This window comes from Actinosynnema sp. NPDC050436 (assembly GCF_040655415.1).
GTDB lineage: Bacteria > Actinomycetota > Actinomycetes > Mycobacteriales > Pseudonocardiaceae > Actinosynnema.
The window spans coordinates 222,719-278,661 of sequence record NZ_JBFAJV010000011.1; the positions used below are offsets into that span (position 1 = coordinate 222,719).

The 55,943-nt window shown below is 73.4% G+C and carries 53 protein-coding genes, 1 pseudogene and 1 riboswitch (1 of these 55 cut by a window edge); of the genes and pseudogenes, 21 read left to right on the top strand and 33 right to left on the bottom strand.

Features of this window, described 5'->3' with window-relative positions:
• Positions 1 to 3 precede the first annotated feature (3 nt).
• Entirely contained in the window at positions 4 to 1,161 is a 1,158-nt protein-coding gene (locus AB0I60_RS25975; protein ID WP_360733731.1) for a cystathionine gamma-synthase, read from the top strand.
• A 54-nt stretch (positions 1,162 to 1,215) separates the two neighbouring features.
• Here the strand turns inward: AB0I60_RS25975 and AB0I60_RS25980 are convergent, their stop codons facing one another.
• The 3 genes from AB0I60_RS25980 to hppD all read right to left on the bottom strand — a co-directional run bounded on the left by AB0I60_RS25980 (position 1,216) and on the right by hppD (position 3,106).
• Complete coding sequence (locus tag AB0I60_RS25980; protein ID WP_360733732.1) at positions 1,216 to 1,485, bottom strand: DUF2277 domain-containing protein; 270 nt, start codon at positions 1,483 to 1,485, stop codon at positions 1,216 to 1,218.
• A 61-nt stretch (positions 1,486 to 1,546) separates the two neighbouring features.
• Positions 1,547 to 1,780, bottom strand: a complete 234-nt coding sequence (locus AB0I60_RS25985; RefSeq protein ID WP_360733734.1) for a hypothetical protein — start codon at positions 1,778 to 1,780, stop codon at positions 1,547 to 1,549.
• Positions 1,781 to 1,924: 144 nt separating this feature from the next.
• Positions 1,925 to 3,106: a 4-hydroxyphenylpyruvate dioxygenase gene (gene hppD, locus AB0I60_RS25990; protein ID WP_360733735.1), complete on the bottom strand. Its 1,182-nt coding sequence runs from the start codon at positions 3,104 to 3,106 to the stop codon at positions 1,925 to 1,927.
• A gap of 74 nt (positions 3,107 to 3,180) precedes the next feature.
• On the opposite strand from hppD, the gene AB0I60_RS25995 reads away from it, so the two are divergent.
• Positions 3,181 to 3,675, top strand: a complete 495-nt coding sequence (locus AB0I60_RS25995) for an Lrp/AsnC family transcriptional regulator (protein ID WP_360733737.1) — start codon at positions 3,181 to 3,183, stop codon at positions 3,673 to 3,675.
• A 78-nt stretch (positions 3,676 to 3,753) separates the two neighbouring features.
• Here AB0I60_RS25995 and greA read toward each other — a convergent pair whose 3' ends face one another.
• Positions 3,754 to 4,251 carry a transcription elongation factor GreA gene (gene greA, locus AB0I60_RS26000; protein WP_085983579.1) on the bottom strand — a complete coding sequence of 166 codons (498 nt, stop codon included), beginning with the start codon at positions 4,249 to 4,251 and terminating at the stop codon, positions 3,754 to 3,756.
• Between the two features lie 183 nt (positions 4,252 to 4,434).
• Positions 4,435 to 4,845 (bottom strand): DUF4307 domain-containing protein, encoded by a 411-nt coding sequence (locus tag AB0I60_RS26005; RefSeq protein WP_360733739.1) that lies wholly within the window; start codon positions 4,843 to 4,845, stop codon positions 4,435 to 4,437.
• Positions 4,846 to 4,955: 110 nt separating this feature from the next.
• Here AB0I60_RS26005 and mca point away from each other — a divergent pair, with 110 nt between their 5' ends.
• Positions 4,956 to 5,837, top strand: coding sequence for a mycothiol conjugate amidase Mca (gene mca / locus AB0I60_RS26010; RefSeq protein ID WP_360733740.1), 882 nt, complete (start codon positions 4,956 to 4,958; stop codon positions 5,835 to 5,837).
• A 29-nt stretch (positions 5,838 to 5,866) separates the two neighbouring features.
• Complete coding sequence (locus AB0I60_RS26015; protein WP_360733872.1) at positions 5,867 to 6,133, top strand: hypothetical protein; 267 nt, start codon at positions 5,867 to 5,869, stop codon at positions 6,131 to 6,133.
• Positions 6,134 to 6,148: 15 nt separating this feature from the next.
• Here the strand turns inward: AB0I60_RS26015 and AB0I60_RS26020 are convergent.
• Positions 6,149 to 6,883, bottom strand: a pseudogene (locus AB0I60_RS26020) (metallophosphoesterase); the annotation flags it as partial.
• Between the two features lie 110 nt (positions 6,884 to 6,993).
• Between AB0I60_RS26020 and AB0I60_RS26025 the strand changes: the two are divergent.
• Positions 6,994 to 8,961, top strand: coding sequence for a thioredoxin domain-containing protein (locus AB0I60_RS26025; protein ID WP_360733742.1), 1,968 nt, complete (start codon positions 6,994 to 6,996; stop codon positions 8,959 to 8,961).
• Between the two features lie 95 nt (positions 8,962 to 9,056).
• The gene (locus AB0I60_RS26030; protein WP_360733744.1) at positions 9,057 to 10,061 is read left to right on the top strand and encodes a M1 family aminopeptidase; all 1,005 of its coding nucleotides are present in this window, start codon (positions 9,057 to 9,059) and stop codon (positions 10,059 to 10,061) included.
• Positions 10,062 to 10,263: 202 nt separating this feature from the next.
• Here AB0I60_RS26030 and AB0I60_RS26035 read toward each other — a convergent pair whose 3' ends face one another.
• Positions 10,264 to 10,890 (bottom strand): hemolysin III family protein, encoded by a 627-nt coding sequence (locus tag AB0I60_RS26035; RefSeq protein ID WP_360733874.1) that lies wholly within the window; start codon positions 10,888 to 10,890, stop codon positions 10,264 to 10,266.
• Positions 10,891 to 11,023: 133 nt separating this feature from the next.
• On the opposite strand from AB0I60_RS26035, the gene AB0I60_RS26040 reads away from it, so the two are divergent.
• Positions 11,024 to 11,803, top strand: a complete 780-nt coding sequence (locus tag AB0I60_RS26040; protein ID WP_360733746.1) for an isoprenyl transferase — start codon at positions 11,024 to 11,026, stop codon at positions 11,801 to 11,803.
• Between the two features lie 161 nt (positions 11,804 to 11,964).
• On the opposite strand, the gene AB0I60_RS26045 is transcribed toward AB0I60_RS26040, so the two are convergent.
• Positions 11,965 to 12,288 (bottom strand): hypothetical protein, encoded by a 324-nt coding sequence (locus tag AB0I60_RS26045; RefSeq protein WP_360733747.1) that lies wholly within the window; start codon positions 12,286 to 12,288, stop codon positions 11,965 to 11,967.
• A 213-nt stretch (positions 12,289 to 12,501) separates the two neighbouring features.
• Complete coding sequence (locus tag AB0I60_RS26050; protein WP_360733749.1) at positions 12,502 to 12,801, bottom strand: hypothetical protein; 300 nt, start codon at positions 12,799 to 12,801, stop codon at positions 12,502 to 12,504.
• Positions 12,802 to 13,040: 239 nt separating this feature from the next.
• On the opposite strand from AB0I60_RS26050, the gene AB0I60_RS26055 reads away from it, so the two are divergent.
• Positions 13,041 to 14,279: a DUF885 domain-containing protein gene (locus tag AB0I60_RS26055; protein ID WP_360733750.1), complete on the top strand. Its 1,239-nt coding sequence runs from the start codon at positions 13,041 to 13,043 to the stop codon at positions 14,277 to 14,279.
• Between the two features lie 453 nt (positions 14,280 to 14,732).
• Positions 14,733 to 16,022 (top strand): PhoH family protein, encoded by a 1,290-nt coding sequence (locus AB0I60_RS26060; RefSeq protein ID WP_360733877.1) that lies wholly within the window; start codon positions 14,733 to 14,735, stop codon positions 16,020 to 16,022.
• Between the two features lie 83 nt (positions 16,023 to 16,105).
• Here AB0I60_RS26060 and AB0I60_RS26065 read toward each other — a convergent pair whose 3' ends face one another.
• The 5 genes from AB0I60_RS26065 to AB0I60_RS26085 all read right to left on the bottom strand — a co-directional run bounded on the left by AB0I60_RS26065 (position 16,106) and on the right by AB0I60_RS26085 (position 22,972).
• A complete protein-coding gene (locus AB0I60_RS26065; protein ID WP_360733752.1) occupies positions 16,106 to 16,873 on the bottom strand; it encodes an ABC transporter permease in 768 nt (255 codons plus the stop codon).
• On the bottom strand, positions 16,870 to 17,841 hold the full coding sequence (locus AB0I60_RS26070) for an ABC transporter ATP-binding protein (RefSeq protein WP_360733753.1): 972 nt from the start codon (positions 17,839 to 17,841) through the stop codon (positions 16,870 to 16,872). The genes AB0I60_RS26065 and AB0I60_RS26070 overlap by 4 nt, the downstream gene beginning before the upstream one ends.
• Positions 17,842 to 17,898: 57 nt before the next feature.
• Positions 17,899 to 19,338, bottom strand: a complete 1,440-nt coding sequence (locus AB0I60_RS26075; protein ID WP_360733754.1) for a GuaB1 family IMP dehydrogenase-related protein — start codon at positions 19,336 to 19,338, stop codon at positions 17,899 to 17,901.
• Between the two features lie 632 nt (positions 19,339 to 19,970).
• A complete protein-coding gene (locus tag AB0I60_RS26080) occupies positions 19,971 to 21,509 on the bottom strand; it encodes an ATP-dependent DNA ligase (RefSeq protein ID WP_360733756.1) in 1,539 nt (512 codons plus the stop codon).
• Positions 21,510 to 21,601: 92 nt separating this feature from the next.
• Positions 21,602 to 22,972 (bottom strand): PLP-dependent aminotransferase family protein, encoded by a 1,371-nt coding sequence (locus tag AB0I60_RS26085; RefSeq protein ID WP_360733758.1) that lies wholly within the window; start codon positions 22,970 to 22,972, stop codon positions 21,602 to 21,604.
• Positions 22,973 to 23,019: 47 nt separating this feature from the next.
• Between AB0I60_RS26085 and AB0I60_RS26090 the strand changes: the two genes are divergently transcribed.
• Entirely contained in the window at positions 23,020 to 23,919 is a 900-nt protein-coding gene (locus AB0I60_RS26090; protein ID WP_360733759.1) for a DMT family transporter, read from the top strand.
• Here the strand turns inward: AB0I60_RS26090 and AB0I60_RS26095 are convergent.
• A complete protein-coding gene (locus AB0I60_RS26095) occupies positions 23,858 to 25,252 on the bottom strand; it encodes a class II fumarate hydratase (protein ID WP_360733761.1) in 1,395 nt (464 codons plus the stop codon). The genes AB0I60_RS26090 and AB0I60_RS26095 overlap by 62 nt on opposite strands.
• 81 nt (positions 25,253 to 25,333) lie before the next feature.
• On the opposite strand from AB0I60_RS26095, the gene AB0I60_RS26100 reads away from it, so the two are divergent.
• Entirely contained in the window at positions 25,334 to 26,305 is a 972-nt protein-coding gene (locus AB0I60_RS26100) for an NAD(P)/FAD-dependent oxidoreductase (protein ID WP_360733763.1), read from the top strand.
• Here the strand turns inward: AB0I60_RS26100 and AB0I60_RS26105 are convergent, their stop codons facing one another.
• The 8 genes from AB0I60_RS26105 to AB0I60_RS26140 all read right to left on the bottom strand — a co-directional run bounded on the left by AB0I60_RS26105 (position 26,306) and on the right by AB0I60_RS26140 (position 31,993).
• A complete protein-coding gene (locus AB0I60_RS26105) occupies positions 26,306 to 26,731 on the bottom strand; it encodes a L,D-transpeptidase (protein ID WP_360733764.1) in 426 nt (141 codons plus the stop codon). It abuts the gene before it with no gap.
• A 53-nt stretch (positions 26,732 to 26,784) separates the two neighbouring features.
• Entirely contained in the window at positions 26,785 to 27,345 is a 561-nt protein-coding gene (locus tag AB0I60_RS26110) for a L,D-transpeptidase family protein (protein WP_360733766.1), read from the bottom strand.
• Positions 27,346 to 27,544: 199 nt separating this feature from the next.
• A complete protein-coding gene (locus AB0I60_RS26115; protein WP_360733880.1) occupies positions 27,545 to 28,312 on the bottom strand; it encodes a serine protease in 768 nt (255 codons plus the stop codon).
• A 119-nt stretch (positions 28,313 to 28,431) separates the two neighbouring features.
• The gene (glpX, locus tag AB0I60_RS26120) at positions 28,432 to 29,487 is read right to left on the bottom strand and encodes a class II fructose-bisphosphatase (RefSeq protein WP_360733768.1); all 1,056 of its coding nucleotides are present in this window, start codon (positions 29,485 to 29,487) and stop codon (positions 28,432 to 28,434) included.
• Between the two features lie 48 nt (positions 29,488 to 29,535).
• Positions 29,536 to 29,745 carry an exodeoxyribonuclease VII small subunit gene (locus AB0I60_RS26125; RefSeq protein WP_015098253.1) on the bottom strand — a complete coding sequence of 70 codons (210 nt, stop codon included), beginning with the start codon at positions 29,743 to 29,745 and terminating at the stop codon, positions 29,536 to 29,538.
• On the bottom strand, positions 29,742 to 30,149 hold the full coding sequence (locus AB0I60_RS26130) for a sugar ABC transporter substrate-binding protein (RefSeq protein ID WP_360733771.1): 408 nt from the start codon (positions 30,147 to 30,149) through the stop codon (positions 29,742 to 29,744). Before AB0I60_RS26130 ends, AB0I60_RS26125 begins: the two co-directional genes overlap by 4 nt.
• Positions 30,130 to 31,383 (bottom strand): exodeoxyribonuclease VII large subunit, encoded by a 1,254-nt coding sequence (gene xseA, locus AB0I60_RS26135; RefSeq protein ID WP_360733773.1) that lies wholly within the window; start codon positions 31,381 to 31,383, stop codon positions 30,130 to 30,132. Before xseA ends, AB0I60_RS26130 begins: the two co-directional genes overlap by 20 nt.
• Before the next feature lie 70 nt (positions 31,384 to 31,453).
• A complete protein-coding gene (locus AB0I60_RS26140) occupies positions 31,454 to 31,993 on the bottom strand; it encodes a lipid droplet-associated protein (protein WP_360733776.1) in 540 nt (179 codons plus the stop codon).
• Between the two features lie 64 nt (positions 31,994 to 32,057).
• Between AB0I60_RS26140 and AB0I60_RS26145 the strand changes: the two genes are divergently transcribed.
• Complete coding sequence (locus AB0I60_RS26145; protein WP_360733778.1) at positions 32,058 to 33,002, top strand: 4-hydroxy-3-methylbut-2-enyl diphosphate reductase; 945 nt, start codon at positions 32,058 to 32,060, stop codon at positions 33,000 to 33,002.
• A 210-nt stretch (positions 33,003 to 33,212) separates the two neighbouring features.
• On the opposite strand, the gene AB0I60_RS26150 is transcribed toward AB0I60_RS26145, so the two are convergent.
• Both AB0I60_RS26150 and AB0I60_RS26155 read right to left on the bottom strand, forming a co-directional pair.
• A complete protein-coding gene (locus AB0I60_RS26150) occupies positions 33,213 to 33,938 on the bottom strand; it encodes a DUF6542 domain-containing protein (RefSeq protein WP_360733781.1) in 726 nt (241 codons plus the stop codon).
• 41 nt (positions 33,939 to 33,979) lie between these two features.
• Complete coding sequence (locus tag AB0I60_RS26155) at positions 33,980 to 34,915, bottom strand: DNA recombination protein RmuC (RefSeq protein WP_360733783.1); 936 nt, start codon at positions 34,913 to 34,915, stop codon at positions 33,980 to 33,982.
• Between the two features lie 98 nt (positions 34,916 to 35,013).
• On the opposite strand from AB0I60_RS26155, the gene AB0I60_RS26160 reads away from it, so the two are divergent.
• On the top strand, positions 35,014 to 36,153 hold the full coding sequence (locus AB0I60_RS26160; RefSeq protein ID WP_360733785.1) for an exonuclease SbcCD subunit D: 1,140 nt from the start codon (positions 35,014 to 35,016) through the stop codon (positions 36,151 to 36,153).
• Positions 36,150 to 39,044: an SMC family ATPase gene (locus tag AB0I60_RS26165; protein ID WP_360733787.1), complete on the top strand. Its 2,895-nt coding sequence runs from the start codon at positions 36,150 to 36,152 to the stop codon at positions 39,042 to 39,044. Before AB0I60_RS26160 ends, AB0I60_RS26165 begins: the two co-directional genes overlap by 4 nt.
• 45 nt (positions 39,045 to 39,089) lie before the next feature.
• On the opposite strand, the gene AB0I60_RS26170 is transcribed toward AB0I60_RS26165, so the two are convergent.
• The 3 genes from AB0I60_RS26170 to AB0I60_RS26180 form a co-directional block, all read right to left on the bottom strand.
• Positions 39,090 to 40,988, bottom strand: a complete 1,899-nt coding sequence (locus AB0I60_RS26170; protein ID WP_360733789.1) for an ABC transporter ATP-binding protein — start codon at positions 40,986 to 40,988, stop codon at positions 39,090 to 39,092.
• 116 nt (positions 40,989 to 41,104) lie between these two features.
• Positions 41,105 to 41,611 (bottom strand): methylated-DNA--[protein]-cysteine S-methyltransferase, encoded by a 507-nt coding sequence (locus tag AB0I60_RS26175; protein WP_360733792.1) that lies wholly within the window; start codon positions 41,609 to 41,611, stop codon positions 41,105 to 41,107.
• Positions 41,608 to 42,891, bottom strand: a complete 1,284-nt coding sequence (locus AB0I60_RS26180) for an AlkA N-terminal domain-containing protein (RefSeq protein ID WP_360733882.1) — start codon at positions 42,889 to 42,891, stop codon at positions 41,608 to 41,610. The genes AB0I60_RS26175 and AB0I60_RS26180 overlap by 4 nt, the downstream gene beginning before the upstream one ends.
• Positions 42,892 to 42,970: 79 nt before the next feature.
• Here AB0I60_RS26180 and ychF point away from each other — a divergent pair, with 79 nt between their 5' ends.
• Both ychF and AB0I60_RS26190 read left to right on the top strand, forming a co-directional pair.
• Positions 42,971 to 44,050: a redox-regulated ATPase YchF gene (ychF, locus tag AB0I60_RS26185; RefSeq protein ID WP_360733794.1), complete on the top strand. Its 1,080-nt coding sequence runs from the start codon at positions 42,971 to 42,973 to the stop codon at positions 44,048 to 44,050.
• 315 nt (positions 44,051 to 44,365) lie between these two features.
• The gene (locus tag AB0I60_RS26190) at positions 44,366 to 45,586 is read left to right on the top strand and encodes a mannosyltransferase (RefSeq protein WP_360733796.1); all 1,221 of its coding nucleotides are present in this window, start codon (positions 44,366 to 44,368) and stop codon (positions 45,584 to 45,586) included.
• On the opposite strand, the gene AB0I60_RS26195 is transcribed toward AB0I60_RS26190, so the two are convergent.
• Positions 45,542 to 45,835, bottom strand: coding sequence for a 4a-hydroxytetrahydrobiopterin dehydratase (locus AB0I60_RS26195; RefSeq protein ID WP_360733799.1), 294 nt, complete (start codon positions 45,833 to 45,835; stop codon positions 45,542 to 45,544). The two genes, AB0I60_RS26190 and AB0I60_RS26195, sit on opposite strands and share 45 nt — an antisense overlap.
• Before the next feature lie 30 nt (positions 45,836 to 45,865).
• Positions 45,866 to 45,982, top strand: a riboswitch (TPP riboswitch).
• On the opposite strand from AB0I60_RS26195, the gene AB0I60_RS26200 reads away from it, so the two are divergent.
• From AB0I60_RS26200 to AB0I60_RS26210, 3 genes are all read left to right on the top strand, one after another.
• Complete coding sequence (locus tag AB0I60_RS26200; protein ID WP_360733801.1) at positions 45,970 to 47,004, top strand: thiamine ABC transporter substrate-binding protein; 1,035 nt, start codon at positions 45,970 to 45,972, stop codon at positions 47,002 to 47,004. (Overlaps the previous riboswitch by 13 nt.)
• A gap of 83 nt (positions 47,005 to 47,087) precedes the next feature.
• Complete coding sequence (locus AB0I60_RS26205) at positions 47,088 to 48,635, top strand: iron ABC transporter permease (RefSeq protein ID WP_360733885.1); 1,548 nt, start codon at positions 47,088 to 47,090, stop codon at positions 48,633 to 48,635.
• The gene (locus AB0I60_RS26210) at positions 48,636 to 49,643 is read left to right on the top strand and encodes an ABC transporter ATP-binding protein (protein WP_360733803.1); all 1,008 of its coding nucleotides are present in this window, start codon (positions 48,636 to 48,638) and stop codon (positions 49,641 to 49,643) included.
• A 182-nt stretch (positions 49,644 to 49,825) separates the two neighbouring features.
• On the opposite strand, the gene AB0I60_RS26215 is transcribed toward AB0I60_RS26210, so the two are convergent.
• From AB0I60_RS26215 to AB0I60_RS26230, 4 genes are all read right to left on the bottom strand, one after another.
• Positions 49,826 to 50,359 carry a GNAT family N-acetyltransferase gene (locus AB0I60_RS26215; protein WP_360733805.1) on the bottom strand — a complete coding sequence of 178 codons (534 nt, stop codon included), beginning with the start codon at positions 50,357 to 50,359 and terminating at the stop codon, positions 49,826 to 49,828.
• Between the two features lie 93 nt (positions 50,360 to 50,452).
• Positions 50,453 to 51,286 (bottom strand): ABC transporter permease, encoded by an 834-nt coding sequence (locus AB0I60_RS26220; protein ID WP_360733808.1) that lies wholly within the window; start codon positions 51,284 to 51,286, stop codon positions 50,453 to 50,455.
• A complete protein-coding gene (locus AB0I60_RS26225; RefSeq protein ID WP_360733811.1) occupies positions 51,283 to 52,296 on the bottom strand; it encodes an ABC transporter ATP-binding protein in 1,014 nt (337 codons plus the stop codon). The genes AB0I60_RS26220 and AB0I60_RS26225 overlap by 4 nt, the downstream gene beginning before the upstream one ends.
• 422 nt (positions 52,297 to 52,718) lie before the next feature.
• Positions 52,719 to 53,849, bottom strand: a complete 1,131-nt coding sequence (locus AB0I60_RS26230; protein WP_360733813.1) for a hypothetical protein — start codon at positions 53,847 to 53,849, stop codon at positions 52,719 to 52,721.
• Positions 53,850 to 54,035: 186 nt separating this feature from the next.
• Here AB0I60_RS26230 and AB0I60_RS26235 point away from each other — a divergent pair, with 186 nt between their 5' ends.
• A complete protein-coding gene (locus AB0I60_RS26235) occupies positions 54,036 to 54,758 on the top strand; it encodes a response regulator transcription factor (protein WP_360733816.1) in 723 nt (240 codons plus the stop codon).
• Positions 54,755 to 55,943, top strand: partial view of an ATP-binding protein gene (locus tag AB0I60_RS26240; protein ID WP_360733819.1) — the 5' portion only. The gene runs 80 nt beyond the window's last position; only the first 1,189 of its 1,269 coding nucleotides appear in the window; its start codon is at positions 54,755 to 54,757; its stop codon lies off the right edge, out of view. The genes AB0I60_RS26235 and AB0I60_RS26240 overlap by 4 nt, the downstream gene beginning before the upstream one ends.

Consider the following 55,943-nt stretch of genomic DNA (forward strand, 5'->3'; position numbering starts at 1 on the left):
TCCATGACGGACACCGGCCACTACGGTTTCGCTACCAGGGCCATCCACGCCGGACAGGACCCGGACCCCACGACGGGGTCGGTCATCGTCCCGATCCACGCCACCTCGACCTACGCCCAGGACGGCGTCGGCGGGTTGCGCGGCGGCTTCGAGTACTCGCGCACCGGCAACCCGACCCGCGCCGCGCTGGAGGAGTGCCTGGCCGCGCTCGAAGGCGGGCGGCACGCGCGCGCGTTCGCGTCGGGCATGGGCGCGACGGACGCCGCCCTGCGCGCCCTGTGCCGTCCCGGTGACCACGTGGTCATCCCCAACGACGCCTACGGCGGCACGTTCCGCCTGATCGACAAGGTGTTCAGCCACTGGGGCGTGGAGCACACGCCGGTCGCGCTGTCCGACGTGGACGCGGTGCGCGCGGCGATCCGGCCGAACACCAAGCTCGTCTGGATCGAGACGCCGACCAACCCGCTGCTCAACATCGCCGACATCGCGCTGCTGGCCCAGGTCGCGCACTCGGCGGGCGCGCGGCTGGTGGTGGACAACACGTTCGCCTCGCCGTACCTGCAGAGCCCGCTCGCGCTGGGCGCGGACGTGGTGCTGCACTCCACCACCAAGTACGTGGGCGGCCACTCCGACGTGGTCGGCGGCGCGCTGGTCACCTCGGACGACGAGCTGGACACCGCGTTCGGCTTCCTGCAGAACGGCGCGGGCGCGGTGCCCGGCCCGTTCGACGCGTGGCTGACGCTGCGCGGCATCAAGACCCTGGAACTGCGCATGGAGAAGCACTCGGACAACGCCGAGCTGGTCGCCGAGGCGCTCCAGCGGCACCCGGGGGTGACCTCCGTGCTCTACCCGGGCCTGCCCGAGCACCCGGGCCACGAGATCGCGGCCAAGCAGATGCGCCGGTTCGGCGGCATGGTCTCGTTCACCGTGGAGGGCGGCGAGGAGGCGGCCCTGCGGGTCTGCTCGCGCACCCGGCTGTTCACCCTGGCCGAGTCGCTGGGCGGCGTCGAGTCGCTCATCGAGCACCCCGGCAGGATGACCCACGCCAGCACGGCCGGCTCGCTGCTGGAGGTGCCGGACGACCTGATCCGCATCTCGGTCGGCATCGAGTCCGGCGACGACCTGGTGGCCGACCTCGTCCAAGCGCTGAACCAGGGCTGAGCACCCCGCGCGCTCCCCGCCGGACCGGCGGGGAGCGGCGGCCCGCCGGCGGTGTCAGCGGCCGAAGCGGGCGGCCGAGCGCTCCTTCGCCTTGGCGGCCTCGACCTCGCGGTCGCGCGGCGGGGCCTTGGTCACCAGCGAGTCCAGCAGGGTCCTGGTCGCCTCCGCCACGGCCTCCACGGCGGCGTCGAACGCCTCCTGGTTGGCTGCGGACGGGTGCGTCGACCCGCTCACCTTGCGCACGTACTGGATGGCCGCCGCGCGGATCTCGTCCTCGGCGGCGGGCGGTTCGAAGTTGTGGAGCACCCGGATGTTTCGGCACATGGCTCCACTATCGCCCATGAGGGGCGCGAGCGGGCGGTGCGCCGGGGTGCGGTCGGCCGGGTCAGGGCTGCACGGCGTAGCGCACGGTGTCCTGCTTCGGGACGGCCGGGAGGTCGTTGCCGTCCACGCAGCCGCCGACGAACTCGATCACGCCGTCGTCGCGCTGCACGAAGCGGCCCGCGTCCGCGCAGTCCGCGTGCGCCACGGTGAAGAAGGCGGCACCGGTCAGCGCCACGGCCGTGGCCAGCGCTCCGACCAGCGGGAACACCGCGGTGACCCGTCGCGCGAGTGCCATGCCACCTCCCCGGGTTGGTGCTGGGTGAGTTCTCCCCGCACCGAGCGTACCGGTACCACCGGGTGCGGTGACGCAGATCGCGCGGGTCGAACGGGCCAGGGCCGGCCCGGGGGTGCCCGGACCGGCCCTGGGTGGAACCGGGCGTCAGAGGTTGCCCCGACGCTCCTGCTCGCGCTCGATCGCCTCGAACAGGGCCTTGAAGTTGCCCTTGCCGAAGCCGAGCGAACCGTGCCGCTCGATGAGCTCGTAGAAGACGGTCGGCCGGTCGCCGATCGGCTTGGTGAAGATCTGGAGCAGGTAGCCGTCCTCGTCGCGGTCGACCAGGATCTTGTGCTCCTTGAGCACCTCGATCGGCACGCGCACCTCGCCGATGCGGGCCCGGAGCTCGGGGTCGTCGTAGTAGGAGTCCGGGGTCTCCAGGAACTCGACGCCGGCCGCGCGCATGGCGGTCAGCGTGGCGACGATGTCGTTGGTGGCGAGCGCGATGTGCTGCACGCCCGCGCCCTCGTAGAACTCCAGGTACTCGTCGATCTGCGACTTGCGCTTGGCCACGGCGGGCTCGTTGAGCGGGAACTTCACCCGGTGGTTGCCGTTGGACACCACCTTGCTCATCAGCGCGGAGTAGTCGGTGGCGATGTCGTCGCCGATGAACTCCGCCATGTTCACGAAGCCCATGACGCGGTTGTACCACTCGACCCAGTAGTCCATCTTGCCGAGCTCGACGTTGCCCACGCAGTGGTCGACCGCCTGGAACAACCGCTTCGGCGCCCCCTCGGGGCGGACGACGGTGCTCTCCCGCGCCTCGTAGCCGGGCAGGTACGGGCCCGTGTAGCGGGACCGGTCGATCAGGGTGTGGCGGGTCTCGCCGTAGGTGGCGATCGCGGCGCGGCGGACGACGCCGTGCTCGTCCTCGACGTCGTGCGGCTCTTCGAGCACGGTCGCGCCCTGGGCGCGGGCGTGCTCGACGCACTTGTCGACGTCGGCGACCTCCAGCGCGAGGTCCACCACGCCGTCACCGTGCTTGCGGTGGTGCTCGATCAGCGGGCTGTCCGGCTGGACGCCGCCGTTGATCACGAACCGCGCCGACCCGGACTTGAGCACGAAGGACTTGTGGTCCCGCTGCCCGGTCTCCGGCCCGGCGTACGCGACGAGCTGCATCCCGAAGGCGACCTGGTAGAACCACGCGGTCTGGGTCGCGTTGCCGACCACGAAGACCACGGCGTCCATGGAGCGGACGGGGAACGGGTCCCGCGTCCCGTCGTAGTCGACCAGACCCACGAGTTGGCGGAGCTGGTCGTAGCTCACGTCGTCAAGCTGCTGCGTCATGCCTCACAGCATGTGGCGGGTGGGCAGGATGAGCAACAGTCTCGTTTTCCGCTCGGCAAGTTGTACAGTGATCCATGGTTACCGACGGACAAGCTGAACACTCTGACCAGGTCGTCGACGGGTTGGACGCCCGACTGCTCCTGCTGCTCACCGACGAGCCCCGGCTCGGCGTGCTGGAGTGCTCGCGCCGGCTGGGCGTGGCGCGCGGCACCGTGCAGGCCCGGCTGGACCGCCTGGTGGCGCGGGGCGTGCTCACCGGCTTCCCGCCCGCGCTGGACCTCGCGGCGATGGGCTACGGGCTGACCGCGTTCGCGGTGCTGGAGATCGCGCAGGGCCGCCGCCGGGAGGTGTCGGACGGGCTCGCGGCGATCAACGAGGTGTGCGAGGTGCACGCGACCACCGGCCAGGGCGACCTGTTCGTGCGGGTCGTGGCGCGGTCGAACGACGACCTCCAGCAGGTGATCGACTCGATCGTGGACGTGCCGGGCGTGCAGCGGCTCTCGACGTCGATCGCGCTGTCCACCCCGGTCCCGCCCCGGGTGCGCCCGCTGCTGGAGCGCATCCGCTGACGGGGCGTCGGGGTGACGTGACGCAGAAGAAGGGCGGCCACCTCGCGTCGGTGGCCGCCCCTCTCCCGAGTCGGTGGGCTAGCCCGCGTAGGGCACCGCCTTGATGAGCGTCACCTTCTGGACGCTGCCGTTGGGCAGTTCGTACTCACGGGTCTCGCCGTCCTTGGCGCCGTTGAGGGCCTTGCCCAGCGGCGACGAGGGGGAGTAGACCTCCAGCGCGCCGTGCGCGCCCTCCTCGCGCGTGGCGAGCAGGAACTCCTCGGTCTCGTCGTCCCCTTCGTAACGCACGGTGAGCACCATGCCGGGGGCGGCCACACCGGCGACGGTGGGCGCCTCGCCGACCTTGGCGACCCGCAGCAGCTCCTGGAGCTGGCGGATGCGGGCCTCCTGCTTGCCCTGCTCCTCGCGGGCCGCGTGGTACCCGCCGTTCTCCCGGAGGTCGCCCTCCTCGCGGCGCGCGTTGATCTCCGCAGCGATGACCGGGCGATTCTCGATCATCTCGTCCAGCTCTCCCTTGAGCCGGTCGTAGGCCTCCTGGGTCAGCCAGGTCACCTCAGTGTCGCTCACGGTCACCAACTCCTCGTCTTGCTCCAGGCCCACGCGGTGGGCTGGTAGTTCCCGGGCGCACGCGCCCGGAACGGAAAAACACGGCCCGCGCCGGGGCCGTGCTGAAAGGCCAGAGTAACACGTCCACAACGTTCAACTACGGCGTTTTGTTCCCGAATGGGATGGCAAACCCGCAGATCACCCGCTTGGCCGCTACCTCGTGGACAGGTAAGCCGGGACCTGGTAGGAGCAGCCGAACACCTCTCCGGTGGTCGGTTCTTTGGACGTCCGGACAACCGTCGTGGCGAAGACCGTCGACGGCCCCGGCGGCACCAGCACCTCGCGCCGGCCGGCCTCGTCGCCGTCGTCCGAGCGCGCGCGCACGATGCACACGACGGCCTGCTCCGGCGTTTCGCGCAGCACCTCGAAGGTGACCTCCACGGACCGGTCGTCGAGCACCTCGAACGCGGTCTGCTTGGCCTCGACCGGCTGGGTGCCCAGGTTCCGGAACCCGACCCACGCCACGACCGCCCCGACGAGCACCCCGATGACGGGCAGTGACCACCTGGCCCACCGGGGCAGGGCGCGTCGGGGCTTGCCGTACCGACCCTCGGGCAGTGCCACTTGCCAACGCCTTCCTGCCCGTGGGGAACAATGGTCGTCCAGATGTGCGTTGAGTGTCGCAGGGGCCGAGGGGGCTCTGTCCGGCAGGGCCAAGGAGGACCACCACCGTCATGGTTGAGAAGCTGCGCCTGATGGCGGTTCACGCGCACCCCGACGACGAGTCGAGCAAGGGTGCGGCGACGATGGCGCGCTACGTGGCCGAGGGCCACGAGGTCATGGTCGTGACCTGCACCGGGGGTGAGGCGGGCAGCGTGCTCAACCCCGCCATGGACCGCCCCGAGGTGCTGGAGAACATGGCCGGGATCCGGCGCGGGGAGATGGCCAGGGCCGCCGAGATCCTGGGCGTCTCGCACCGCTGGCTGGGCTTCGTCGACTCCGGCCTGCCCGAGGGCGACCCGCTGCCGCCGCTGCCCGAGGGCTGCTTCGCGCTCGTCCCGCTGGAGGAGTCCGTGCCGCCGCTGGTCGAGGTGATCCGCGAGTTCCGGCCGCACGTCATCGTCACCTACGACGAGAACGGCGGCTACCCGCACCCCGACCACATCCGGTGCCACGAGGTGTCCGTCGCGGCGTTCGAGGCGGCCGGCGACCCGGAGCGCTACCCGGGGACGGGCGAGCCGTGGCAGCCGCTCAAGCTGTACTACTCGCACGGGTTCTCCCGGGCGAAGCTGGTCGCGTTCCACGAGGCGCTGACGGCGGCCGGCGAGGAGTCGCCGTACGCGGAGTGGCTGGCGGGCTGGGACGCCGACAAGCCGGACGTGATCGACCGCGTCACCACCCGGGTGGAGTGCGCCGACTACTTCCCGCTGCGTGACGAAGCCCTCAAGGCGCACGCCACGCAGATCGACCCGACCAGCCGCTGGTTCGCCGTGCCGCTGGAGATGCAGCGCACCGTGTGGCCGACCGAGGAGTACGAGCTGGCCCGGTCGCTGGTCGACAGCACGGTGCCCGAGGACGACCTGTTCGCGGGCGTGAGGGAGAAGGTGACGGCGTGAACCCGGTCCCCTGGGACCAGACGACGGCGATGGTGCTGGTGCAGCCCTCCACCACCCCGGAGAAGGACCCCGGCGGTCAGCAGGAGGACTTCGGCAAGTCCTCCCCGCTCGGCCTGCTCATGCTGGTGCTGTTCTTCATCGCGGTGTTCTTCCTGGTCAAGTCTATGAACAAGCACCTGAAGAAGCTGCCTGCCTCCTTCGACCCGCCGGAGGGGGCAGCCGCACCGGCCGGCAAGGCCGGCGGCAAGCCGGACGACGGCCCGGCTGACGAGCCCGGCGGCAAGCCGGCGGAGTAGGGCGGCCGGCTAGCGCTCGTACCAGGTGCGGCGGGCCGGCACCGAGACCAGCTCCCGCTCCGGGTAGCGCAGGGCGGTGAGCCGGCCGCCGAACGCGCACCCGGTGTCCAGGCAGAGGGTCCCGTTGACCCAGCGGGGCTCCTCCACCGGCGTGTGTCCATACAGGACGGTCGCCGCGCCGGAGTACTCCTCGGCCCACGGGTGGCGCACCGGGAAGCCGCGTTCGTCCAGCTCGCCGGTGCTCACGCCCCACAGCGCCAGGGCCCGCATCCGGGACGACTGCACGCCGTGGTACCGCTCGGGCAGGCCCGCGTGCGCGATCACCAGCCGTCCGCCGTCCAGCACGTAGTGCGGCACCAGTGCGTCGCAGAACTCCAGCACCTCCCGGCGGAACGCCGGCGTCTCGCCCGCCAGCTGCGCCAGGGACTTCTCCAGGCCGTGGGCCACCTTGACGTCCCGGCCCTGGAGCGCCCGCACCAGCTTGTCCTCGTGGTTGCCCCGCACCGCGAGCGCCGTGCCGGCTTTCACCATGCCCATGGCCAGCCGCAGCACGCCGGGCGTGTCCGGGCCCCGGTCGACCAGGTCGCCGAGGAACAGCGCGGTCCGGCCGTCCGGGTGGTGCGCGCCGTCCGCCTCCACCCGGTAGCCCAGCTCGCGCAGCAGGTGGACCAGCTCGGTGCGGCAGCCGTGCACGTCCCCGATCGCGTCGAAGGGGCCGGTGAGGTGGCGCAGGTCGTGGGGCGGCGGGTCGGCGGGCAGGGCGTCGGCCTGCCGGGACCCGTCCGGTGGCGGGACGGCGGTGTGCATGGCACCAGTCTGCTCGACCGGTCGGCGTCCCGGCCGGGAATTACTGTGGTGGCATGACGAACCGGCTCGCGTCCGCGACCAGCCCGTACCTGCTCCAGCACGCCGACAACCCGGTGCACTGGCACCCGTGGGGGCCGGAGGCGTTCGCCGAGGCGCGCGAGCGCGGCGTGCCGGTCCTGCTGTCGGTCGGGTACGCGGCCTGCCACTGGTGCCACGTCATGGCGCACGAGTCGTTCGAGGACGAGGTCACCGCGCAGTACCTGAACGAGCACTTCGTGAACGTCAAGGTGGACCGCGAGGAGCGGCCGGACGTGGACGCGGTGTACATGGCCGTCACCCAGGCGCTCAGCGGGCACGGCGGCTGGCCGATGACGTGCTTCCTCACCCCGGACGGCGAGCCGTTCTACGCGGGCACCTACTACCCGCCCGCGCCCCGGCCCGGCCTGCCGTCGTTCCGGCAGGTGCTGGAGGCGATCACCCACGCTTGGCGCGAGCAGGGCGACGAGGTGCGCGAGTCGGCCGCGAGCATCGTGTCCCAGCTCGCGTTCAAGCCGCTGCCCGAGTCCACTGTGGACGAAGACGTGCTGGACGGCGCGGTCGTGTCGCTGCTCGGCCACTTCGACCGCGCGCACGGCGGGTTCGGCGGTGCGCCGAAGTTCCCGCCGTCGATGGTGCTGGAGTTCCTGCTGCGCGACCACGAGCGGACCGGCTCGGTCGAGGCGCTGTCCATGGTCCGCGCGACCTGCGACGCGATGGCGAACGGCGGCCTGTACGACCAGCTCGCCGGCGGGTTCGCGCGCTACTCCGTGGACGCCGGCTGGGTGGTGCCGCACTTCGAGAAGATGTTGTACGACAACGCACTGCTGCTGCGCGTGTACACGCACCTGAGCCGCCTGGACCCGGCCGAGCGGTACCGGGCCGTGGTGCGCGAGACCGCCGAGTTCGTGGTGCGCGCGCTCGGCACCGAGGAGGGCGGGTTCGCGGCGTCGCTGGACGCCGACACCGACGGCGTCGAGGGCTCGACCTACGTGTGGACGCCCCGGCAGCTCGCGGACGTGCTCGGTCCGGTGGAGGGCGCGCGGGCCGCCGTGCTGTACGGCGTCACGGAGGACGGGACCTTCGAGGACGGCGCGTCGACGTTGCGGATGCTCGGCGAGCCCGACCCGGCCATCGCCTCGGCGCTGCTGGCGGCGCGGGACCTCCGGCCACAGCCCGGCCGCGACGACAAGGTCGTGACCGCGTGGAACGGGCTTGCCGTCGCCGCCCTGGCCGAAGCCGGCGCGGTGCACGGCGAGCCGCGCTGGGTCGCCGCCGCCGAGCGCGCCGCCGAGCTGCTGCTCGCCGTGCACCTGGTCGACGGGCGGCTGCTGCGCACCTCGCGCGACGGCGTGGCCGGCACGGCGGCCGGCGTGCTGGAGGACTACGGCTGCCTCGCCGAGGGGCTGCTCGCCCTGCACCAGGCCACCGGGCAGCAGCGGTGGCTGACCGTCGCGTGCGGCCTGCTGGACACCGCGCTGGAGCGGTTCGCGGGCGAGCAGCCCGGCGTGTACTACGACACCGCCGACGACGCCGAGGCGCTCGTCCAGCGGCCCTCCGACCCGTCGGACAACGCCACCCCGTCCGGCGCGTCGTCGCTGGCGTCCGCGCTGCTCACCGCGTCCGTCCTCGGTGCACCCCGGCAGGGCGAGTACCGGGCCGCCGCCGAAGCGGCGGTGGCCCGCGCGGGGTTGCTGGCCGCCCGCGAGCCCCGGTTCGCCGGGAACTGGCTCAGCGTCGCCGAGGCGCTGGCGCTGGGCCCCGTGCAGGTGGCCGTGGTCGGCGGCTCGCCCGAGCTGGCGTCGACGGCGTGGCGCGGCGTGCACGGCGGCGGTGTGGTCGTGACGGGCGACCCCGACGCCGCGCCACTGCTCGCCGACCGCCCGCTGGTCGACGGGTCGCCGGCGGCGTACGTGTGCCGGGGCTACGTGTGCGACCGACCCGTCACCACCGCTGACGACCTCGCGGCAGCGCTCCACCGGTAGCGGGGCGGTTCCGCGCGGCCCTCGGGCACGTGGTCGCCGACCTGGTCCGATGCCGTTCCCCCGGTCCCGCTGGTAGCTTCGGGAACCGGGGGATCATGACCATCTCGTACGACATCACGTGGGACCTCGACCCGACCGCCCGGGGTTTTCGCGGTCGGACCGCCGTGCGCTTCTGCGGCACGCCGTCCCACGCGCAACTGGCCGCGTCGCACCTGCGCCACGCACGCCTCAACGGACGTGACGTCCCGTGGGACGGCGCACGGGTCGCGCTCGACGCAGCCGGTGAGTTGGAGGTGGACGCCGACTTCGCCTGGGCCGACGACCGGGGCTTCCGCCGGGTGCGGGCGGACGGCGCGACGTACCTGTACACCCTCCAGTACCCCGACCGCGCGCCGTGGAGCTTCTGCGCCTTGGACCAGCGGGCCCGCAGCGAGTTCGCGCTGACCGTCAACGCGCCCGGCCTGGTCCTGGCCAGCAGCACCGAAACCCCGATCGCCCCGTACGCCCTGGCCGCCGCCGCAGGCCCGTGGGAGCAGGTCGCCGAACAGGTCTACGCGACCGGGTCGAGGGCAGCCCAACGACCGGACGGCGAGGCGGTGTCCCGCCGGGTGCGCGAGGCCATCGCGTTCTTCGAAGACCTCCTGGAAGTGCCGTTCCCGTACGGCAAGTGCGAGGCGCTGTTCGTCCCCGACCTCCCGCACCTGGCGTTCTCGTCACCGGGCCTGATCCTGTTCGACGACGCGGTGCTGGACGCCCTGGCCACCCGCGAGCCGCTGTACGCGACCACCGTGCTCAGCCACGAGGTGGCGCACGCGTGGTCGGGCAACCTGGTGGACGCCGAACCGTGGCTGGTGGAAGCCCTGGCGACCTACCTGAGCCGCTTGGCGACCGAACACCTCCTCCCCGGCACGGACCCGTGGCAACTCCCCCCGAACGCCCCGTGGCCGGACCGCCCGTACGCACCACACCTGGCACGGGTCCGCGCAATGGAAGACGCACTGGGCCGCCCGGCGCTGTTACGCGCGTTGAGGACGTACTTCCGGCGATACGCGCACACCGACGCGGGCTGGGCCGAGTTCAAGGCGTGCCTGCGCGAGTAGAGGTCACTCGCGGTGGTCAACGGCCTCGTCGATGCGTCCGGCAGTGGATCGATTGGTGGACGGGAAGGCGGCGGCGGGCGGAGCGTGCAGCGGCCTTGACCCCCGAACGCCATGCCGTGCCCCGGGCGGATGCCCGGATGCTGACGGCCTGGAGACGGCCTGATCATGGAAATAGGGGTGCCGAGAGAGGTAAAACCGCAGGTCAGGAGTAGATGGCGAACCAGATGGCGATGTAGTGGCAGAGCGCCGCCACGACGGTCGCCGCGTGGAAGAACTCGTGGTAGCCGAAGACCTGGGGCCAGGGGTTCGGCCAGCGGGACGCGTAGAAGATCGCGCCGACCGTGTAGAGCAGGCCGCCGATGATCACCAGGACCAGGGCTCCGACGCCCGCGTACTCCAGCATGTCCGGCAGGACGAAGACCGCCACCCAGCCCAGGGCGATGTAGATCGGCACGCCCAGCCACCTCGGCGCGTGCGGCCAGGCCAGTTTCAGGGTGACGCCGCCCAGCGCGCCTCCCCACACCACCGCCAGCACCACGTTGCCGGTGTTCTCGGGCATCGCCAGCAGGGCGAACGGGGTGTAGGTGCCCGCGATGAACACGAAGATCATCGAGTGGTCCAGGCGCTTCATCCACGTCCGGGCGCGGACGCTGGTCCAGTTCACCCGGTGGTAGAGGGCGCTGACGCCGAACAGGCCGACGACCGTCGCGCCGTAGACGGACGTCGCCAGCGCCGCCTTGGCGGACACCGTGGCGGCGGCCAGGGCGATCAGGGTGGCACCCGTCGCCACGGAGACGACGAAGGACCAGAAGTGCAGCCAACCACGCATACGCGGGCGGAGTGCGGCTGCCGGCGGCTCGGGGAAGGTCGACGTGGTCACCCGGTCGAGGTTACGGGAGCGTAGGGAAGCCGGTCAGCACACGACGGCGTGACCGCGCCCACCCGGCGTACGCTCTTCCAGCGTGGGTCTCCGCGAACGGGTCAAGAGCGTCCTCCTCAAGGGTTACGAGTTCCGCCTCAACCGATGGCTCGACGGCAAGCAACGGCCACGCCACGTCGGCGTGGTGCTCGACGGCAACCGGCGGTGGGCGAAGGAGGCCGGTTTCACCGACGTCGCGCACGGCCACCGGGTCGGTGCCCGCAAGATCCTCGAACTGCTCACCTGGTGCCGCGAGGCCGAGGTCGAGGTGGTGACGCTGTGGATGCTGTCCACGGACAACCTCAACCGGCCCACCGAGGAGCTGGGGCCGCTGCTCGACATCATCGCCGACATCGTGGACGAGATCGCCGAGCCCGGTAACCCGTGGCGGGTGCGGCACGTCGGCGCGATGGACCTGCTGCCCACCGAGACCGCCGCCCGGCTGTCGGCCGCGTCGCTGCGCACCCGGGGGCGGACCGGGCTGGAGGTGAACGTCGCGGTCGGCTACGGCGGCCGGCAGGAGATCGCGGACGCGGTCCGCAAGTTGCTGCAGAAGCACGCCGAGTCCGGCGGGACGATCGAGGAGCTCGCCGAGGTGCTGGACGTGGACCACATCGCCGAGCACCTGTACACGTCCGGCCAGCCCGACCCGGACCTGCTCATCCGCACGTCGGGCGAGCAGCGGCTGTCCGGGTTCATGCTGTGGCAGTCGGCGCACTCGGAGTTCTGGTTCTGCGAGGCGTACTGGCCGGAGTTCCGCCGCACCGACTTCCTGCGCGCCCTGCGCGACTACGCGGTCCGCCACCGGCGCTTCGGCTCCTGACCCGGAAGACCACCTGGCCCACAAGACCACCTGGGTCGGGGCATCTGGATCGGGTCGGCTGGGCCGGGCCACTGGGCCGGCGGCGGGACGGGGACGCCGGAGGGGTGCCCCGCTGAGGCACCCCTCCTCTGCCCGGTGGAGCCCGGACGCGGTCGTGGGCGTCAGCCCGCGCTGTTGCCGCCGACGTTGCCGTCGTTGCCGTCCACGATCACGGCACCCGAGCAGTTCTGGGCCGCCTGCGGGGAGGCGATCGGGGCCACGATGGCGAGCACGCCGACGTTGTTGTTGCACACGCCCACGGGGACGTTCACGTTGTTGTTGTTCAGCGCCGACACCAGGCCGTCGCTGTTCCACTGGTGGGCGTCGCTGCCGTGGTGGTCGTGGCCCCAGCCGTCGTGGTGCTCGGGCTCGCCGGCGAACGCGGGCGAACCGATCAGCATCAGACCGGCCGCGATGGCGGCGGCAGCGCCTGCCTTCTTCAGCACGTCAATCTCCTTCGGGTAGTTGTCCGACCGGGCGGAAAAATCCGACGTCCGGTGCAGGGTCGTGCATTGCAACACTGCTGGGTGGCAATCGGCGCGCCGTGCTCCGCCGAGTCGTGCACACCGGGAAAGGGCGTCACTCCGGAGGTTTCCGGGGACGCCCCTGCCGGTTTTCGACGTGCGGCGGAACGAACCGCCGACGTCGTGCGGCGGAAATCAGCCGTCGACGTGGTTGCCGCCGACGTTGTTGTCGTGGCCGTCGAGGATGGCGCCCGTCGCGCAGTTGCCGGTGAGCTGCGGGGAGCCGGCCGGGATGATCGCGGCGAGGACGCCGACGTTGTTGCCGCACACGCCGATCGGGACGTTCAGGTTGTTGCCGTTGAGGGCGCTGACCAACGGCCCGCTGTTCCACTGGTGCACGTCGTACTCGGCGTCGTGGCCGGCCGCGAACGCGGGGGAGCCGAGCATCATGAGGCCCGCCGCGATGGCGGCGGCAGCGCCTGCCTTCTTCAGCACTTCTATCTCCTTCGTGTCGGGATTTCCCCCGCCCTCACCGGAGTCTTCGGGGATCTCCGGACGCTGGGGTCCTCGCCGGAAAAGTTACCGAAGGGCACCGCCGTTTGCGTCGTGATCACACCATTGTGTGACCCCGGTATTGGCCACTGTCCCCTGTTCGGTTGTTCTTCGAATTGCGATTCGTTCCCGTGCACGCCACCGTGGTAGCGCCGCCGCCCGGCTCGTAAGCTCCCCTGCTCATGGACGGCAACACGCTGGTGCGGGAGTACCTGGCGCTCGGTCTGCGCCTCGACCGGCTGCACCCCGGCCTGGTCGACTCGTACACCGGCGACCGGGCGTTGCGGCGTGCCGTGGACAACGAGCCCCGCCCGCACCCCGCCTCCCTCGCCGAGCGGGCCGGCCTGCTGCGCCGCGAGCTGCCCGGCGCGGGGCTGGCACCGGAGCGCGAGCGCTTCCTGGCCGCCCACCTGACCGCCTTGGAGTGCACCGCCCGCAAGCTCGCCGGCGTGCGGGTCGCGTTCGTGGACGAGGTCCGGGCCTACTTCCAGGTCGACCCGGTGCCGGGCAACCCCGACGAGTACCGGCGCGCGCACGCCCGGCTGGACGAGGTGCTGCCCGGCCACGGCTCGCTGCGGGAGCGGCTGGCCGACTACCGCGTGGACGAGACCGTGCCGCCGCGCAAGCTCGAGGCCGCCGTGCACGAGCTGTCCAGCGCCCTGCGCGACCAGGTGCGGCAGCACTACGCGCTGCCCGACCACGAGGTCGTGGAGTACGAGATCGTCACCGACAAGCCGTGGAGCGGGTTCAACTACTACCTGGGCGACTTCCGGTCGCGGGTGGCGGTCAACGCCGACCTGGGCCACCGGATGTCGAACCTGCCGCACCTGGTCGCGCACGAGTCCTACCCCGGCCACCACACCGAGCACTGCCGCAAGGAGGTCGGGCTGGTCGGCGAGCGCGGCCACCTGGAGCAGTCCCTCTTCGTCATCAACACGCCGCAGTGCCTGATGGCCGAGGGCATGGCCGAGCTGGGCCTGCACGCCGCCGTGGGCCCCGGCTGGGGCCGCTGGACCGAGCGCGTCCTGCGCGACCTGGGCCTGCGCATGGAGGGCGACCAGGCCGAGCGCGTCGAGCAGGCGGTGTCCGGCCTGGTCGACGTCCGCCAGGACGCGGCGCTGATGCTGCACGACCGGCGCGCGTCGCAGGACGACGTGGTGGACCACCTGCGCCGCTGGCTGCTGGTCCCCGAAGGGAGGGCGCGGCAGATGCTGCGGTTCCTCGGCGACCCGCTGTGGCGGGCCTACACCACGACGTACGTGGAGGGGGCCCGGCTGGTCCGGGCGTGGCTCGACGCGCGCCCACCGGGTGGGACGCTGCCTGAGCGTTACCTGAGACTTCTCGACGAACCGCTGGTTCCCGAAGCGCTCCGGGAGGAGCTGCGCGACGGGGTCCCGGGGGCACCGCGCAACCCTCGGTGACCACCCGCTGCCGTCCGGCGGACGGCCGCTGAGCTGCGTGGACTACGCCCTGCCGCCGGGAGGTGACCGCCGGTCGCCGCAATCCGTCCTCCGTTCCGGTGATCAGGGCCCGGTTGACCACGACGTGACGAATCGGCGAATCACCTGTGTGGCTGCCTGCAAACCGGGTGCTTGCGGAGGTAACTTCCGAATTGGCGGACCGCGTCCACTGCGGACCGCGCAGGGAGGCCCCGAACGTGGCGATGTGCACGAGGGGGCCGGCACCCGGCCCTCGTGGTCGGTACGCCTGAGGCGTACCGGTCGATCGGGGTGGTGCCTGGCCCAGCGAGGAGCGGACGCGGGTGCCGCGTTCGTGAAGGAGTTGCCGTGAACGCACGACGACCCGCGAGCCGTTCCTCAGGCTCATCGCGCAGCACATCCCGGCGCGGTGGCGCGCCGACCGCCCTCACCTACGTGGTGGACACGTCCGTCCTGCTCTCCGACCCGCTGGCCATGACGCGGTTCGCCGAGCACGAGGTCGTGCTGCCGCTGGTGGTGATCAGCGAGCTGGAGGGCAAGCGGCACCACCCCGAGCTGGGCTGGTTCGCCAGGGAGGCGCTGCGCCTGCTCGACGACCTGCGGCTGCGGCACGGCCGGCTGGACCACCCGGTGGCGATCGGCGACCTCGGTGGCACCCTGCGCGTCGAGCTCAACCACTCCGACCCGGAGGTGCTCCCCGCGGGTTTCCGCACGGACTCCAACGACGCCAGGATCCTGGCCTGCGCGCTCAACCTGGCCGCCGACGGCAACACGGTCACCCTGGTCACCAAGGACATGCCGCTGCGGGTCAAGGCCGGCGCGGTGGGCCTGGCGGCCGAGGAGTACCGCGCGCACGACGTGACGCTGTCCGGGCACACCGGCATGTCGGACGTCGACGTCGACCAGTCCCTGGTGGACGCGCTCTACCGGGACGGCGTGGTCGACCCGGTCGAGTTCGACCTCGCCCCGGTGGCCGAGCTGCCGTGCCACAGCGGGTTGCGGCTGCTCGCGGGCACGTCCAGCGCGCTCGGGCGGGTCACCGCCGACAAGCGCGTGCGGCTGGTGCGCGGCGACCGCGAGGCGTTCGGCCTGCACGGCCGCTCCGCCGAGCAGCGGGTCGCGCTGGACCTGCTGCTCGACACCGAGGTCGGCATCGTCTCGCTGGGCGGACGAGCCGGCACCGGCAAGTCGGCGCTCGCGCTGTGCGCGGGCCTGGAGGCGGTCATGGAGCGCCGCCAGCACCGCAAGGTCGTCGTGTTCCGCCCGCTCTACGCGGTCGGCGGCCAGGAGCTGGGCTACCTGCCCGGCTCCGAGACCGAGAAGATGCAGCCCTGGGCGCAGGCCGTGTTCGACACGCTCGGCGCCCTGGTCAGCCAGGACGTGGTGGAGGAGGTCATGGACCGGGGCATGTTGGAGGTCCTGCCGCTGACCCACATCCGGGGCCGGTCGCTGCACGACTCGTTCGTGATCGTGGACGAGGCGCAGTCGCTGGAGCGCAACGTGCTGCTCACCGTGCTGTCCCGGCTGGGCGCCAACTCGCGGGTGGTGCTCACCCACGACGTGGCGCAGCGGGACAACCTGCGGGTCGGGCGGCACGACGGCGTGGCGGCGGTGATCGAGAAGCTGAAGGGACACCCGCTGTTCGCGCACGTCACGCTGACCCGGTCGGAGCGCTCGCCGATCGCGGCCCTGGTGACCGAGATGCTGGAGGACTACGCGTCCTGACCGTCCGACGAGAGAGGGGCTCCCGGCCGGGAGCCCCTCCTCGCCGCGCCTGCGATCGGTGAACCGAGCCGGCCGTCAGGGGATCAGTCGAGGGCGCGGCGCAGGAAGCCGCGCATTCCGAGCGCGCCGAAGCCCACGGTGGACCCGACCAGCACCACCAGGTCCACCCACAGCGGGATGTGCGGGACGTCCGGCACGAGCACCGCCCGGGTGCCCTCGCTGACGTAGGTGAGCGGGTTGAGCGCGCACAGCACCTGGAACCACCGCAGGCCGTCGAGCTGCGGCCACGGGAACTGGGCGGAGCCGGTGAACAGCAGCGGGGTCAGGATCACCGCGAACATCACGTTGATGTGCCTCGGCGACACCGCCGTGCCGATCACCATGCCGACCGCCGCGCCCACCAGCGAGCCCAGCACGATCACCAGCAGCGCCACCGGGACGCCGGCCGGCGGCCACGAGACGTCCAGCACGGCGAACCCGATCGGGATCATCAGCACCGCCGCGAGCACACCGCGCAGCGCGCCGAACACCATCTTCTCCACGGCCACGAGCGGGATCGGGATGGGCGCGAGCAACCGGTCCTCGATCTCGCGGGTCCACGAGAAGTCCAGCACCAGCGGCAGGGTGGTGTTCTGCAACGCGCCCAGGAAGCCGTTCATCGCCACGATGCCGGGCAGCAGCACGGCCGCGAAGTCGCCCTGCACGAAACCGATGTCGCCCAGCACCTTGGCGAAGATGAACAGCGTGAAGAACGGCTGGATGACGACCTGCGCGAGGAAGGCGGGCAGCTCCCGGCCGGTGACGAAGACGTCCCGCCACAGGATGGCGTTGAACGTGCGCAGCGCGGTCATCGCAGCTCCCGACCGGTCAGGTGGATGAACACGTCCTCCAGGCTCGGCACGCCGATGGCGAGGTCGGCCACCGCCGCGCCGAACCGCTCGACGGTGCGCAGGACGTCCGGCAGCGCGACCGCCGGCGAGGTGTCGGTGTAGAGCCGGAACAGCCGGGAGCGCTCGTCCGCGCCGGCGATCGGCTCGACCCGCCGCACGCCCTCCACTTCGGACAGCGCCCGGTGGAGCGGGTCGTGGCCCGCGCCGTCCAGGGTGACGGTGACGCTGAGCGTGGTGCTGCCCGGCAGCGCGCCGGTGAGCGCGGCGGGGGAGTCCAGAGCCAGCAGCGTGCCGTGGTCGACGATGCCGACCCGGTCGCACAGCTTCTGCGCCTCGTCCATGTCGTGGGTCGTCAGCACGACCGTGACGCCGTCACCGCGCAGCGCCGCCACCCGGTCGTGCACGAACAGCCTGGCCTGCGGGTCGAGACCGGTCGACGGCTCGTCCAGGAACAGCACCTTCGGGCGGTGCATCAGGGCGCGGGCGATCATCAGCCGCTGCGCCTGGCCGCCGGACAGCTTGTCCACCAGCGACTTCGCGTGCTCGCCCAGGCCCATCCGCCCCAGCACCTCGTCCGCGAGCCGGGTCCGCTCGGCGCGGCACAGGCCGTGGTAGGCGGCGTGGAACAGCAGGTTCTGCCGGACGTTCAGCGCCCGGTCCAGGTTGTTGCGCTGCGGCACCACGGCGAGCAGCCGACGTGCCCGCTGCGGGTCGCCTACCACGTCCACGCCCTCCACCAGGGCCCGGCCCGACGTCGGCCGCACCCTGGTGGTCAGCACGCCCACCGTGGTCGTCTTGCCGGCCCCGTTCGGCCCGAGCAGGCCGAACACCTCGCCCCGTCGCACCGCGAAGCCCAGGCCGTCGACCGCCGGTCCGGGTGCGCCTTTGTAGACCTTCACCAGGTCCGAGACCACCACGGCTTCGTCCACGACCACCAGCCTAGGCAGGCGGCGCAACCGGAACAGCGGTGTCGAGCGGCGTGGCGGTCACCAACCGGAGGGCAGGGGGCGTCCCTCGGCGAAGCCGGCGGCGGACTGGATGCCCAGCGTCGCCCGCTCGTGGAACTCCTCCAAGGTGCCCGCGCCCGCGTACGTGCACGCCGACCGGACGCCCGCCGTGATGGAGTCGAGCAGGTCCTCGACACCGGGTCGGGTCGGGTCGAGGCGCATCCGGGACGACGAGATGCCCTCCTCGAACAGGCCCTTCTTGGCGCGCTCGAACGCGTTGTCGCCCTGCGTCCGCGCGCTCACCGCCCGCTTCGACGCCATGCCGAACGACTCCTTGTAGAGCCTGCCCGACTCGTCGCGCTGAAGGTCGCCGGGCGACTCGTAGGTTCCCGCGAACCACGAACCGACCATGGCCGCGCTGGCACCGGCCGCGAGCGCCAGGGCGACGTCGCGCGGGTGCCGGACCCCGCCGTCCGCCCAGACGTGCCTGCCCAGCGCACGGGCCTGCGCCGCGCACTCGGCGACCGCCGAGAACTGCGGCCGGCCCACGCCGGTCATCATCCGGGTGGTGCACATCGCGCCGGGCCCGACCCCGACCTTGATCACGTCCGCGCCCGCCTCGACCAGGTCGCGCACGCCCTGCGCGGTGACCACGTTGCCCGCCACCACGGGCACCTCCGGCGAGGCCGCGCGGACCGCCCGGAGAGCGGACAGCATCTTCTCCTGGTGGCCGTGCGCGGTGTCCACGACCAGGGCGTCCACGCCTGCCTTGAGCAGTTCGGCGGCCTTGGCCCGCACGTCGCCGTTCACCCCGATCGCCGCCGCGACCCGCAGGCGGCCCTCGGCGTCCACCGCCGGGGTGTAGACGTCGGCCCGCAGCGCGCCGAGCGCCGTCATCACGCCGCGCAGCCGGCCGTCCGCGTCCACGCCCAGCGCGACGGGCTGAGTTCCGCCGTGCAGCCGCGCGAACACCTCGCGGGGCGGGGTGTCCAGCGGCAGCCGGACGACCCGCTCGTCGGCGACGTCGTGCAGCCGGGTGAAGCGGTCCACGCCGGACAGCGCGCCCTCGTCCACCACGCCGGTGGGCCGCCCGTCGTCACCGACCACGACGACCGCGCCGTGCGCGCGCTTGTGCAGCAGGTTGAGCGCGTCGGCCACCGAGTCGCCGGGGTGCAGGGTCAGCGGCGTGTCCCAGACCGGGTGGCGCTCCTTCACCCAGGAGACGATCTCGGCCACCGCGTCCGGCGCGACGTCCTGCGGCAGCACCACCAGCCCACCGCGCCGCGCGACGGTCTCCGCCATCCGCCGACCGGCGACGGCGGTCATGTTCGCCACCACGACGGGGATCGTGGCCCCCGTGCCGTCGGACGTGGAGAGGTCGACGCCGAACCGGGACTCCACGGCCGATCGGCCGGGCACCAGGAAGACGTCGTCGTAGGTCAGGTCGTAGCCGGCCCCATGGCCTTCGATGAATCGCACGAAACTTTGACACTACCCGCCGGAGCCCGGTTTCGCCCCGGGTTGCCGCCGCCTGTTCGGGGTGTGGGGGGTGGGTGCGGGAGGTGGTGAGGGGAGCGGTGTGGGAGGTGAGGAGCGCGCGGCGCGGGGTGGTGAACGCCGGGCACGGGGATGACGAGTGCGGGGTGCACGGGTGACGAGTGCAGGGCGCAGGGGTGATGAACGCGGGGCGGTGGGGTGAGGGTCGCCGGGCGCGGGATGAGGAACGCGCGCCGGGCGGGACGCTGGGCCCGCTGCACCCACCGCCTACCCCACCCCGCCTACCCCACCCCGCCTACCCCACCCCGCCTACCCCACCCCGCCTACCCCACCCCGCCTACCTCGATCCCGCCCGCCCGCGCCGCCCGCACCGCCGCCGCCCGCCCGCCCGCGCCGCCGCCCGCCCGCGCCGCCGCCGCCCGCCCCGCCTGGCCGCGCCGCTGCCTGGCCTTGCCCGCCGCCTGCCCGCCGTGCGGCCTGCCGCCCGCCGTGCCCGTCGGTGGCCTGCCGGATTTCTGTCCGCCGCCGACCGACCCGCTGGGGTGCCTGCCACTGGAGTGGCCCGCCGACGCAGAGCCGGCCGGCCGGCGCTGACCATCTGTCGGGCGGGGGAGTCAGGTGGGGGAGTCGGGTGGGGTGCCTCCCTTCGGCAGGAGGGCGCGGACGGTGTCGATCGTGTCGGCTTCGGACGGGTCCTTGTCCGGGCGGTAGCGGAGGACGCGGGCGAAGCGCAGGGCCACGCCGCCCGGGTACCTCGGGCTGACCTGGACGCCGTCCAGCTCGATCTCGATCACCCGTTCCGGCCGGACCGTCACCACCCAGTCGCCCAGGTCCGTGGCGATCGACTGGAGTTCCTTCGTCTGCCACGCCAGCAGCTCGTCGGTCAACCCCTTGAACGTCTTGCCGACCATGATGGGCGGGCCGCCGTCCGGGTCGCGGGCGCCGAGGTGGAGGTTCGACAGCAAGCCCTTGCGCCGGCCGCTGCCCCACTCGACGCCCAGCACCACCAGGTCGAGGGTGTGCACCGGCTTGACCTTCTGCCACGCCCGGCCGCGCCTGCCCGCCGCGTACACCGACTCCAGCGACTTGACCACGACGCCCTCGTGGCCGGCCGCCAGGGCCGCGTCCAGCACGGCCGCCGCCTGCGCCTCGTCCGGCTCGGCGACGCCCGCGATCACGTGCTCGCCCGCGACCCCGCGCAGCGCCGCCAGGCGCTCGCGCAGCGGCCGGTCCAGCAGGTCCACGCCGTCCAGGTGCAGGCAGTCGAAGAAGAACGGGCTCAGCAGCAGCGACCGGGGATCGGTCCCGACGCCCAGCAACGTGCCGAACCTGCTCATCGTCTCCTGGAACGGCCTGGGCTTGCCCTCGTCGGTCAGCGCCAGCGTCTCGCCGTCGAGCACCACCGACTCGCACGGCAGGCCGCGCACCAGCTCCACCAGCTCCGGGACGGTGCCGGTGATCTCGCGCAGGGTGCGGGTGAACACCCGCACCTCGGCCCCCGCGCGGTGCACCTGGATGCGCGCGCCGTCGAGCTTGTGCTCCACCGCGCACGCGCCCAGCTCCGCCAGCGCCTCGGGCAGCGACTCGGCGGGGGAGGCCAGCATGGGCCGCACCGGCCGGCCCACCTCCAGCCGGAACGCGGCGAGCGCCGCCTCGCCCGAGCGGGCGGCCACCGCCGTGGCCGGGAGGCTGCCGGACAGCATGAACGCCCGGCGGACCACCTCGGCGGGCACCTCGGCCGCCCGCGCGATGGCGTCCAGCATGACCCCTTCGAGCGCGCCCTGCCGCAGCTCGCCGGTGAGCAGCCGGCGCAGGAAGTCCTGCTCCTCGGCGGTGGCGCGGGCGAACAGGTCGGTCAGCGCGCCGGCCCGGCGCTGCACCGCGCCCTTGCCGGAGATCGCCGCGTAGTCGCCCAGCGCCCCGTCGACCTCCTCCACCGTCAGCACCGGGTGCGGCGCGGGCGGCGGGGTGATGTCGTACACGGTGCGGTGGCCCGCCCCGATGCGGCCCTGGCTGGGGACGCCGATCAGGAACGACACGACCGCGGGCGTGCTCATCCGGCGCACCAGCTCGGCCAGGGCGGCGACCTTGGCCAGGCGGGAGCGCGTCGCCGACAGGGCGGCGGAGGTCTCGACTACCTCGCTGAACAACACGTGACCATGGTGCACCGGGACACCGACACTGTCCTGCCTGGAGCCGTCTGACACTTCCGGGTGAACTGTCGCAGCCGGACGATCACCGCTGGTCACAGGGCTGCGGCCAGCTCGTGGACGGCCTGCCGCAGGCGGTCGGGGGTGAGCGCGGCGTAGCCCAGCACCAGGCCGGGGAACGACGGCAGGCGGCAGTAGTCGGCCAGCGCCGGGGCGTGCACGCCGCGCCGCGCCAGCCGCTCCTGCACCGCCCGGTCGTCGGTGCCGGCCGGCAGCCGGACCACGACGTGCAGCCCGGCCGCGACCCCGATCGGCGTCCAGTCCGGCAGCACGCGGGCCAGCTCGTCGAGCAGCGCGTCCCGGCGCGCGCGGTAGAGCTGCCTGGTGCGCCGCAGGTGCCGGTCGTAGCCGCCGGTCTTCAGCAACTGCGCGAACGCCGCCTGGTGCAGCGTGCCGGTGCCGAGGTCGTCCAGGCGCTTGCGCTCCACGACGGTGTCGCGCAGGCCGTGCGGCAGCACGAGCCAGCCGAGGCGCAGCGCGGGCGCGAGGACCTTGCTGGCACTGCCCTGGTAGATCACCCGGGACGGGTCGAGCGCCTGCATCGCGCCCACCGCCGGACGGTCGTAGCGGTGTTCGGCGTCGTAGTCGTCCTCTATGACGACGCCGTCCCGGGCGCGCGCCCAGTCCAGGAGCGCGCGCCGCCGGTCCGGGTGCAGCACGACGCCCAAGGGGAACTGGTGCGCGGCGGTGACGAGCACCGCGCGGCAGTCTGTTGTGGACAGGACGTCGACCTGGAGTCCCCTGTCGTCCACGGGAATGGACCGGACGGTCAGGCCGTGCGACTCCAGCATGTCGGCCGCGCCGTAGTGGCTCGGCTCCTCGACGGCGACGCTGGTGTGCCCGGCCGCCTTGAGCACGCGGCCCGTCAACGAGATGGCCTCCGCCGCGCCGTTCACGACGACCACTTCGGACGGCTGCGTGGCGACTGCGCGCACGCGGCCCAGGTAGTCGGCGAGTTCCGCGCGCAGCAACGGGAAGCCGGCCGGGTCGGGGTAGCCGAGTTCGTCGGTCGACAGCGCCAGCAGCGCGGTCTTCTGCGCCTGCAACCACTCCTCGCGCGGGAACGCGGTGAGCGCGGGCAGGCCGGGCCGCAGGTCGAACTTCCAGCGCTGCGCGGGCTCCGGTGCCCGTTCGACCGCGTCGGGCCACGAGCACGCGGCGGTCACCGTGGTGCCGGAGCCGCGTTTGGCGACCAGGTACCCCTCACCGACGAGCTGCGCGTACGCCGACGTCACGGTGCCGCGTGCGACGCCGAGTTGGTCCGCGAGGTCGCGGCTGGACGGCAGCCGGGTGCCCGCCCGGAGCCGGCCGTCGCGGACCGCGTGGCGCAGCTCGGACTCCACGGCACGCCGCCCGGTGAGCCCGGGGAGCAGCAGCTCGCGGTAAGTGGTCCAGTTGGCAGTCATCGAAGTGGAGCTTAATCCTGGACCACCTGTCGGCGAGGGTGGTCGGCATGAGAACCGCCATCACGTCCGGCGCGCTGGGTTCGGTGATCGTCGGCGCATCCGTGCCCGTCACCGGCCTGCTCCAGGACTACCCGCTGCTCACCGGTCAGGCCCTCCGCTACGCGCTGGGCGGGGTCATCCTGCTCGGGTGGACGCTGGCCCGCGGTGGGCGGCTCGTGGTGCCGTCCGCGCGCGACTGGCCGGCGCTGGCCGCTCTGGCCGCCACCGGGATGCTCGGCTTCAACGCGTGCGTCCTGTACTCGCAGCGGTACGCCGAACCGGGTTTCGTGGCCGCCGTGCTGGGGGCGAGCCCGCTGGTGCTGGCGCTGGGGGCGCCGCTGCTGGCGGGCAGGCGGCCCGCGCTCGGCGCGGTGGTGGGCGCGGGCGTGGTCGTGGCCGGTGTCGTCCTGCTCTCCGGCGGCGGTGCCTGGCACGGGCCGGGACTGGCGCTGGCGGTGCTCACGATGCTGGGCGAGGTGTCGTTCACGCTGTTCGCGGTGGGTGTCGTGCGCCGGCTGGGCGGGGTCGCGGTGGCCACCTGGTGCTGCCTGCTCGCGGCGGTCGCCGGCGGGGCGCTGGGGACCTTCGTCGGCGGCTGGCAGGTGCCGACGCCGCGCGAGGGCGTCTCGCTGGTCGTGCTCGGGGTCCTGGTGACGGCGGTGGCGTTCGGGCTCTGGTACTTCGCGGTGGGCCGGCTGGGCGCGGACCGGGCGGGGGTGCTGATCGGGCTGATGCCCGTCGCCGGGCTGGCGGCCTCGGTGGCGCTGGGCGCCCAGGAGCCGACCGCCGCCGCCGTGCTGGGCGCGGCGGCGGTCGCCCTGGGGTGCGCGGTGGGGCTGCGCCGGGTCAGCGCCCGCCCCGCGCCATCCGCAGCACGTCCAGAGCCTCGTCCAGCTGCGCCTCGGTGAGCTTCGCCGGCACGTGGCCGCGCTCCAGCACCACCTCGCGGATGGTCTTGCGCTCCTTGAGGGACTGCTTGGCGATCGACGCCGCCTCCTCGTAGCCGAGGTAGCGGTTGAGCGGGGTCACGATCGACGGGGACGACTCGGCGTACTCGCGCAGCCGCTCGACCTGCGGCTGCGCCCCGGCCAGCACCTTGTCCGCCAGCAGCCGGGCCACCGAGGCCAGCAGGCGGGCCGACTCCAGCACGTTGCGGGCGATCACCGGGAGCATCACGTTGAGCTGGAAGTTGCCCTGCGAGCCCGCGAACGCCACCGCCGAGTCGTTGCCGATCACCTGGGCCACGACCATCATCGTGGCCTCGGGGATCACCGGGTTCACCTTGCCCGGCATGATCGACGAGCCCGGCTGGAGGTCGGGCAGCGCCAGCTCGCCCAGGCCGGTGCGCGGGCCCGACCCCAGCCAGCGCAGGTCGTTGGCGATCTTGAACAGGCTCACGGCGGTGGCCCTGAGCTGGCCGGACGCCTCGACCACGCCGTCCTGGGACGCCTGCGCCTCGAAGTGGTCGCGCGCCTCGGTCAGGGGCAGGCCGGTCACCTCGGCCAGCTCCGCCGACACGGCCGCACCGAAGCCGCCGGGCGCGTTGAGGCCGCTGCCCACGGCGGTGCCGCCGATCGGCAGCTCGGCCAGCCGGGGCAGGCTGGAGGTGAGCCGCTCGACGCCGTAGCGCACCTGCGCCGCCCACGCGCCCGCCTCCTGGCCCAGCGTGACCGGCACCGCGTCCATCAGGTGCGTGCGACCCGACTTGACCAGGTCCGACCACTCGGCGGCGCGCGCCTCCAGCACACCGGCCAGGTGTTCCAGGGCCGGGATCACGTCCGTCGCCACGGCCTCCGTCGCGGCCAGCCGCACCGTCGTCGGGAACGTGTCGTTGGACGACTGCGACGCGTTGACGTGGTCGTTCGGGTGCACGTCACGGCCCAGCGCGCGGGTCGCCAGGGTCGCCACCACCTCGTTGGCGTTCATGTTCGACGAGGTGCCGGACCCGGTCTGGAACACGTCCACCGGGAAGTGCTCGTCGTGCGCGCCCGAGGCGACCTCGTCGGCGGCGGCGGCGATCGCGCCGGCCACGTCCGCGTCCAGCACGCCCAGCCGCTGGTTCACCCGCGCGGCGGCGGCCTTGAGCAGGCCGAGCGCCCTGATCTGGGACCTCTCCAGACCGCGCCCGGAGATCGGGAAGTTCTCCACGGCGCGCTGCGTCTGCGCGCGCCACAACGCGTCGACGGGGACCCGGACCTCGCCCATGGTGTCGTGCTCGACGCGGTACTCCTGTTCAGCCATACCACCGAGTTTGTACCCGGATTCGGCGGTCGGCCCGGTAAAAGATGGGCAGAGTGGGCTGCACCACCTATGGTCGAGGTCATGGACCTAGAGGTCGACCTGCTCATCGTCGGAGCCGGACCCACGGGACTGTTCGCGGCTTACTACGCCGGATTCCGAGACCTGTCGGTGGCGTTGGTCGACTCGCTGCCCGAGGCCGGCGGCCAGATCACCGCCATGTACCCGGAGAAGATGATCTTCGACGTGGCCGGGTTCCCCGCCGTGCGCGGGCGGGAGCTGGTCACCGCCCTGGTCCGGCAGGCGGACCAGTGGAACCCCACCTACCTGCTCGGCCGCCAAGCGCGCTCGCTGTCCTCTGTGGACGACCGGCTCGCCGTCGAACTCGCCGACGGCGGTGTGGTGCGGGCCCGCTCGGTGCTCGTCACGGCCGGGATCGGCGAGTTCAAGCCGCGCCCGCTGCCCGCCGGCGACGGCTGGCTGGACCGGGGCGTCGTGCACTTCGTGCCGGCCCTCAACGTCCACACCGGACAGGACGTCGTGGTGGTCGGCGGCGGCGACTCGGCGTTCGACTGGGCGCTGGCGCTGCACCCGATCGCCGCCAGCGTCACGGTCGTGCACCGCCGGGCCACCTTCCGCGCGCACCCGCCGACCGTGCGGCAGGTCCGCGAACTGGGCGTGGAGATCGTCACCGACGCCGAGGTGCTGTCTCTGCGGGGCGACGACCGCGTGGCGGAGGTCGAACTGGGCCTCAAGGGCGGCGACCGCAAGGTGCTGCCCGCGCAGGCCGTGGTGGCCGCGCTCGGGTTCACCGCCGACCTCGGCCCGATCGAGACGTGGGGCGTGGAGTTGGACCACCGCGCGATCGTGGTGGACTCCACGATGAAGACCGCCCGTGACCGCGTCTACGCGGCCGGTGACGTCGCGCAGTACCCCGGGAAGGTGAAGCTCATCGCCACCGGCTTCGGGGAGGCCGCCACGGCGGTCAACAACATCGCCGTGGAACTCGACCCCGACGCCCACCTGTTCCCGGGGCACTCCAGCAACGCGGGCTGACTACGGGACGACCTGCACCTGCTCGCCCACGAACAGGTTGTCGTAGAACGTCACCGACGCGTCGGGCGCCAGGTGCACGCAACCGTGCGACAGGTCGGACAGGCTGCCTTCGTGGAAGGCGATGCCGCTGCTGGTGAAATACACCGCGTTGGGCATCGGTGCGTTGTAGGGCACGCTCCAGTCGTCCTTCACCTTGCGCAGCACGGAGAACGTACCCACGGGTGTCTCGTAACCCGGTCGGCCGTGGGTCACGGGGACCGGTCCGTAGCTCAACGTCCCGTTGTAGATGAGCCACGCTTCGTTGGTGGAAAGCCGCAGGCACGCCCCGTTGTCGATCGAGCAGGGCGTACCCGGTGCCGCGTAGGCGGGTGCCGCGAGGCCGAAGGCCAGGGCCAGCGCGGCGATGGCAGTGCCGAGCTTCCTCATTCGAATCACCCCTCGCACCTTGGCTACCCGGAGGAGGGGCGGTCCAACCTGCCTTAAGCGACCACCTGGACCTGTTCGCCCGACTGGAGGTTCTCGAAGTAGGCGATGGCCGCCTCCATGGACAGGTGGATGCAGCCGTGCGACGGGTCCGTGAGGCTGCCTTCGTGGAACGCGATGCCGTTGTCCGTGAAGTACGTCGAGTACGGCATCGGCGCGTTGTAAGGCCGGCTCCACTCGTCCTTGACCTTGTGCAGCACCGGGAAGTAGCCCGTGGGCGTCTCGTACCCGGGGCGCCCGGACGTGATGGGCACCGGCCCGTACGCCACCTTGCCGCCGCTGATCAGCCACGACTCGGCGGTCGACAGCCGCACGCACGCGCCCTCGGTGATGTCGCACGGCGTGCCCTCGACGGTGACCGGCGGGGGCGGCGGAGCGGGCTGGGGCGCGGGCGTGGACGACGGGGCGTCGTCGGGAGCGGTCGGGGCCGGGGGCTCCTGCGCGGTGGGAACCGCCGGAGAGGTCGACGTCGGCGCAGGGCCCGACGCGGCCGGCTCAGCCGTGCCACAAGCCGTGACGCTCAGGAAAGCGATTGCCACCAACACTGTCTTCCGCATGTCGCGCACCCCCGGGGTTGTTGCCGCTCTGCCCTGGAGACGCCACCGGCGGAAGGTTGGTTGCCGTGCTCCGGTAACGAATCGGCCGCCGCACGGGCACGGCTCCGCACGGCGAGAGGGCCGCCCCGCGTCAGCGGGACGGCCCTCTCGTCAGGACACCGGTCTGGCTAGCTCACCGGGATCGTGCGGCCCGGGTGGGTCACACGGAGCCCGCGTACTGGCTGATCCACGAGCGGAACGCCGGGACGTCCATGTAGATCGACGGGCCGGTGGCGCAGGTGGAGCTGCTGTTGCCCGCGCGGCTGGTGGCGCCGATCAGCTGCCACGCACCGCCGACCTGCTTGATCTGCGGGCCACCGGAGTCGCCGTAGCAGGCGCCCGCGCGGCCACCGGGGTTGTTGGTGCAGATCTCGTAGGCACCGCTGATGCCCTGGCAGCTGCCGTCCGCCACGATCGACGTGTTCAGCTCCTGGAGCGTCACCGGGGCACCGCCGCACCCGCGCGGCGCGCAGGTCTGGCCCCAGCCGATGATGCGGGTGGCGGTGCCGGTCGCACCGGAGGCCGACGCCACCGCGATCGGGGCCTGGGTCACGTTGGTGGCCAGGCGCAGCAGCGCGATGTCGTAGCTCGGGTGCGTCACGATCTGCGCGCCGGAGGCGGTCGAACCACCGCTGGAGCGGTTGGTCGAGCCGACCCGGACGCGGACCGAGGAGGCCGAACGGCCCTGCACGCAGTGCTTGGCCGTGACGACCCAGTTCGCCTTGATCAGCGAGCCGCCGCAGAAGTGGCTGCCCGAGGTGCTCTGGAGCGAGACCATGAACGAGTAGACCTGGGTCGCGTTGCCGCCGCCGACGATGTACGGGGTCACGCCGCCGTCCGTCGTCGGGGCCGCCGCCGCGCTACCGACGGTGGCGAGCGCGGCGCCGGCCGCGACCGCGAAGGCGGTGAGCAGGGTACGAACCTTCATCATTTCCTCTCCGTGCCCGGAGCAGGGAGGCCAGGGCACGAATCGGAAACTAGGGACGTATGGCGCTCTGTGACTACAGCCGTTCGGCCGGTAACGCCCCCTTGACTGTTAACAGATGGTTACGGGAGTGGGGGCAGCACGGGCTCGTCGGTGGGGTGCGGGTCGAAGTCGACCGAGGAGTACTCGCGGAGTTTGGTCAGCCGGTGGAACCCGTCGATCATGCGGACCGTGCCGGACTTGGACCGCATCACGATCGACTGGGTGGTGCAGCCGCCCGCGCGGTAGTGCACCCCGCGCACCAGGTCACCGTCGGTGACACCGGTCGCGCAGAAGAACACGTTGTCTCCCCTGACCAGGTCATTCGTGAGCAGCACCCGCTCCAGATCGTGACCGGCGTCGATCGCCTTCTGGCGCTCGTCGTCGTCCTTCGGCCACAGCCGGCCCTGGATCGCGCCGCCCATGCACTTCAGCGCTGCCGCCGCGATGATCCCCTCGGGCGTCCCGCCGATTCCGACGAGCAGGTCGATGCCGGTGTTCGGGCGGGCCGCCGAGATCGCGCCGGCCACGTCGCCGTCGGAGATGAAGTGGATACGAGCGCCCGATTTCCGGACATCCGCCACGATGGACTCGTGCCGGGGCCGGTCGAGGATGCACACCGTCACGTCGGACACGTCGCTGTGCTTCGCCTTGGCCACCCGGCGGATGTTCTCGCCGATCGGCACCGTGATGTCGATGACGTCCGCCGCCTCCGGCCCCACGGCCAGCTTCTCCATGTAGAAGACCGCCGACGGGTCGAACATCGCGCCGCGCTCGGCGACCGCGAGCACCGCCAGCGCGTTGGGCATCCCCTTGGCCATCAACGTCGTGCCGTCGATCGGGTCCACCGCGACGTCGCAGTCGGGACCGTCGCCGTTGCCGACCTCCTCGCCGTTGAACAGCATGGGGGCCTCGTCCTTCTCCCCCTCGCCGATCACGACGACGCCGCGCATCGACACCGTGCCGATCAGCTTGCGCATCGCGTCGACGGCCGCGCCGTCGCCGCCGTTCTTGTCGCCGCGCCCCACCCAGCGCCCGGCAGCCATCGCCGCCGCCTCGGTGACCCGGACGAGTTCGAGCGCGAGGTTCCGGTCCGGTGCTTCACGACGACGTTCGGACGGGCTGCTGCTGGACACCATGGAACTCCTCCTGCGAATACCGGCCGGTAGACCAATCCTCGCACGGTGTCAGGCGTCGGCCACGTCCTCCTCGGTCACAGCGAGTGCTTGATCGATCCGCTCCCGGGCGCCCGCGAGCTGCCGCTCGCAGGTCTTCGCCAGCGCCTCGCCGCGTTCCCACAGCGCCAGCGACTCCTCCAGCGACAGGCCGCCCGCCTCCAGCCTGCGGACCACCTCCACCAGCTCGTCCCTGGCCTCCTCGTAGCCCGGCTCGCTCACCTGGACAGCTTCCCCAATCGGTTCTGGACGTGCACCACCACGGACGCCACGGCCTGGTCGTAGCCGACGAACGCCTCCGCGAACTCGGCACCGTCACCCTCTCGCACCGCGTCGTCGATGCGGTGCTCGGCCTCCGCGACCCGCCGGCGGTGCACCGAGCCGGCCGCGTGCCACCAGCGCGCCCCGGCGTAGGAGGAGGTCGCCTCGGACAGGTCGCGCAGCCGGCCGACCAGCACCTGCCCGCCGGACGTGCAGCCCGCCACCAAAGACAGCCAGCAGTCCGCTGCGGCGCGGTCCGCCGCCTCCGCGCGGTCACGCACCGTGCGCGCGCCGTCGTCGTCCGCGTTGCCGGCGGCGGCGGTCGTCAAGGGCAGGAACGTCGGTTCACGCGCCGGATTCGGCACCACCGCCCCCTTCCTCGACTTCCCGGACGACCGCGTGCACCGCGCCGTCCGCGACCCGCACCCGCAGGTGCGCGCCGGGCGGCGCGTCGGAGGCCGACCGGAGCACCCCGTCCACCCCGTCGGGGGTCACGAGCTGCACCACGGCGTACCCACGGGCCAGCGTGGCGGCCGGTCCGAGGGTCGTCAAGCGCGCAGTGGTCGAGACCAAACCGGAGCGCTCTGAATCGAGTCGGTTCCGGACGGCCCGCCGGCCCCGCTCGCGCCACTGGTCCACGTCCTGCCGGCGCCGCTCCAGGGGGCCGTGCGGGTCGGAAAGCGCAGGTCGGGTGCGCAGCGCGGTGAGCAGCTCGCGCTCCCGGTCCACCCAGCCGTGCAGCGCGCGCCGGCTGCGGTCGCGCAGCTGCCGGACTTTCTGCGCCTCCTCGGCGACGTCGGGCACCACGCGCTTGCCCGCGTCGGTCGGCGTCGAGCAGCGCACGTCCGCCACGTGGTCCACCAGCGGGCTGTCCGGCTCGTGGCCGATCGCCGACAGCACGGGCGTGCGCGCCTGCGCCACCGCCCGGCACAGCGCCTCGTCGGAGAACGGCAGCAGGTCCTCCACGCTGCCGCCGCCGCGCGCCAGGACGATCACGTCCACCTCGGGGTCGCGGTCCAGCGTGGACAGCGCGGTGAGGATCTGCGGCACCGCCATCGGGCCCTGCACGGCGACGTTGACCACCCGGAAGCGCGCGCCCGGCCAGCGGTTGCGGGCGTTGGTCAGCACGTCCCGCTCGGCCGCCGACGCGCGCCCGGTCACCAGGCCGACCTTGTTCGGCAGGAACGGCGGCCGGCGCTTGCGGCGCGGGTCGAACAGGCCCTCGGCGGCGAGCAGCTTCTTCAGCCGCTCGACGCGGGCCAGCAGTTCGCCGACGCCGACCGCGCGGATCTCGTCCACGCGCAGGCTCAGCGTGCCCCGGTTGGGGAAGAAGTTGGGCTTGCCGTGCACCACGACCCGGCTGCCCTCGGTGAGCTGGAGGTCGCGGACCAGGCCGACCGGCGCGGTCAGCGTCATGGACATGTCCACCGACGGGTCGCGCAGGGTGAGGAACGCGGTGGCCGTGCCGGGTCGCGCGCTGAGCTGCGTGACCTGGCCCTCGACCCAGACGTCGCCGAGCCGGTTGATCCAGTCGAAGATCTTGCGGGCGACCGTGCGGACCGGCCAGGGGTTCTCGGGGCTGGACTTCTCGTCGGTCACAGGGTGTCGGTGCTCACTTCCGGGTCTTCTTCGGTCGCTCGTCCGGGTTCATCTCCGCTCGGTGCCGGTCTCACCGCTCGGCGTCGGGCGAGCCCCCGGCGGGCTGCTCGGCGTCGAGGTTCGCGATCCGCCGGGACAACATGCCGGTGAACTCCGGCCGCGCCCCGTGCGCGCGCTCGTGCCGCAGCAACTGCTCCAGGTCCTGTGCGGACAGCGTGCGCAGGCGGGCGCGCAACTGCGGCAGGGTCAGCTCGTCGTAGTTCGGCAGCACGGCCGGCGGCGCGGTCTGCTCGTCGGTGGCGAGCGCGCGCTCCTCGGCCTCCCACGGGTCCGCAGTCGCCTCACCAGGCGTTTCGCCGGCGGGCTCCTCGTCCTCGTCGAAGGTCGCCCACTCCGGCTCCTCCTCGGCGGGCCGCAGCCCGGACAGCGCGTCGTCACCCTTGATTGCGAGTTCCGTCACCTGTTGCTGGATGCGCATCGACAGTTGCAGCGCCTCGCTGACCACGGTGACCGGCAGTCCCGCGAGCTGCTGCGGGAGCTTCCGGGCCTGCTCGACGGCGGTGACCGCCAGTCCCGCGGCGAGGCGGACGGGCAGCGGAAGTGGCTTCATGGCCTCTAGCCTGCCGCAGTCGGGCTGCGGATGCCTACCTCCGGCCCGCCCGTACCCTGGTGACATGGACAAGCGAGTGCTCCTGGCCAAGCCGCGCGGTTACTGCGCCGGTGTGGACCGCGCGGTCGTCACCGTAGAGAAGGCGCTGGAGCAGTACGGCGCCCCGGTGTACGTGCGCAAGGAGATCGTCCACAACAAGCACGTCGTGGAGACCCTGTCCGAGCGCGGCGCGATCTTCGTGAACGAGACCGACGAGGTGCCCGAGGGCGCGCTCGTCGTCTTCTCGGCGCACGGCGTGTCGCCCATGGTGCACCAGGAAGCGGCCACGCGTCGGCTGCGCACGATCGACGCGACCTGCCCGCTGGTGACCAAGGTCCACAACGAGGCCAAGCGCTTCGCGCGCGAGGACTACGACATCCTGCTGATCGGCCACGAGGGGCACGAGGAGGTCGAGGGCACCGCCGGCGAGGCCCCCGAGCACATCCAGCTCGTGGACACCGCCGAGGACGTGGACAAGGTCGTCGTGCGCGATCCGTCCAAGGTGGTCTGGCTGTCGCAGACGACGCTGTCGGTGGACGAGACGATGATCCGGGTGCGACAGCTCCAGGAGCGGTTCCCGGATCTGCAGGAGCCGCCGTCGGACGACATCTGCTACGCCACGTCGAACCGGCAGACGGCCGTGAAGACCATGGCCCCGCAGTGCGACCTGGTGCTGGTGGTCGGCTCGAAGAACTCGTCCAACTCGGTGCGGCTGGTCGAGGTCGCGCTGCAGGCGGGCGCGCGGGCGTCGTACCTGATCGACTACGCGAAGGAGGTCGACCTCGCGTGGTTGGAGGGCGTGACGACGGTCGGCGTGACCTCGGGCGCGTCGGTGCCGGACATCCTGGTGATGGAGCTGCTGGAGTTCCTGGCCGGGCACGGCTACGGCGACGTCGAGGAGATCACCACCGCCAACGAGAAGATCGCCTTCGCCCTGCCGCGCGAGCTGCGCAAGGACATGGTCCGCTGACGGGCTGAGCCCGCGCGACCGAATCGGACACAAGAGGCCCCCGCCGCGCCCGGAGCGCTGCGGGGGCCTTCTGCATGACGGGTGGTGCGGCTTTCGCCCGTGCGTTACGGGTGTCCTGGTCGGCCTGTACCGGTCTCACGCCCATGTGTCATGGGTGGAGGGGCCGGCATCAACGAACCGCCGCGGGGGACTTTTCGGCTCCCGGGGAAGTCAGTCGTCGTCGCGCGGACGCGGGCGGCGCTGTGCCGGGCGGCCCTCGCCGGACTCGCGGGGGCGGCGCGGGCGATCGCCGCCCTGCGGTCGCGGGCGCTTCGGGCGGTCCTCGCCGGCGGCGGCCGGCTTGCGGCGCGGGCGGGACTCGTCGTCGCGCGCGGCGGGCTCGCGGGTGCGCTTGGGACGGTCCTCGCCGGCCGGGGCGGACCTGCGCCCGGCCTCGCGCGCCTCGGTCTTCGCCTCGCGGATCTCGTCCTTGGTCGGCCGGTTCGGGTCCTTCTGGGTGGTCACCCGGAAGATGCCGAGGGCCACCGTGCACGCCGTGGTGATCGCCATCGCCGGGAAGCCGTCGATCAGCGGCTTGCCCAGGTTCAGGCCGATCGCCGCCAGGCCGCCGTCCGGGAACCCCTGGGTGAGGACCACCAGCAGCGGCACCACGATGGCCAGGACCAGCGGCGGCTGCACGACCGGGCCGAACATCGACCGGCGCTCGACGAACACCACCGCGCCCACCGCACCCACGAAGAAGGTGATGGCGAACACCCAGCCGACCGTCTTCGCCGACGAGCTGACGTCGACGTACGTGCCCACGACGGCCAGCACGAACGTCCCGAGCACCGCCGCCCACCAGGGCAGGCCGCGGAAGGTGCCGAAGAGGGCGCGGTCGTTCCAGCGGACGGGGTCGAGTTCCTCGTCCTCCGGCTCGCGCGTTGCAGCGGTCACGCCCACTCCTCGTTCAGCTTCGACTCCGGCCACACACTCTATTACGCCTCGCGGGCGTCCAAGGGTGCACTGACGCCCTCGTCCGTCCTCCGGACCACCCCGATGGGCGTCGGGCTCGACGACGCCGCCGTCAACGGCTCCACGGCCGCGCGGAACCCCTCCAAGGCGTCCAGCTCGCGCCTGCGCGCCGACAGGAACCGCTGGAGGTGCGTGCTCGACAGGTTCACCGCGTCGATGGCGCTGTCCGCCGCCCGGTGCGCCCGGGACGCCTGGGCGCGCACCTGCTCGACGTCGTCGGCCAGCGCGCGGTCGGTCACCGCGAACATCGCGGCCGACGCGATCACCGCGAACCCGGTCGGCCCGCACAGGAACACCCGCCGGTCCAGCAGCCAGCGCAGCAGCTCCGGGTCGGTGTCCAGGGCGGCGACCACCGCGCCGTCGTTGGGCACGAACATGATCGTCCCGTAGATGGCGTCCGCCCAGCGCTGGTAGCCCTTGCCCGCCAGCTCGGCGGCCCGCGACCGGATGTTGCGCACGTGCACGCGCAGCGCGTCGGCCCGCTCGGCGGGGTCGTCGGTCTCCACCGCCTCCGCCCAGGTCGCCATGCTCATCTTGGCGTCCACCGGCACCTGCCGGCCGCCGCCGACGTCGAGCACCAGGTCCGGCCGCACCGAACCGCCGCCGGCCACGTCGACCTGGAGCCGGAAGTGCACGCCCTCCCGCAGCCCCAGCGCCCGCGCGGTCTCCACCAGCACCTGCTCGCCCAGCTCGCCGCGCCCGCTGACCGATGAGAACGCCACCTCGTAGCGCTGGAGCGCCACCCGCGTCGCGTCACCGCGCTCGCGCTCCCGCTGCACGGCCGCGAGCGCGGCGTCCGCGCGCCGCACCCCGTCCTGGTAGAGCCGCCACAGGAACACCAGCGCACCGGCGAGCAGGAGCGCCACGACCACCGCCGCCGTGCTGAGGACCTCCGTCATGGCCCGATCATCGCGCACGTCGACCCGATCACACGTTCGAGCGACACGCCGGGTCGGATGGCGGGTTCTGCCGCCGCCCGCTCCTAGGTTGGGCGGTCATGAGGTTGCTGCACACGTCCGACTGGCACGTGGGACGCACGTTCCACGGCCGTGACCTGCTCGTGGAGCAGGAGGCGGTGCTGGGCGGGCTGGCCGACCTCGTGTCCGACGAGCGGGTCGACGTGGTCGTGGTGTCCGGCGACCTGTTCGACCGGGCGGTGCCCAACCCAGAGGCGGTCGCGGTGTGCGCGCGGGTGCTGGAGCGCGTCCGGGCGGCCGGCGCGCGGGTGGTGATCACGCCCGGCAACCACGACTCGGCGGCCCGCCTCGGCCTGTTCGGCGGGTTCGCGGCGGCCGGCGGGCTGCACCTGAGGACCAAGGTCGCGGAGCTGGACCAGCCGGTGCTGCTGGCGGACGAGCACGGCCCGGTCGCGGTGTACGGCATCCCGTTCCTGGAACCGGACACGGCCCGGCACGTGCTGGGCGTGCCGACGCGCGGGCACGCGGCCGTGCTGACCGAGGCGATGCGCCGGGTGCGGGCCGACCTGGCGGCGCGCGGCGGCCGGTCCGTGGTGCTCGCGCACGCGTTCGTGACCGGCGGCGAGCCGTGCGAGTCGGAGCGCACCATCGCGGTCGGCGGCGTGCAGGACGTGCCCGGCGCGCTGTTCGACGGCATCGACTACGTGGCCCTGGGCCACCTGCACGGCCAGCAGGTCCTGGCCGACCACCTGCGGTACTCGGGCAGCCCGGTGGCGTACTCGTTCTCCGAGGCGCGGCACGTGAAGTCGGTGTGGCTGGCCGAATTGGGCCCGGCCGGGCTGGCCGGGGTGGAGCGGCGGCTGCTGCCGGTGCCGCGCGAGCTGTCCACCGCGTCCGGCGCGCTGGACGAGCTGCTGCACGACCCGGCGCACGCGCTCGTGGAGCAGCACTTCCTGTCCGTGGTGCTGACCGACCGGGTCCGGCCGCTGGACGCCCTGCGGCGCCTCCAGGTCCGGTTCCCGCACGCGGTGCACGTCGAGTGGCGCCCCGAGGGCGGGCGCGACACCGGGCTGAGGTTCGCCGAGCGGGTCCGGGGGCGCGACGACGAGGAGATCGCCTGCTGCTTCCTGGAGGACGTGCGCGGCGAAGCACCCACCGGCCGTGAGCTGGAGCTGGTGCGGGAAGCGCTCGCCGCCGCCGCGCGCGAGGGGGATTCGTGAAGCTGCACCGGCTGACGGTGAGCGCGTTCGGCCCGTACCCCGGTCGTGAGGAGGTCGACTTCGACCTGCTCGGCGCGGACGGGTTGTTCCTGCTGCACGGCGACACCGGGGCGGGCAAGACGACGCTGCTCGACGCGGTGGCGTTCGCGCTGTTCGGCAAGGTCCCGGGCGCGCGTGGCCAGGTGAAGCGGCTGCGCTGCGACTACGCGGACCGGGACGCGCCGACGGAGGTGTCGCTGGAGCTGACCGTGCGCGGGCGGCGGTTCCTGGTGGTGCGCAGCCCCGAGTACGACCGGCCCAAGAAGCGCGGCGACGGCGTGACCCGCCAGCAGGCGAAGGTGTCGCTGACCTGGCTGGAGGGGTGGCGGGGCGAGGGGCACAGCCGCATCGACGACGTGGCCCGCGAGGTCGAGTCGCTGCTCGGGATGACCGCCGAGCAGTTCTTCCAGGTGGTCCTGCTGCCGCAGGGCGAGTTCGCCAACTTCCTGCGCGCGGAGACCGCCGAGCGGGAGAAGCTGCTGGAGAGGCTGTTCGGCACCGAGCGGTTCCTCGACGTGGAGAAGTGGTTCCGGGAGCGGCGGCTGGCCGCGCGGCGCGAGCTGGACGAACTCGGGCGGGCCAACCGCGACCTGGTGCAGCGGGTGGCCGAGGTCGCGGGCGAGGAGCCGCCGGAGGACGGCGGCGACGGCGAGTGGCTCAGCTCGCTGCGCAAGCGGCTGGCCGAGGCGAGCCGGGAGGCCGAGGCGCAGGCGGTGGTCGCGGCCGGGTCGCGGGCGCGCGCCGAGACGGCGTGGCGGCAGGCCCGCGAGCTGGCCGACCGGGTGCGCCGGGTGCGCGGCGCACGGGCCGACCTGGCGCGGTGCGCCGAGGCGGAGCCGCGCCGGGCGGCCTGGGTGCGCGAGCGGGACGCGGCCCGGCGGGCGTCCGCCGTGGTGCCCGCCGAGGAGGGCGTGCGCCGGCTGGACCGGGCGCTGGAGCAGGCCCTGGGCCGGGAGCGCGCGGTGGCGGACGCCGTCGAGGCGCTCGGCCACCGGGTGGCCGGGGTGCCCGCCGCCGACCTGCGCGCGGACGGCGAGCGCTGCCGCGAGGAGGCGGGCGGGCTGACCGCGCTGGCCGACGAGGCGCTCCGGCAGCGCCAGGACCGGCGTCGGCTGGCCGACCTGGCGCAGCGCGAGCAGGACGCCGCCGGCCGGCTGGCCGCCGTGGTCACCGCCTTGGCCGAGGTGCCCGACCGCGTGGTCGCGGCGCGCGCCGCCGCCGAGGAGGCCGCGCTGGCCGCCGCCCGGCTGGAGCCGGTCGCCGAGAAGGCCGCCGCTGCGCGTGCGCTGCCCGCCGCTCGGAACGCCGCCGACCGCGCCGACGACGCCCGCCGCAGTGCGATCGACGCCCAGCAGAAGGCCAAGGACGTTCTGTTGCAGGTGCGGCAGCGTCGGCTGGACGGCATGGCCGTGGAACTGGCCGCCGAACTGCGCGCCGGTCACGCGTGCGCGGTGTGCGGCTCGACCGAGCACCCCCGGCCCGCCGCGCCGGTGCTCGACGCGGTGACCGCCGCCGACGAGGAGCGCGCCACCGCCGCCGAGCAGGGCGCGCAGGACCGCCGCGCCGCCGCCGAGCAGGCGTTCCAGGACGCCGCGAGCCGGCTCGCCACCCTGCGCGAACTCGTCGGCGAACACAACCCGGAGGCCCTGCTCGCCGAGCACGACGAGCTGAAGGGCCTGGCCGCGCAACGGGTTCACCGCGCCGAGGCGCTGGCCGAGCTGGAACGCCGCGCCGAGGCCGCCGCCCGCACCCGGGCCGCCCTCGAACGCGAGACCGCCGAACTGGCCGCCGCCCACCGCGAGCTGGTCGGGACCGTCCGCGAGCGGGCCGCCCGCTTGGAGCAGGCGCGCGGCGACTTCCCCGACGTGCCCGCGCGCCGCGCGCACCTGCTCGACCTCGCCGAGGCGCTGACCGACCTCGTGGACCGCCGCGCGGCCGTCACCGAGCACGAGGAACGGCTCGCCGAGCAGCGCGTGGAGGTCTCCCGGCTCGCCGCCGGGGCGGGGTTCGCCGACGTGGCGGAAGCCCTGGCCGCCGCCCGCCCGGAAGCCGCCGTCGCCGACCTGGAAGCGCGCATCCGCCGCGTCGAGGACGCGCGGGTGGCGGCGGAGGCCGTGCTGGCGGAGCTGCCCGACGTCGACCCGGACACCGCGATCGACCTGCACGCCGCCGAGGCCCGCCACCGCGCCGCCGGCGAGCAGGCGGAGCAGGCCGCCGCCGCGCGCGTCGCGGCGACCCGCCGCAGCGCCCGCGCGGGCGAGCTGGCCGAGCGGCTGACCGCCGCGTGGACCCGGCTGGAACCGGTGGCGTCGGCGTACGCCGAGCTGGCCGCGCTGACCGACGTGATCAACGGCCAGGGGCAGAACGTCGACCGGATGACGCTGCGCACCTACGTCCTGGCCGCCCGGCTGGAGGAGGTCGCCGCCGCCGCGAGCGTCCGGCTGGAGCGCATGAGCCAGGGCCGCTACCGGTTCGTGCACTCGGTCGAGGCCGGGCCGCGCGGCACCCGGGGCGGCCTCGGCCTGGACGTGCTGGACGACTACTCGGGCCGGCAGCGCCCCGCCAAGACGCTGTCCGGCGGCGAGTCGTTCCTGGCGTCGCTGGCCCTGGCGCTCGGCCTGTCCGACGTGGTGTCCGCCGGGGCGGTGCTGGACACCCTGTTCATCGACGAGGGTTTCGGCACGCTCGACGCGGGCGCGCTGGAACTCGTCATGTCCACGCTGGACGACCTGCGCGAGGGAGGCCGCGTTGTCGGCCTGGTGTCGCACGTGGAGGAGCTGCGCCAACGCATCCCCACCCGGCTCCGGGTGCGCAAGGCGCGCGGCGGCTCGTCGCTGGAAGTCCTGGCCTGACCCCGGCCCGTGCGGTGCCGCCCGACCGGCCACGCCGGGGTCCGGTCAGTCGGGGACGGGGTTGGCCAGCAGGTTGCCGCGATAGGCCGACGCCTGAAGCTCGAACAGCTCGAAGTAGTGGCCGCGCAACGACATCAGCTCGTCGTGCGTGCCCTGCTCCACGATCCGGCCCCGGTCGAGCAGCACGATCCGGTCGGCGTTGCGGATGTTCGCCAGCCGGTGCGTGACCAGGATCGTGGTGCGGCGCGCGGTGGCCTGCCGCAGCCCCTCGAACACCCGCGCCTCGGCCTTGGCGTCCAGTGCCGCCGTCGGCTCGTCGGCGATCAGGACCGCCGCGTCCCGGTACATGCCGCGCGCGATGCCCATCCGCTGCCACTGGCCCCCGGACAGGTCCTGGCCGTCGTTGAACCGGCGCGACAGCACGGTGTCCGCGCCGGCGGGCAGCGACTCCAGCACCTCGTCCGCGCCGGACTTGGTCACCGCGTCCTGCCACGCCTGCTCGTCGTCGCGCTCCAGCCGGCCCACGGTGACGTTGCGGCGCGCGGTCATCGGCCACTGCGCCGGGTCCTGCGCGATGACCGCGATCGCCGAGTGCACGGCCGTCTTGTCCGCCTCCGCGAGGTCCACGCCGTCCCAGCGCACGGTGCCCGCGCCGACCGGGTACAGCCCGGTGAGCACCTTGCCCAGGGTGGTCTTGCCGGAGCCGTTCTCGCCGACCAGCGCGATCACCTCGCCGCGCCGGACGCTCAGGGTGATCCCGTCCAGCGCCGGCGTCTCCTTGCCGGGGTAGGTGAAGGTCACGTCGGTGAGCGTGATCAGCTCCGGGTCCTCGGGCGGCAGCACGGACGACGAGCCCTGCGCCCGCTGCGCGCCCTCGTCCAGCAGCTTGCGGTAGAAGTCGATGTAGAACGAGTCCTCGTACAGCGAGTTCACCGCGCCGGTGGTGGCCGACAGCGACGAGAACCCGGTGCGCATGGCGAGCAGCGCCGTACCCGCGAGCGCCAGCTCCATGCCCCCGGTGTGCAGCAGGAGCACCAGCACCCCGTACGCCACCCCGGTGCCCAGCCCGGCCAGCGCGCGGCCGGTCAACCGGACCAGGTTCGTCCGGTGCGCCATCCGGACCTCGTCGTCCACCAGCGAGTCCGCGATCCGGCGGTGCTCGGCCAGCAACCGCTCCTGCAACGTCAGCGCGTGCCGCTCCAGCGCGAACTCGCGGTGCGTGGCGACCTCCTCCACGACGCTCTTGCGGAGGTTGCGGGTCACCGAGTCGATGAAGTGGTCGTAGCGCAGCTTCGACATCCGCGCCGCCGCCCAGGCGTTCGCCGACGCGGCGAGCAGCAGCGCGGGCGCGAGCCACGGGTTGAGCACGCCGACCGTGACGACCGCCGCCACCATCGTGATGGCGGAGGACATCAGCGCCGCCAGGTAGCGCAGGCTGCTCTCCAGGCCGCGCACGCCCTGCCGCCCGCCCTGCCTCGCCAGCTCGCGGAAGTCCGCGTCCTCGAACGCCAGCAGCTCGGCCCGCACCAGGACGGCGGTCACCTCGTCGTTGGCGGCCCGGGTGACCCTCGGCCGCAGCGAGCTCTCGACGGCCGTCACGGCGGCGTCGAGCAGCGCCCGCGCCGCGTAGGAGCCGACCACGACCGCCAACGCGGGCAGCGACGCCGCCACCCGGTCCGGCGTCGGCCCGTCGCGCAGCAGCGCGGAGAACACGTCGGCGGTGGCCAGCAGCCCGAACGCGGTGACGCAGCCGGACAGCACGTGCACCGCCCCCGCCAGCAGCGTCAGCCGGGGCGAGGTCCGCCACGCCAGCCGCAGCACCACCCGGGCGGCGGCAGGCAGGCTGCGCAACGCCGTGCCCAGGCTCACCGACGCGGCCCGCTGCCCCCTCCTGGCCCACTTGGGCGTGGCGATGCCCTCCACGCCGATCAGCACCGAACTCATGCTGCCCAGGGAACCCGCAAACCCGGCGCGCGCCAACCGGTTACCGCGTCACCGCAGGTGGGCGGGGACGGCGAGCCGCGCTGTCGTACCCCTGTGGCAGGCTGCGGGAGCGCCCGCTAGGCCGCCCGCCGCTCGTGGTCGAGCAGCCAGCGCTTCACGTCCACGCCCCAGCGGAAGTCGCCGATCGCGCCGCCGGTCCGGATCACCCGGTGGCACGGCACGAACAGGGTGGCCGCGTTGCGGGCGCAGGCCGTGGCCGCCGCGCGGACCGCCGAGGGCCTGCCCGCCAGCAGCGCGTAGTCGGCGTAGCTGACCGGCTTGCCCGCCGGCACGCCGCGCAGCGCCTCCCACGCCCGCTGCACGAACTCGCCCGAGCGCTGGCGCACCGGCACGTCGGCGATCGCGTCGAGCGCGCCCGCGTGGTAGTCGCGGACCGCCCTGGTGACCTGGCCGAGGTCGCGCCGCTCGGCGAGCTGCGCGGGCCGCAGGGAGGGCGAGACCTGCGGCAGCAGGTCGTCCGGGGTCGCGGTCCAGCCGCTGGCCAGGACGGCCCCGTCGGCCGCCACCACGGCCGTGAACGGGCCGATCGGGGTCTGGACGGTGGACGTGTGGGCGGTGCTCAAGCTGTCCTCCTCAAGTGCATGGCGGCGTACGAGCGCCACGGGCGCCACGCCGCCTGGTCGTCGTCGTGGGTGTGGCTCTTCAGGGGCACGTCGGGTGCGCCGAGCACGCGCATCACGACGTACCGGGCGACGTCCGGCCCGACGCCGGGGAACGCGGCCAGCTCGGCGTGCAGCTCGTCGGCGTCCCGGCCGACGTCCACCACCAGCCGCCCGTCCGCCAGCGCCGCCGCCACCGGCGAGTCGACCGCCGAAGGCTCCGGGTACAGGTGGGTGACCTCGCCGTCCGGCACGTCCAGCGGCTCGCCGGGGTCCCGGTGGCCCAGCGCCCGCAGCAGGGTCTCCGCGCCGTCCACGCTGCCCGGCACCCGCACGCCCGGCCGGGACAGCACCAGCGGGCGCAGCACCGGGTCGCCGCCGAGGAACTCGTCCACCGCCTGCGGGTCGGCGTCGAGGTCCAGCAGCCGGCGCACCCGGCTCACCGCGCTGCCCAGGTCGCGCAGGTCGGTCAGCCGCAGCGAGCACGAGACGTACCCGTCTGCGGGCTCCAGGACCACCGTCGCCAGGCCGTGCGGCAGGCGCAGCGACCGGGCGTAGGTGGTGTCCGTCACGTGCTCCACGCCGGGGATCGCGGCGGACCGGAAGAAGCCCAGCAGCCCCGCCGCGTCGAACGGCGGCCGGTACGGCAGGCGCAGCGTGATCCGGCCCGCCGCGCCCACCACCGAGCGCGCCGAGCGCAGCGCGGACGGCGTGGACGCGAACACCGCGCGGATCGTGTCGTTGAACTGGCGGACGCTGGCGAACCCGGCGGCGAACGCGATGTCGGTGAACGACAGGTCCGTCGTCTCGATCAGCAGCCGCGCCGAGTGCGCCCGGTGCGCGCGGGCCAGCGCGAGCGGCCCCGCGCCCACCTCGGCGGTCAGCACCCTGGTCAGGTGCCGCTCGGAGTAGCCCAGCCGGCGGGCCAGGCCCGGCACGCCGTCGCGCTCCACCACGCCGTCGGAGATCAGCCGCATGGCGCGGGCGGCCAGGTCGGCGCGCAGGTCCCACTCCGGCGAGCCGGGCACGGCGTCGGGCAGGCAGCGCCGGCACGCCCGGTAGCCGGCCGACTGCGCGGCGGCGGCGGTCGGGTAGAACTCGGCGTTGCGCTGCTTGGGGGTGACCGCCGGGCAGGACGGTCGGCAGTAGATCCGGGTGGTCCGCACGGCGAGGATGAAGCACCCGTCGAAGCGGGCGTCCCTGGCGGCGACGGCCCGGTAGGCGCGTTCGGCGTCGACCAGCATGGCGTTCACTCTGCCACCGCCGGCACCAGCGGTCTCGCGGGAATCGGACACCGCGTCCGGGCGCGTAGACTCACCCCCCGTGAGTTTGACCCTCGGTATCGTCGGCCTGCCCAACGTCGGCAAGTCCACCCTGTTCAACGCCCTCACGCGCAACGACGTGCTGGCCGCGAACTACCCGTTTGCGACCATCGAGCCGAACGTGGGCGTGGTGCCGCTGCCCGACGCCCGCCTGGCGAAGCTGGCGGAGATCTTCGGCAGCGAGCGCGAGGTGCCCGCCGTGGTGTCGTTCGTCGACATCGCGGGCATCGTGAAGGGCGCGTCCGAAGGCGCGGGCCTGGGCAACAAGTTCCTCGCCAACATCCGGGAGGCCAACGCCATCTGCCAGGTCATCCGGGTGTTCGACGACTCGGACGTGGTGCACGTGGACGGCCGCGTCGACCCGGTGGCCGACATCGAGACGATCAACACCGAGTTGATCCTCGCCGACCTCCAGACGCTGGAGAAGGCCGTGCCCCGGCTGGAGAAGGAGGCGCGGACCCAGAAGGACCGCCGCCCGGCCCTGGACGCCGCCGTCCAAGCCCGCGCGATCCTCGACTCCGGCCGCACCCTGTTCCACGCCCGGTCCGAAGTGGACGGCGAGCTGCTGCGCGAGCTGAGCCTGCTGACCACCAAGCCGTTCCTCTACGTCTTCAACGCGGACGAGGGCGTGCTGACCGACGAGGCGAAGCTCAAGGAGCTGCGCGAGCTGGTCGCCCCGGCCGACGCGGTGTTCCTCGACGCCAAGGTCGAGGCGGAGCTGCTGGAGCTGGACGAGGAGTCCGCGCGCGAGCTGCTGGAGTCGATCGGCCAGCACGAGCCGGGCCTGCACGCCCTGGCCCGCGCCGGTTTCCACACCCTCGGCCTCCAGACCTACCTCACGGCCGGCCCCAAGGAGTCCCGCGCCTGGACCATCCCGAAGGGCGCGACCGCGCCCCAAGCGGCCGGCGTGATCCACACGGACTTCGAGCGCGGCTTCATCAAGGCCGAGGTCGTGTCGTTCGCGGACCTGGTGGAGGCGGGCTCGATGACCGCCGCGAAGGCCGCCGGCAAGGTCCGCATGGAGGGCAAGGACTACGTGATGGCGGACGGCGACGTGGTGGAGTTCCGCTTCAACGTCTGACCCGTCGCACGGGGTCGCCGGCCGATGTCGGCGGCCCCGCGGCTCAAGACCCCTGGCAGCGAACGGGCCCCCCGACGCCGTGCGCCGGGAGGCCCTGGTGGTGCCACGTCAGTTGGTCACGACGTCAGCTCACGTGGTTGCGGCTGTGCCGGGCGAGCGCGAACACGCCCCCGGCGGTGGCCAGCATCCCGAGTGCTGCGACGGTGAACACGACGATGTCGGCGGTCATGCGAATCCCCTTGCGTTGATCTCCCACTCGTCTTGACGTCCGGGTACCCCGTTTCGTGGCCCGGCAGTCGTGCAATTCACACGATCGTGGAGGTACTGGCTGTGCACCTGCGGGCTGTGGAAGCTCGGGTCCTCGCCGTCGCGCCGTGGCTGTTCGGGCTCTCGCTGGCCGGCCACCTGGTGATGGTGGCGTTCCAGACCCAGATGACCATGATCGACCTGATGGTCTACCGGAACGGTTCGCCGGAGCTGTTCACCGGCGAGCTGTACCAGTGGCGGCTCAGCGAGTTCTCCGACAAGTTCGCGCTGCCGTTCACCTACCCGCCGTTCGCGGCGTTCGCGTTCCTGCCGCTGTCGTGGGTCTCGTGGGAGGTCTCGCGCTGGTTCTGGCAGCTCCTGTGCCTGTTCTGCCTGTGGTTCCTGGTCCGCAAGTCGCTGCACCTGGTCGGCAGCACCGACCCGCGTCGCGCGATGCTGTGGACGGCGCTGTTCGTCTGGGTCGAGCCGGTGCGCACCACGCTCAACTACGGCCAGGTCAACCTGGTCCTGGCCGCGCTGCTGGTCGGCACGGTCGTCAGCGCGAAGCCGTGGGTGGGCGGTGCCGGCGTCGGCCTCGCGGCCGGGATCAAGCTCACCCCCGCGATCACCGGGCTCTACTTCCTGGTCACCCGCAACTTCAAGGCCGCCGCGTGGTCCGTCGCCGCGTTCGGCGGCACGGTCGGGATCGGCTACCTGCTCTCCGCCCGCCAGTCGAACCAGTTCTGGTTCGAGCTGCTCGGCGACGCCACCCGGGTCGGCCCGGTCGGCTCGGCGATCAACCAGTCGCTGCGCGGCGCGCTGTCCCGCACCGTCGGCTACGACGTGCAGACCGGTCCGGTCTTCCTGGTCGGCGCGGCGGTGGCGGTGGCGCTCGCGGCGTGGGCGCTGCACCGCGCGGTCAAGGCCGACGACACGCTGGCGATGATCGTCGCGGTGCAGTTCCTCGGCCTGCTCGTGTCGCCGATCTCGTGGAGCCACCACTGGGTGTGGGCGATCCCGGCCCTGCTCTGGCTCGTCTACGGCAAGGCCCGGGGTCGCCTGGTCACCGCCACCGCGTGGGCGTGGCTGCTCGCCATCGGCAGCTACCTGATCTCGATCCTGCTGATCCTCCAGGAGTCGATCTGGATCATCCCGCGCCCGTGGTACCTGTCCCTGCTCGGCTGGGTCTACCCGGCGGTCGGCCTGCTCACGCTGGTCGCGATCGCCGTGTCGCTGCGGCGGACCTCACCCGAGCGCGTCGAGGACGCCGTCGATCTCGCCCGCCAGTGACACGTCCAGCGCGGTGATCCCGCCGGTGGAGTGCGTGCTGCACCGGAAGGTCAGCGTGCGGTAGCGGATGTCGATGTCCGGGTGGTGGTCGTCGTTCTCGGCGATCTCCGCCACCCGGTTCACCACCTGGATCGCCCGCGCGAAGCTCTCCAGCTCCGCCGTGCGCACGAGCGCGGCGTCCCGGGCCGTCCAGTCGGGCAGCGAGGACAGGGCGGCGGTCACCTGGTCGTCGGTCAGCAGCTCGGCCATGCCCCGATCGTCCCACCGCGTCGCGTAGGGTGCGAGCACCACGGGAGTCCGGTGTTGCGCCGGGCTGAGAGGAGGGCTCGCAAGCCCTCGACCGTCCGCACCTGATCCGGGTCATGCCGGTGTAGGGAGAGATGATGCTTCGACGTGTGCTGACCGCCGCCACCGCCGGGGTCGTGCTGACCGCGTGCTCCGTCACCGCCGGGGACCCGCCGCCGCCCGGCGAGCGGGTCGTGACGCTGGTCACCCACGACTCGTTCGGCGTCTCGCCGGAGGTCCTGGACGCCTTCAAGGCCGAGACCGGGATCACGGTCAAGCCGCTGGCCTCCGGTGACGCCGGCGAGCTGACCAACAAGCTCGTGCTGACCAAGGGCAACCCGATCGGCGACGTGGCGTTCGGCGTCGACTCGACGTTCGCGTCGCGGGCGCTGAAGGAAGGCGTGTTCGCCGAGCACGCCTCGCCCGAGGCGGGCAAGGGCGCGCAGCGCTACCAGCTCGACCCGCCGAACCGGCTGCACGCGGTGGACGTCGGCGACGTGTGCGTCAACATCGACGTGGCCGCGTTCAAGGACCTGGGCGAACCGAAGACCTACGCCGACCTGGCCGACCCGAAGTACCAGGACAAGCTGGTCGTCGAGGACCCCGCCACCTCCTCGCCGGGCCTGGCGTTCCTGCTCGGCACGGTCGCCGAGTTCGGCGAGTCCGGCTGGCCGGAGTACTGGTCGAAGCTCAAGGCCAACGGCGTCAAGGTGGTCAGCGGCTGGGAGGAGGCGTACACCCAGGACTTCTCCGGCTCCAGCGGCAAGGGCCCGCGCCCGGCCGTCGTGTCCTACGCGTCCTCGCCGTCGGCCGAGGTCGGCGACGACGGCACGCCGCGCACCAAGGCGCTGCTCGACACGTGCTACCGGCAGGTCGAGTACGCGGGCGTGCTGAACGGCGCGAAGAACGCCGACGACGCGCGCAAGGTCGTGGACTTCCTGCTGTCGGAGAAGTTCCAGGCGGACGTGCCCGGCAAGATGTACGTCTACCCGTCGCGCGAGGGCGTGGCGCTGCCCGAGGCGTGGACCAAGGCAGCCCCGCTGCCGCAGGAGGCGCGCACCCTGCCCGCGAACCAGGTGGACGCCAACCGCGAGCAGTGGGTCCAGCAGTGGCGCACCCTGGTCCAGGGCTGACCGCTGCCCGCCCGACCCCGCCGGTCGGCCGGCGGACCGGCCGCCCGGCACCCGGCGCGCGGCTGGGCTGGGCGCTCGCGGGCCTGCTGCCGCTGGCGTTCCTCGGCGTGTTCTTCGCCTGGCCGGTGGCCGCGATCATCGGCCTGGGCCTCGGCGACGGCGGGGTGTGGCCCGCGCTGGTCGACCCGCGCACGTCGGGGCTGATCGGGTTCACGCTGGGCCAGGCGGCGGCGGCCACGGCGCTGGCCCTGCTCACCGGGCTGCCCGTGGCGTTCCTGCTGGCCAGGTGCCGGGTGCGCGGCTCCGGTGTGGTGCGGGCGGCGGTGATGGTGCCGTTCGTGCTGCCGACCGTGGTCGTCGGGCTGGCGTTCCGGGCGCTGTGGCCGGACGGCGGGGTGCTGCCGATCGTGCTGGCGAACGCGTTCTTCAACGTCGCCGTGGTCGCGCGCACCGTCGGCGGGCTGTGGGCCCGGGTCGACCGCCGGGCCGAGGACGCGGCGCGGGCGCTGGGCGCGTCCCGGCTGCGCGCGTTCACCTCGGTGGTGCTGCCCGCTCTGGCCCCCGCGATCGGGTCGGCGGCGGCGGTGGTGTTCCTGTTCTGCGCCACCAGCTTCGGCGTGGTGCTGGTGCTCGGCGGCGCGCGGTACCGCACCCTGGAGACCGAGATCTACCTGCGCACGGTCGAGCTGTTCGACCTGTCCGGCGCGGCGGCGCTGTCGCTGGTGCAGATCGCGGCGGTGCTGGCGGTGCTGCTGCTGGGCGGCGCGGCCCGCCGACGGCGCGAGCGGGCGCAGGCGCTGCGGGTGGAGAGCACCCGGCGACCGGCCGGCGGCGAGTGGGGCGTGGTCGCGGCGGCGTGGCTCGTCGTGGGCGCCCTGCTGCTCCCGGTGGTGGGCCTGGTGGTCCGCTCGCTGTCCGCCGGCGACGGGTGGAGCCTGGCCGGGTACCGGGCGCTGGCCGGCACGGGGGAGCGCGGGACGCTCGCCGTGTCCGGGTGGCAGGCGGCGGTCAACTCGGTGCGGGTGGCGACGGACGCGACCCTGGTGGCGCTGGCAGTCGGCGTGCTGTCGGCGGTGGTGCTGGTCGGGCTGCGCCGGCACGGCTCGTGGTTCGCCGAGGCCCTGGACACGGCGCTGATGCTGCCGCTGGGCGTGTCGGCGGTGACGGTCGGCTTCGGCTACCTGATCACCATGGACGCGCTGCCGGGCGACTTCCGGACCTCGCCGCTGCTGGTCCCGCTGGCCCAGGCGCTGGTGGTGACGCCGCTGGTCGTGCGGATCGTGCTGCCGGTGCTGCGGGCCGTGGACGAGCGGCTGCGGCAGGCGGCGGCGTCGCTGGGCGCGAGCCCGTGGCGGGTGTGGCGCGAGGTCGACCTGCCGCTGGCGGCGCGGTCGCTGGTCGCGGCGGCCGGGTTCGGTTTCGTGGTGGCGCTCGGCGAGTTCGGCGCGACCAGCTTCCTGGCCAGGCCGGACGCCCCGACGCTGCCGGTGGTGATCGCCCGGCTGATGGCGCGGCCGGGCGAGCTGAACAGCCAGATGGCGTACGCGGCGTGCGCGTTGTTGATGGTGGTGACCACGGCGGCGGTGCTGCTGATCGAGCGGCTGCGGGTGCCGGCCGGCGGGGAGTTCTAGGTGTCGTTGCGGCTGAACGGGATCAGCGTCCGGTACGGGGACGTGCCGGCGGTGTCGGAGGTCGACCTCGCGGTCGGCGGGGGCGAGGTCGTGGCGCTGCTCGGGCCGTCCGGGTGCGGGAAGTCCACCTTGCTGCGCACCGTCGCAGGCTTGGAGGCGCCGTCCGCCGGGGCGGTGACCTGGGACGGCGCGGACTTGGCCGGGACGCCCGTGCACCGGCGCGGGTTCGGCCTGGTGTTCCAGGACGGGCAGCTGTTCCCGCACCGGGACGTCGCCGGCAACGTGGCGTTCGGGCTGCGGATGCGGCGGGTCGAGCGGGAGGAGCGCGACAAGCGGGTCGCGGAGCTGCTGGAACTCGTCGGCCTGGCCGGCTACCAGCGGCGGCGGGTGACCGAGCTGTCCGGCGGCGAGCAGCAGCGGGTGGCGCTGGCCCGCGCGCTCGCGCCCCGGCCCCGGCTGCTGCTGCTGGACGAGCCGCTGTCGGCGCTGGACCGGGCGCTGCGGGAGGCGCTGGCGGTGGACCTGGCGCGGCTGCTGCGGGAGGCGGGCGCGACGGCGCTGGTGGTCACGCACGACCACGACGAGGCGTTCACGCTGGCCGACCGGGTGGCGGTGATGAGGGCGGGCCGCATCCACCAGGTGGGGCCGCCCGCCGAGGTGTGGCAGTCGCCGGCGGACGTCGAGGTGGCGAGGTTCCTCGGCTGCGGCCGGGTGCTGGCGGCGCGCGAGGCGGAACGCCTGGTCGGCGTGGCGGCCCGGGTGGGCCTGCGCGCGACGGCCCTGCGCACCGACCCGGACGGCCCGCTGGAGGCGGAGGTCCTGGAACGCGCCCACCGCCGCGACCACGTCCGCCTGCTGGTCCGCCTGACCGATGAGCGGCCGGGCGGTGAGCAGCCCGTCGCCGGGGAGTTCGAGGCGGTGGCGGCGATCGCGGACCCGCCGGAGGTCGGCGACGCGGTGCGGCTGGCGGTCGACCTGGACGGCGTAGCCGTGATCGGCCGCCGCTGATGAACCGCCCCAGATGGACCGCCCCAGATGGACCGCCCCTGATCGACTGCCGCTGATCGACTGCCGCTGATCGACTGCCGCTGATCGACTGCCGCTGATCGAGCGGCGCTGATCGGGCGGGTGGCGTCGTCGGGGGCGTTGTCGATGAGGTCGTCCATGGCGTTGGCGGCGCGAGGGCGCGGCTACCCGGTCCGGGTGGCGGCCCACTCGGCGTGGGTGAGGCCGTACTCGACCTCGCCCTGCTCCGACCCGGGGATCGGTTCCGGCCAGTGCTGGAAGAACGTGCGGCGGAAGTGCAGGCCGGCCCGCTCCAGCACGCGGCGGGAGGGGTGGTTCACCGCCATCGTGGTGGCGAACACGCGGAGCACGCCCAGCTCGCGGAAGCCGTTGTCCACCAGCGCCCGGGACACCTCCGTCGCGTAGCCGGCGCCCCAGTGCCGGCGGTGCAGGCGGTAGCCGAGTTCGCGCACGCCCGGTGCCGTCTCGCGGAACTCGAACGCGCCCACCAGCTCACCGCCGGCCCCGTCCACCGCCGCCCACCAGCCAGTCCGGGCGAGGTAGCGCGGCAGCAGGTCGGACTCGACGGTCGCGCGGTCCAGGGTGCGGCCGGCGTCGAGGTAGCGCATGACGGCCGGGTCGGCGTGCAGGTCGACCAGGGCGTCCACATCGGACGGTGCGAAGTCGCGCAGCGCCAACCGCTCGGTCTCCAGGAACACGACGCACACCATGCCTCACGGGAGCCGGCGCTGTCGGCGCATTTTCCGCGTGGTGCAGGCGCACGGCCGGCCGTGCGCCTGCCGCCCTGCGCGCTAGTTGTCCTTGGTGGCCAGGCGCATCGCCGCCAGGGACAGGCCGATCAGGATGTAGCAGCCGGCCAGGGCCGTGCCGCGCCACAGCGAGTCGGTGGGCATCGGGTCGCGCATCACGTCGGTCAGGTTCTCCCAGCCCGAGGTGATCAGGTAGGGATGCAGCCAGTCCAGCGAGCTGAACATGTTCAGCACACCGGAGACGATCACGCCGGCCAAGGTCGCGGCCATCACCACGAGCGGGTGCTCGGTGCACGCCGAGATCGCCATCGCCACCGCCGCCACGCCCCAGACCTGCACCGTCACCAGCAGGACGGCCACGACGATCCGGAGCAGGGCCGCGCCGAGCGGCAGGGTGTTGCCGGACAGCGTCAACATGCCGTCCCCGCCGAACAGGACCACGCCGGTGATCGTGCCGACGAGCGCGAGCAGCGCCACCGCGAACAGCGTCATGGTGCCGACGCCGAAGGACTTGATCGCCAGCAGCCGCAGCCGGCCCACCGGCGACAGTAGCAGACCGCGCAGGGTGCCGTGCTGCGACTCGCCGGCCAGGCCGTCCGCCGCCCAGATGGCCCCCACCAGCGGCAGCAGCAGCGGCAGCGCGAGGAACAGCGTGAACACCGGCAGCACCAGCCCGTTGCCGGAGATGATCGCGGCCAGGCCCGGCCCCGCGCGGCCGTCGCCGTCCAGCGCGAACCACAGGCCGACGCCCGCCAGGATCGGCACCAGGCACAGCGCCGACAGGCCGATCACGGTCCTCGGCCGGCGCAGGATCCACCGCAGCTCGGACCTGAGCTGACGGCTCAGCGGAGCCCGGGTCACAACCAGCGCGCTCATCGCGCCCCCTCCTCGACGGTGTCCACCGCGGACAACCCCTCCTCGGCTTCCTCGGCCTCGGTGAGCCGCGCGAACAGCTCCTCCAGGCCGGTGCGCTGCCGCCGTGCCTCCCACACCTCGATACCCCCCTTGACCAGCGCCTCCAGCACCGCCGGCGGCGTGGTCCCGATCAGCTCGACGCGCAGCCCGTCCGACGAGGCGCGGGCCGAGATCCGGGCGGACCGCAGCACCTCCAGCGCCTTGAGCCAGTCCGGCGTGGTGATCAGCAGGGCGCTGCTCTCGGCCGCCAGCAGTTCGGCCAGCCCGCCCTGCGCGACCACCGTCCCCCGGTGCAGCACGGCCACGTGGGTGCACGTCGCCTCGATCTCGCTGAGCAGGTGCGACGACACCACCACGGTCGTGTCGTTGCGCTTCAGCTCGGCGATCACGTTGCGGACCTCGCGGGTACCCGCCGGGTCGAGGCCGTTGGTCGGCTCGTCCAGCACCACGAGCCGGCGCTCGACCAGCAGCGCGGACGCCAGCCCGAGCCGCTGCTTCATGCCCAGCGAGTACCCCCGGTACCGCCGGTGGGCGGCGGAGGCGAGACCGACCCGCTCCAACGCCTCGTCCACCGCCCGGTTGATGGACACCGAGGCCAGCAGCGGTTCGAACGCGGCGACCCGCCGCAGGTTCTCCCGCCCCGACAGGAACGGGTGGAACCCCGGCCCCTCGACCAGCGCGCCGACGTGGGGCAGCGCGGTGGCGGCCCCGTCCGGCAGCGCCTGCCCGAGCAGCTCGACCTCCCCCTCCGTCGGCCGCACGAGCCCGAGCATCATCCGGATCGTGGTGGTCTTGCCCGACCCGTTGGGGCCGAGCATCCCGAGCACCGCCCCCTTCGGCACGTCGAGGTCGACCCGGTCCACCGCCACGGTGCTCCCGTACACCTTGCGGAGCCCCCGCGTCCGGGCGACGAGGACCGGGGCGGCCCCGGCGTCGGCCGGCTCCGCCCGCGCGCTGGTCGAGGTGGTCATGCGGTTCTCTCCCCTGAACTAGGTCCGCTGCTGAACTGGATCCGCTGGTGAACTGGGAGCGCTGGTGCGCCAGGTCCGCCGGGCCGGTCCCGGACACCGAACCCGCACCACCCGACAACTCCGGACGCCGAGCCCGGCACCCGACAGCACCGGGGGTCCGAGCCCGCTCCGCCGGTCGGCCCCCACCCTGGACCACCCCGGCAACCCGCCCGGCAGTGGATCACCCCTGCGGGTTCGGCCGGCGGCGGATCAACACTGCGGATCCGGCCGGCAGTCGGTCACTGGCCTGCGGTAGCCGGCCTGCGGTGGATGGTCGATGGTGGGCGGCCGGCGGTGGGTGGCTGGCGGCCGGTGGCGGTGGCCGGCGGTGAACGGCTGGTGGTGAGCGGGGCCGGCGTCCGCTCGGACGCCGGCCCCGGCGGTCACTTGACCTGGGCGATGGCCTCGGTCAGCACCTGCTCGGGCACCGGGCCGAGCGCCACCCGGCCGTCGTCGGCGAGCAGTACCCCGCCGACGCGGGTGGTGATCAGCGTCCCGCTCCCCCACGGGCCGCTGACCTGCTTGCCCAGCTGCTTGAGCAGGCCCTGGACGTCGACCTCGCCGCCCCGGTCACCGCGACCGGGCCGGTCGGCGGGCTGCTCCTGACCCGCGAGCGCGGTCAGCGCGCCCGCCGGGACCTTCGCGGTCAGCACCACGTCCCAGCCTTCGCCCCGCACCTCCGGGGCCGCCTCCGCGAGCAGGCCCTCGGCCAGCTCGCGCTCCTGCTCCGTCGGCTCGCCGACCTCCGGCTCGGTCACCTTCGCGCCGGCGGGCGGGGTGAAGGCGAACAGCGCGGCGTCCTGCGGGCCGACCTCCAGGTCCGCGAACCCGACCTGCACCGCCGGGGTGTTCGTGCCGTTGGTCAGCACGGCCAACCGCAGCGGCACCCGCAGCTCGGAGTCGATCGCCACCCGGACCTCGCGCAGCACGGTGCGCTCGGTCGGCTTCGGCGTGAGCACCAGCTCGTAGGTCGGGCGGCCGGCCACGCGGGCCGTGCCGTCGACCGTCACGTCGCTGTACTCCTTGATCTTCACCACGACCTCCCGCGACAGCGACACCGGGTCCGGCGGGAGCTGCCCGGCCCCCTCCGGGTCGAGGTCGATCTTCGGCTCCCCGGCGGAGCCGTGCGCGAACTTGGCCACCGTCTGGTCGGCCGAGTTCCACAGCCACCCCGTGCTGCCGTCGTCGACGAACGTGCGCTCGGAGTCGGCGGTGGGCAGCTGCACCCGCACCCGACCCTCGCCGTCGGTCCACATGCGCAGCCGCGACTCCCCGTCGGACAGCTGCGGCAACCCCGCCAGCGCGGGGACGCCCAGGTCGTTGCGGACCTCCACCGAGCCGCCGAACGCCGACGGCTTCGCGGTCAGCACCGACTCGACCAGCGACTCCGCGCTCACGTCCGGCAGGACGGGGGCGGGGCCCGCACCGGCGGGCTGCGCGAGCACCCCCAGGCCCGTGGCCCCGGCGACCACGCCGACCGCCGCGGCGACCACCGTCACCCTTCTCCGGTTCATGTCCCCTCCTCCTGGGCGTCGGACCGACCGGGCGCCGGTCCGACACCGAAGACGTTCCTCCCGCCGGGCTGAGATCACGCTGAGAGTCGGCCGAACGCTGAGAACCCGCTGAGAGTCGGCCCCCACGCTGAGAACCGACTGAGGATCCTGCGCGCATTGTCCTCCCTTGCGGGCATTCTGTGATCCGTGAGGCCACGGGTACTGGTAGTAGACGACGAGGTGGGCGTGCGGCGCGCGCTCGAACGCGGCCTGTCCGCCGAGGGCATGGAGGTGGTCACCGCCGCCGACGGCCCGAACGCCCTGCGGGTGGCGCTGACCGGCGCGTTCGACGTGGTGCTGCTGGACATCATGCTGCCGGGGCTCAGCGGCTACCGGGTGCTCCAGCGGATGCGCGCCGAGGGCGTGCGGACACCGGTGCTGATGGTGTCGGCCAAGGACGGCGAGGTCGACCAGGCCGACGGCCTGGACCTCGGCGCGGACGGCTACCTGGTCAAGCCGTTCAGCTTCGTGGTGCTGGTGGCGCAGGTGCGCGCGCTGCTGCGGCGCAACCAGGCGGACCTGGCCCGGCGCAGGCTCAAGCTCGGCGACCTGGTGGTCGACCGCGCGGTGCGCGAGGTGAGCTGGGCGGGTGCGGCGATCAGCCTGTCGCCGCGCGAGTACGCGGTGCTCGACGTGCTGGCGGGCCGGGCGGGCTCGGTGGTCACCAAGGACGAGCTGCTGCGCACGGTCTGGGGCGACGAGCAGGCGGCGACCCGCAACGCGGTGGAGGTCTACGTCGGCTACCTGCGGCGCAAGCTGGACGCGATGGGCGCGGGGGAGGTGGTGCGCACCGTGCGCGGTCACGGCTACCTGGCCTCGACCCCGGACCTGGACGCGGCGCTGGACTCGACGGCCGCCCGCCGCAGGTGAACCCGCGCCGGTGGTGGCTGCGGCGCACGCTGCGGTTCCGGATCACCGTCGTCGCCACCGGCGTGGCGCTGCTGTGCCTGCTGGCGCTCACCCTGCTCGCCCCCAGCCTGATCGGGATGGTGCAGGTCCGCGCGGTGGACGCCGAGCTGGAGCGGACCGGGGCGGTGCGCGTGCTGGACATCGCGGGCAACCCGCTCGACGGCGGCCCGAGCCCGGAGCTGACCGCGCAGGACGTCCGGCAGCTCAAAGCGGGGGAGAAGGTGCTCCGGCTGGACGGCGCGAGCGCCCACCGCTGGATCGGCCGGGTGGTGTTCGCCCCGGACGGCACCCCGCAGCTGCACGTCGCCGGCGACACCCTGGTCGGCTACCGCCAGGCCAACGAGCTGGGCACCCGCTGGCTCGCGGTGGCCGCCGTCCTGGTCGCGGGCCTGGTGGGCACCGCGACCTGGCTGGCCGTCCGGTCGTCGCTGCGGCCGGTGGAGCGGATGCGGACGGCGGCGGGCCGGCTGCCCCGGGGCGAGCGCCTGCCGGTGCCGCCCACCCGGGACGAGCTGCAGGCGCTCGCCGAGGCCCTCAACGCCCTGCTGGCCCGGCGCGACGAGGCCAGCGAGCGGCTGCGCCGTTTCACCGGCGACGCCGCGCACGAGCTGCGCTCCCCGGTCACGTCGGTGCGCGCCCAGGCGGAGGTCGCGGTGGCGCACCCGGACCCGGACTTCTCCATCGAGGTGCTCGAATCCGTGGTCGAGGAGTCCGAGCGGCTGTCGAACCTGGTGGACGCCCTGCTCCTGCTGGCCCGCGCGGACACCGGCGAGCTGCCGCGCGCGGAGCTGGTCGACGTCGTGCTCCAGGCCCAGGCCGCCGTGCTCCGGGTGCCCAAGAGCGACCTGCTGGTGACGGTGCACGCGCCGATGACCGCGTGCCTGATCCAGGTCGCCGGGTCCGAGGTGGAACTCGTGCTGGACAACCTGATCCGCAACGCCGGCCGGTACGCCGAGACGTTCATCCGGATCTCCGTGCTGCCCGCGCCCGGCGAGATCCGGCTGGTCGTGGACGACGACGGCCACGGCATCCCGCCGGAGCACCGGGAACGGGTGTTCGACCGGTTCTACCGGGTCGAGTCCGACCGGGGCCGGGCCACCGGCGGGTTCGGCCTGGGGCTCGCGCTGGTGGCGCACCTGGTGACCC

Coding starts and splice junctions, on each gene's coding strand:
- hppD (WP_360733735.1), bottom strand. CDS start 3,106: ATGACGCAGCAGCTTGACGACGTGAGCTACGACCAGCTCCGCCAACTC.
- AB0I60_RS26110 (WP_360733766.1), bottom strand. CDS start 27,345: ATGCGGAAGACAGTGTTGGTGGCAATCGCTTTCCTGAGCGTCACGGCT.
- AB0I60_RS26090 (WP_360733759.1), top strand. CDS start 23,020: ATGAGAACCGCCATCACGTCCGGCGCGCTGGGTTCGGTGATCGTCGGC.
- AB0I60_RS26025 (WP_360733742.1), top strand. CDS start 6,994: ATGACGAACCGGCTCGCGTCCGCGACCAGCCCGTACCTGCTCCAGCAC.
- AB0I60_RS26220 (WP_360733808.1), bottom strand. CDS start 51,286: ATGAGCGCGCTGGTTGTGACCCGGGCTCCGCTGAGCCGTCAGCTCAGG.
- AB0I60_RS26195 (WP_360733799.1), bottom strand. CDS start 45,835: ATGGCCGAGCTGCTGACCGACGACCAGGTGACCGCCGCCCTGTCCTCG.
- AB0I60_RS26030 (WP_360733744.1), top strand. CDS start 9,057: ATGACCATCTCGTACGACATCACGTGGGACCTCGACCCGACCGCCCGG.
- AB0I60_RS26230 (WP_360733813.1), bottom strand. CDS start 53,849: ATGAACCGGAGAAGGGTGACGGTGGTCGCCGCGGCGGTCGGCGTGGTC.
- AB0I60_RS26155 (WP_360733783.1), bottom strand. CDS start 34,915: ATGACGGAGGTCCTCAGCACGGCGGCGGTGGTCGTGGCGCTCCTGCTC.
- AB0I60_RS26085 (WP_360733758.1), bottom strand. CDS start 22,972: ATGACTGCCAACTGGACCACTTACCGCGAGCTGCTGCTCCCCGGGCTC.
- AB0I60_RS26055 (WP_360733750.1), top strand. CDS start 13,041: ATGGACGGCAACACGCTGGTGCGGGAGTACCTGGCGCTCGGTCTGCGC.
- AB0I60_RS26115 (WP_360733880.1), bottom strand. CDS start 28,312: ATGAAGGTTCGTACCCTGCTCACCGCCTTCGCGGTCGCGGCCGGCGCC.
- AB0I60_RS26160 (WP_360733785.1), top strand. CDS start 35,014: ATGAGGTTGCTGCACACGTCCGACTGGCACGTGGGACGCACGTTCCAC.
- AB0I60_RS26200 (WP_360733801.1), top strand. CDS start 45,970: ATGCTTCGACGTGTGCTGACCGCCGCCACCGCCGGGGTCGTGCTGACC.
- AB0I60_RS26095 (WP_360733761.1), bottom strand. CDS start 25,252: ATGGCTGAACAGGAGTACCGCGTCGAGCACGACACCATGGGCGAGGTC.
- AB0I60_RS26140 (WP_360733776.1), bottom strand. CDS start 31,993: ATGAAGCCACTTCCGCTGCCCGTCCGCCTCGCCGCGGGACTGGCGGTC.
- mca (WP_360733740.1), top strand. CDS start 4,956: ATGGTTGAGAAGCTGCGCCTGATGGCGGTTCACGCGCACCCCGACGAC.
- AB0I60_RS26180 (WP_360733882.1), bottom strand. CDS start 42,891: ATGCTGGTCGACGCCGAACGCGCCTACCGGGCCGTCGCCGCCAGGGAC.
- AB0I60_RS25975 (WP_360733731.1), top strand. CDS start 4: ATGACGGACACCGGCCACTACGGTTTCGCTACCAGGGCCATCCACGCC.
- AB0I60_RS25985 (WP_360733734.1), bottom strand. CDS start 1,780: ATGGCACTCGCGCGACGGGTCACCGCGGTGTTCCCGCTGGTCGGAGCG.
- AB0I60_RS26100 (WP_360733763.1), top strand. CDS start 25,334: ATGGACCTAGAGGTCGACCTGCTCATCGTCGGAGCCGGACCCACGGGA.
- glpX (WP_360733768.1), bottom strand. CDS start 29,487: ATGGTGTCCAGCAGCAGCCCGTCCGAACGTCGTCGTGAAGCACCGGAC.
- AB0I60_RS26015 (WP_360733872.1), top strand. CDS start 5,867: ATGGTGCTGGTGCAGCCCTCCACCACCCCGGAGAAGGACCCCGGCGGT.
- AB0I60_RS25995 (WP_360733737.1), top strand. CDS start 3,181: ATGGTTACCGACGGACAAGCTGAACACTCTGACCAGGTCGTCGACGGG.
- AB0I60_RS26145 (WP_360733778.1), top strand. CDS start 32,058: ATGGACAAGCGAGTGCTCCTGGCCAAGCCGCGCGGTTACTGCGCCGGT.
- AB0I60_RS26105 (WP_360733764.1), bottom strand. CDS start 26,731: ATGAGGAAGCTCGGCACTGCCATCGCCGCGCTGGCCCTGGCCTTCGGC.
- AB0I60_RS26035 (WP_360733874.1), bottom strand. CDS start 10,890: ATGCGTGGTTGGCTGCACTTCTGGTCCTTCGTCGTCTCCGTGGCGACG.
- AB0I60_RS25980 (WP_360733732.1), bottom strand. CDS start 1,485: ATGTGCCGAAACATCCGGGTGCTCCACAACTTCGAACCGCCCGCCGCC.
- AB0I60_RS26065 (WP_360733752.1), bottom strand. CDS start 16,873: ATGACCGCGCTGCGCACGTTCAACGCCATCCTGTGGCGGGACGTCTTC.
- AB0I60_RS26170 (WP_360733789.1), bottom strand. CDS start 40,988: ATGAGTTCGGTGCTGATCGGCGTGGAGGGCATCGCCACGCCCAAGTGG.
- AB0I60_RS26225 (WP_360733811.1), bottom strand. CDS start 52,296: ATGACCACCTCGACCAGCGCGCGGGCGGAGCCGGCCGACGCCGGGGCC.